The sequence below is a fragment of the Kitasatospora sp. NPDC004745 genome (assembly GCF_042873275.1).
Taxonomy (GTDB): Bacteria; Actinomycetota; Actinomycetes; order Streptomycetales; family Streptomycetaceae; genus Kitasatospora.
Map to the genome: position 1 here is coordinate 111672 of NZ_JBIALK010000023.1, position 53991 is coordinate 165662.

The 53991-nt window shown below is 74.7% G+C and carries 39 protein-coding genes and 1 pseudogene (1 of these 40 cut by a window edge); 13 read left to right on the forward strand and 27 right to left on the reverse strand.

The annotated features are described in order from the left end of the window. Positions 1-307, forward strand: the end of a protein-coding gene (locus ACFYUY_RS30330; RefSeq protein WP_387905356.1) for a TetR/AcrR family transcriptional regulator. 332 nt of this gene lie to the left of the window's left edge; only the last 307 of its 639 coding nucleotides appear in the window; its start codon lies beyond the left edge, outside the window; it ends in the stop codon at positions 305-307. Then, positions 304-1911: an MFS transporter gene (locus ACFYUY_RS30335; protein WP_387905359.1), complete on the forward strand. Its 1608-nt coding sequence runs from the start codon at positions 304-306 to the stop codon at positions 1909-1911. Before ACFYUY_RS30330 ends, ACFYUY_RS30335 begins: the two co-directional genes overlap by 4 nt. Positions 1912-1996: 85 nt before the next feature. Here ACFYUY_RS30335 and ACFYUY_RS30340 read toward each other — a convergent pair whose 3' ends face one another. The 3 genes from ACFYUY_RS30340 to ACFYUY_RS30350 form a co-directional block, all read right to left on the reverse strand. After that, entirely contained in the window at positions 1997-4462 is a 2466-nt protein-coding gene (locus ACFYUY_RS30340) for a SpoIIE family protein phosphatase (protein WP_360210313.1), read from the reverse strand. 147 nt (positions 4463-4609) lie between these two features. Next, on the reverse strand, positions 4610-5230 hold the full coding sequence (locus ACFYUY_RS30345; protein WP_360210311.1) for a TetR/AcrR family transcriptional regulator: 621 nt from the start codon (positions 5228-5230) through the stop codon (positions 4610-4612). 149 nt (positions 5231-5379) lie between these two features. Further along, positions 5380-7041: an AMP-binding protein gene (locus tag ACFYUY_RS30350; protein WP_387905363.1), complete on the reverse strand. Its 1662-nt coding sequence runs from the start codon at positions 7039-7041 to the stop codon at positions 5380-5382. A 234-nt stretch (positions 7042-7275) separates the two neighbouring features. On the opposite strand from ACFYUY_RS30350, the gene ACFYUY_RS30355 reads away from it, so the two are divergent. Continuing rightward, positions 7276-8037 carry a hypothetical protein gene (locus ACFYUY_RS30355; RefSeq protein ID WP_387905366.1) on the forward strand — a complete coding sequence of 254 codons (762 nt, stop codon included), beginning with the start codon at positions 7276-7278 and terminating at the stop codon, positions 8035-8037. A gap of 105 nt (positions 8038-8142) precedes the next feature. Here the strand turns inward: ACFYUY_RS30355 and ACFYUY_RS30360 are convergent, their stop codons facing one another. The 5 genes from ACFYUY_RS30360 to ACFYUY_RS30380 form a co-directional block, all read right to left on the reverse strand. After that, the gene (locus ACFYUY_RS30360) at positions 8143-9315 is read right to left on the reverse strand and encodes an acyl-CoA dehydrogenase family protein (RefSeq protein ID WP_360210305.1); all 1173 of its coding nucleotides are present in this window, start codon (positions 9313-9315) and stop codon (positions 8143-8145) included. Between the two features lie 91 nt (positions 9316-9406). After that, positions 9407-11353, reverse strand: a complete 1947-nt coding sequence (locus tag ACFYUY_RS30365) for an acetyl/propionyl/methylcrotonyl-CoA carboxylase subunit alpha (protein ID WP_387905369.1) — start codon at positions 11351-11353, stop codon at positions 9407-9409. A 14-nt stretch (positions 11354-11367) separates the two neighbouring features. Next, positions 11368-12966, reverse strand: a complete 1599-nt coding sequence (locus ACFYUY_RS30370) for an acyl-CoA carboxylase subunit beta (protein ID WP_387905372.1) — start codon at positions 12964-12966, stop codon at positions 11368-11370. Next, positions 12963-14666, reverse strand: a complete 1704-nt coding sequence (locus ACFYUY_RS30375) for an acyclic terpene utilization AtuA family protein (protein WP_387905431.1) — start codon at positions 14664-14666, stop codon at positions 12963-12965. The genes ACFYUY_RS30370 and ACFYUY_RS30375 overlap by 4 nt, the downstream gene beginning before the upstream one ends. Before the next feature lie 267 nt (positions 14667-14933). After that, on the reverse strand, positions 14934-15665 hold the full coding sequence (locus tag ACFYUY_RS30380; protein ID WP_360210297.1) for an SDR family oxidoreductase: 732 nt from the start codon (positions 15663-15665) through the stop codon (positions 14934-14936). Positions 15666-15760: 95 nt separating this feature from the next. On the opposite strand from ACFYUY_RS30380, the gene ACFYUY_RS30385 reads away from it, so the two are divergent. The 3 genes from ACFYUY_RS30385 to ACFYUY_RS30395 all read left to right on the forward strand — a co-directional run bounded on the left by ACFYUY_RS30385 (position 15761) and on the right by ACFYUY_RS30395 (position 18881). Beyond that, entirely contained in the window at positions 15761-16612 is an 852-nt protein-coding gene (locus tag ACFYUY_RS30385; RefSeq protein WP_360210295.1) for a LysR family transcriptional regulator, read from the forward strand. A 285-nt stretch (positions 16613-16897) separates the two neighbouring features. Continuing rightward, positions 16898-18127: a hypothetical protein gene (locus ACFYUY_RS30390; protein ID WP_360210293.1), complete on the forward strand. Its 1230-nt coding sequence runs from the start codon at positions 16898-16900 to the stop codon at positions 18125-18127. Then, entirely contained in the window at positions 18111-18881 is a 771-nt protein-coding gene (locus tag ACFYUY_RS30395) for a hypothetical protein (RefSeq protein ID WP_360210291.1), read from the forward strand. The genes ACFYUY_RS30390 and ACFYUY_RS30395 overlap by 17 nt, the downstream gene beginning before the upstream one ends. A gap of 53 nt (positions 18882-18934) precedes the next feature. Here ACFYUY_RS30395 and ACFYUY_RS30400 read toward each other — a convergent pair whose 3' ends face one another. Next, a complete protein-coding gene (locus tag ACFYUY_RS30400; RefSeq protein ID WP_387905377.1) occupies positions 18935-19543 on the reverse strand; it encodes a TetR/AcrR family transcriptional regulator in 609 nt (202 codons plus the stop codon). A 14-nt stretch (positions 19544-19557) separates the two neighbouring features. Here ACFYUY_RS30400 and ACFYUY_RS30405 point away from each other — a divergent pair. Beyond that, positions 19558-20433 (forward strand): annotated as a pseudogene (locus ACFYUY_RS30405) (amidase); the annotation flags it as partial. A gap of 176 nt (positions 20434-20609) precedes the next feature. Further along, positions 20610-21845, forward strand: a complete 1236-nt coding sequence (locus tag ACFYUY_RS30410; RefSeq protein ID WP_387905379.1) for a GNAT family N-acetyltransferase — start codon at positions 20610-20612, stop codon at positions 21843-21845. Positions 21846-21919: 74 nt separating this feature from the next. Here ACFYUY_RS30410 and ACFYUY_RS30415 read toward each other — a convergent pair whose 3' ends face one another. The 3 genes from ACFYUY_RS30415 to ACFYUY_RS30425 form a co-directional block, all read right to left on the reverse strand. After that, on the reverse strand, positions 21920-22486 hold the full coding sequence (locus ACFYUY_RS30415; RefSeq protein WP_387905382.1) for a DinB family protein: 567 nt from the start codon (positions 22484-22486) through the stop codon (positions 21920-21922). Positions 22487-22558: 72 nt separating this feature from the next. Next, complete coding sequence (locus ACFYUY_RS30420; RefSeq protein ID WP_387905383.1) at positions 22559-23071, reverse strand: GNAT family N-acetyltransferase; 513 nt, start codon at positions 23069-23071, stop codon at positions 22559-22561. A gap of 131 nt (positions 23072-23202) precedes the next feature. After that, entirely contained in the window at positions 23203-25068 is a 1866-nt protein-coding gene (locus tag ACFYUY_RS30425) for an endonuclease/exonuclease/phosphatase family protein (protein WP_387905386.1), read from the reverse strand. A 413-nt stretch (positions 25069-25481) separates the two neighbouring features. Here ACFYUY_RS30425 and ACFYUY_RS30430 point away from each other — a divergent pair, with 413 nt between their 5' ends. The 4 genes from ACFYUY_RS30430 to ACFYUY_RS30445 are packed head-to-tail and all read left to right on the forward strand — an operon-like array spanning position 25482 to position 32524. Then, positions 25482-26711 (forward strand): hypothetical protein, encoded by a 1230-nt coding sequence (locus tag ACFYUY_RS30430; RefSeq protein WP_360210277.1) that lies wholly within the window; start codon positions 25482-25484, stop codon positions 26709-26711. After that, entirely contained in the window at positions 26708-28792 is a 2085-nt protein-coding gene (locus ACFYUY_RS30435) for a hypothetical protein (RefSeq protein ID WP_387905389.1), read from the forward strand. Before ACFYUY_RS30430 ends, ACFYUY_RS30435 begins: the two co-directional genes overlap by 4 nt. Beyond that, positions 28789-29847 carry a MoxR family ATPase gene (locus tag ACFYUY_RS30440; protein ID WP_360210273.1) on the forward strand — a complete coding sequence of 353 codons (1059 nt, stop codon included), beginning with the start codon at positions 28789-28791 and terminating at the stop codon, positions 29845-29847. The genes ACFYUY_RS30435 and ACFYUY_RS30440 overlap by 4 nt, the downstream gene beginning before the upstream one ends. Positions 29848-29857: 10 nt before the next feature. Then, positions 29858-32524 carry an SAV_2336 N-terminal domain-related protein gene (locus ACFYUY_RS30445; RefSeq protein WP_387905391.1) on the forward strand — a complete coding sequence of 889 codons (2667 nt, stop codon included), beginning with the start codon at positions 29858-29860 and terminating at the stop codon, positions 32522-32524. A 26-nt stretch (positions 32525-32550) separates the two neighbouring features. Here ACFYUY_RS30445 and ACFYUY_RS30450 read toward each other — a convergent pair whose 3' ends face one another. From ACFYUY_RS30450 to ACFYUY_RS30470, 5 genes are all read right to left on the reverse strand, one after another. After that, positions 32551-33483: a Gfo/Idh/MocA family protein gene (locus ACFYUY_RS30450; protein WP_387905394.1), complete on the reverse strand. Its 933-nt coding sequence runs from the start codon at positions 33481-33483 to the stop codon at positions 32551-32553. 119 nt (positions 33484-33602) lie between these two features. Further along, positions 33603-34259: a cysteine hydrolase gene (locus ACFYUY_RS30455; protein ID WP_387905395.1), complete on the reverse strand. Its 657-nt coding sequence runs from the start codon at positions 34257-34259 to the stop codon at positions 33603-33605. A 160-nt stretch (positions 34260-34419) separates the two neighbouring features. After that, on the reverse strand, positions 34420-35022 hold the full coding sequence (locus ACFYUY_RS30460; protein ID WP_387905398.1) for a TetR family transcriptional regulator: 603 nt from the start codon (positions 35020-35022) through the stop codon (positions 34420-34422). A 78-nt stretch (positions 35023-35100) separates the two neighbouring features. Next, positions 35101-37044, reverse strand: a complete 1944-nt coding sequence (locus ACFYUY_RS30465) for a PAS domain S-box protein (protein WP_360210258.1) — start codon at positions 37042-37044, stop codon at positions 35101-35103. 275 nt (positions 37045-37319) lie between these two features. Beyond that, positions 37320-38225, reverse strand: a complete 906-nt coding sequence (locus ACFYUY_RS30470) for an oxidoreductase (protein ID WP_387905399.1) — start codon at positions 38223-38225, stop codon at positions 37320-37322. Between the two features lie 183 nt (positions 38226-38408). On the opposite strand from ACFYUY_RS30470, the gene ACFYUY_RS30475 reads away from it, so the two are divergent. Beyond that, positions 38409-40712: a bifunctional lysylphosphatidylglycerol flippase/synthetase MprF gene (locus ACFYUY_RS30475; protein WP_387905401.1), complete on the forward strand. Its 2304-nt coding sequence runs from the start codon at positions 38409-38411 to the stop codon at positions 40710-40712. Between the two features lie 47 nt (positions 40713-40759). On the opposite strand, the gene ACFYUY_RS30480 is transcribed toward ACFYUY_RS30475, so the two are convergent. The 10 genes from ACFYUY_RS30480 to ACFYUY_RS30525 form a co-directional block, all read right to left on the reverse strand. Then, on the reverse strand, positions 40760-41698 hold the full coding sequence (locus ACFYUY_RS30480) for a hydroxyacid dehydrogenase (protein WP_360210252.1): 939 nt from the start codon (positions 41696-41698) through the stop codon (positions 40760-40762). A gap of 21 nt (positions 41699-41719) precedes the next feature. After that, the gene (gene sbnB, locus ACFYUY_RS30485) at positions 41720-42742 is read right to left on the reverse strand and encodes a 2,3-diaminopropionate biosynthesis protein SbnB (RefSeq protein WP_360210250.1); all 1023 of its coding nucleotides are present in this window, start codon (positions 42740-42742) and stop codon (positions 41720-41722) included. Positions 42743-42827: 85 nt separating this feature from the next. After that, the gene (locus ACFYUY_RS30490; RefSeq protein WP_360210248.1) at positions 42828-44060 is read right to left on the reverse strand and encodes an ATP-grasp domain-containing protein; all 1233 of its coding nucleotides are present in this window, start codon (positions 44058-44060) and stop codon (positions 42828-42830) included. Next, a complete protein-coding gene (locus tag ACFYUY_RS30495; protein WP_360210246.1) occupies positions 44057-45373 on the reverse strand; it encodes an MFS transporter in 1317 nt (438 codons plus the stop codon). The genes ACFYUY_RS30490 and ACFYUY_RS30495 overlap by 4 nt, the downstream gene beginning before the upstream one ends. Beyond that, positions 45370-46398, reverse strand: a complete 1029-nt coding sequence (locus ACFYUY_RS30500; protein WP_387905405.1) for a dipeptide epimerase — start codon at positions 46396-46398, stop codon at positions 45370-45372. The genes ACFYUY_RS30495 and ACFYUY_RS30500 overlap by 4 nt, the downstream gene beginning before the upstream one ends. 76 nt (positions 46399-46474) lie before the next feature. Continuing rightward, positions 46475-47803: an ATP-grasp domain-containing protein gene (locus tag ACFYUY_RS30505; RefSeq protein WP_387905408.1), complete on the reverse strand. Its 1329-nt coding sequence runs from the start codon at positions 47801-47803 to the stop codon at positions 46475-46477. Then, positions 47803-48978 (reverse strand): hypothetical protein, encoded by a 1176-nt coding sequence (locus tag ACFYUY_RS30510; RefSeq protein WP_360210240.1) that lies wholly within the window; start codon positions 48976-48978, stop codon positions 47803-47805. Before ACFYUY_RS30510 ends, ACFYUY_RS30505 begins: the two co-directional genes overlap by 1 nt. Positions 48979-49028: 50 nt before the next feature. Continuing rightward, a complete protein-coding gene (locus ACFYUY_RS30515; protein ID WP_387905411.1) occupies positions 49029-51287 on the reverse strand; it encodes a pyridoxal-phosphate dependent enzyme in 2259 nt (752 codons plus the stop codon). Positions 51288-51387: 100 nt separating this feature from the next. Then, positions 51388-52302, reverse strand: coding sequence for a kinase (locus tag ACFYUY_RS30520; protein WP_360210236.1), 915 nt, complete (start codon positions 52300-52302; stop codon positions 51388-51390). Beyond that, the gene (locus ACFYUY_RS30525; RefSeq protein ID WP_387905414.1) at positions 52299-53834 is read right to left on the reverse strand and encodes an argininosuccinate lyase; all 1536 of its coding nucleotides are present in this window, start codon (positions 53832-53834) and stop codon (positions 52299-52301) included. Before ACFYUY_RS30525 ends, ACFYUY_RS30520 begins: the two co-directional genes overlap by 4 nt. Positions 53835-53991 lie beyond the last annotated feature (157 nt).

The following is a 53991-nucleotide window of genomic DNA, read 5'->3' on the forward strand; positions in this document are numbered from 1 at the left end:
GGAGGTCCAGATCGCCCGGCTGCACGCGCTCTTCCTGCGCGGCCAGCAGCAGGGCGTGTTCCGCATCGAGCTGAGCGCCGCCTGGCTGAGCGAGGCCTTCTTCGACCTCGTCGCGGGGATCGGCTGGTCCATCCAGGACGGCCGCCTCGCCCCGCGCGACGCCGCCTTCTCGCTCGCCGAGCTGTTCCTCGGCGGTGCGCTGCGCCGCTCCGACGCCCCCGCGCCCCCGGCACCCCTGCCCCCTGCGCCCACCCCCCCTTCGCACCACCCCGCCCCGGACCGGAAACCGGACACCGATACGCCATGAGCAGCACCGTCCACACCGGCACCACCCTGCAGAGCACTCCCCGCCAGCGCTGGACCGGCCTCGCCGTCCTCGTCCTGGCCGTCACCGTGGTCGCGGTCGACGCGACCGTCCTCTCCCTCGCCCTCCCCTCCATCAGCGAGACGCTGCGCCCCAGCGGCACCCAGCTCCTCTGGATCGGCGACGCCTACTCCTTCGTGCTGGCCGGCCTGCTGGTCAGCATGGGCGCGCTGAGCGACCGGACAGGCCGCAAGCGGCTGCTGCTGACCGGCTCCGCCGCCTTCGGCGCCGCCTCGCTGCTGGCCGCCTACGCGCCCACCTCCGGCTGGCTGATCCTGGCCCGCGCGCTGCTCGGCGTGGCCGGGGCGACGATCATGCCGTCCACCCTGTCGCTGATCCGCAGCCTCTTCCCGGACCACCGGGAGCGGGCCACCGCGATCGGCATCTGGGGCGCGGCCGCCACCGCGGGCGCCGCGCTCGGGCCGGTGGTCGGCGGGGTGCTGCTGGAGCACTTCTGGTGGGGCTCGGTGTTCCTGCTGAACATCCCGATCCTGGTCCTGCTGCTGGTCACCGGCGCCTGGCTGCTGCCGGAGTCCAGGGACCCGAAGCCGGGCCGCTGGGACGTGCTGAGCGTCGTGCTGTCGATGGCCGGCGTGATCGGCGTCGTCTACGCCGTCAAGGAGGCCGCCGCGCACGGGGTGGCCCGCTGGGACGTCCCCCTCACCTTCCTGCTCGGCGCCGCCGCGCTGACCCTGTTCGTCCGCCGTCAGCTGCGGCTGGAGACCCCGCTGCTGGACGTCCGGCTCTTCCGCGACCGGCGGTTCACCGCCGCCGCGCTGGCCTCGCTGATCTCCCTGATCGGGCTCTCCGGCGTGGTCTTCGTGACCTCGCAGTACCTCCAGCTGGTCCGCGGCTACGAACCGCTGCGGGCGGGCCTGGCCGAGCTGCCGGCCTTCGTCGGCTCGGTGGTCGGCGGACTGCTGACCGCCCGGCTGGCCCGGCGCTTCGGCGCCCGCTCGGCGCTGACCTCCTGCCTGCTCGCGATGGGCCTCGGCGTCGGCGCGCTCGGCTGGATCCAGCAGGACACCACCTACCTGCTGCTGGCCGCCTCCTTCCTACTGGTCGGCACGGCCGAGGGGGTCGTCTACACGCTCGGTGCCGACCTGGTGCTGAACGCCGCGCCCGCCGACAAGGCCGGCGCCGCCTCGGCGGTCTCGGAGACCGCGTACGAGCTGGGCACCGCGCTCGGCATCGCGCTGGTCGGCTCGGTGGTCGGCTCGATCTACGCGAGCGGGCTGACCGTGCCGGCCGGGACGGACCCGGCGCTCGCGGCGCGGGCCGGCGAGTCGCTGGGCTCGGCGGTCGAGACCGCGCAGGGCCTGCCGCCGGCTGTCGCGGAGCCGCTGCTGGCGAGCGCCCGGGAGTCCTTCGTGCACGGCATGAACAGCGCCGGCCTGCTGGCGGCCGCGCTGCTGACCGGCGCGGCGGTGATGGCCTGGCGGCTGCTGCGGCGCCTGCCCGCCCAGCCGGCGGCCGATCCCGTCCCGGTCCCCGCTCCGGCGGCAGCTCCGGCAGCCGCCCCGACAGCGGAGAAGCTGGACGCCTGATCGGGCCGGACCGTTCCCCCGTTCCCCCGCGCCGCCGGCGCGGAGGTGCGGGGGAACGTCGTTCCCGGGGCTCGGGGACGGGCGGCTACACCGTCCCGAAGGGCAGCTCCAGCTCCGCCCAGACCACCTTGCCGTCCCGGGTCAGCCGGCTGCCCCAGCGCTGGGCCAGCTCGCTGACCAGGAACATCCCGCGCCCGCCCTCGTCCTGCTCGGCGAACGGGCGCAGCTGCGGGGTCTGCCCGCCCGCGTCGGAGACCTCCACGGTGAGCACGCGGTCGCGGAACAGCCGGAGCCGGCGCGGCGCCCCGGCGTGCAGCAGGGCGTTCGTCACCAGTTCGCTGACCAGCAGTTCGGCGTAGTCGGAGAGCGCGGACAGGCCCCAGGCGTCCAGGGTGGCGCGGGTGAAGCGGCGGGCCTTGCCGGGCAGCCGGCCGCCGCCGGTGAGCGGGAGGGTCGCGATCCGGTCGGCGGGCAGCGGCAGCACCCTGGCCATGATCATCGCGATGTCGTCGTCGGTGCCGTCGGTGACCAGCGCGGCGAGGACGGCGTCGGCGCTCTCCTCCAGCGTCCGGCCTGGCCCGGCGAGGGTGCGGGCCAGCAGGTCGATGCCGTCGTCGAGGTCCTGGCCCCGCCGCTCGACCAGGCCGTCGGTGTAGAGGGTCACCATGCCGCCCTCGGGGAGGGTGAACTCGGTGGACTCGAAGGCCACCCCACCGACGCCCAGCGGCACGCCGGGCGGGACCTCGACCCGCCGGGCGGTGCCGTCCGGGCCGACCCACACCGGCGGCAGGTGGCCGGCCGAGGCGACCTGCACGGTGCGGTCCAACGGGTCGTAGACCGCGCAGATGCAGGTGGCGAACTGGCCCTCGCCGATCCCCGAGGCGGTCTCGTCCAGTCGGGTGAGGACCTGCTCCGGGGGCATGTCGAGGGTGGCCAGCGTCCGGGCGACGGTGCGCAGCTGGCCCATCGTGGCGGCCGCCCGGATGCCGTGGCCCATCACGTCCCCGACCACCAGCGCCACCCGGCCGCAGGACAGCGGGACGACGTCGAACCAGTCGCCGCCGACCTCGCTGACCACGCTGCTCGGCAGGTAGCGGTAGGCGATCTCCAGACCGAGGGTGCGGTGGATCTCCTGCGGCAGCAGGCTGCGCTGCAGGGTCAGCGCCGTCTCCCGCTCGCGCCGGTACAGCCGGGCGTTGTCGATCGCCAGGGCGGTGCGGGCGACCAGCTCCTCGGCCAGTGCGACGTCCGCGTCGCTGAACGGCTCGGAATTGCGCATCCGGATGAACTCCGAGCCGCCCAGCACCATGCCCCGGGCGGTCAGCGGCACCATCAGGTACGAGTGGATGCCGGCCGCCATGCCGGGGGCCACCCGGTCCTCGCTGGAGACCAGCCCGCGCAGCACCTCCTCGGTCACCTTGGCGCGCACCAGCGGGCGGCCGCTGCGCAGGCACTGGGTGTAGCTGCGGTCGGGGGCGTACTCGGAGGTCTCCCCGACGACGTCGACGGCGTGCACGAGGCCCGACTCGTAGGACTCGCCGACCGCGACGGCGCGCAGGGTGATCGTGCGGTCGGCGGGGATGGCGCTGGGCTCGGCCCCGCGCAGCACCGGCTCCAGCAGGTCTACGGTCGCGAAGTCGGCGAACCGGGGGACGACGGCCTCGATCAGCTCCTCGGCGGTGCGCTGGAGGTCGAGGGTGGTGCCGATCCGGGCGGTCGCCTCGGCGATGGTGGCCAGGCGCTCCTGGGCCCGGGCGGCCCGGGCCTCCGCCTGGAAGCGTTCGGTGACGTCGATGATCGAGGAGCAGACGCCGAAGACCCGGCCGGTGGAGTCCTCCAGCCGGAAGTAGGAGGCCGACCAGGCGTGGTCCCGTCTCGGGTCGCCGGGGACGCGGCCGTGCGAACGGGCGTCGACCACGGGCCTTCCGGTCTTCAGCACCTGTCGCATCGTCTGCTCGATCTCGGCGGTGTTGATGCCGGGCAGCACCGCGGATATCCGGCGGCCGAGGTGGGCGGCGGCCGGGACGCCGTTCATCCGGGCCAGCGCCTCGTTGATCCGCACGTAGCGCAGGTCGGTGTCGTAGACGGCCATGCCGATCGGTGAGCGGCCGAAGATGCCGTCGAGGACGGCGAGGTCTGCCTCGATGGCGTGCAGGGCCCGCGAGTCGGAGGCGGTCGCGAGCAGCAGCAGGGTGCCGCCGGGGCCGGCGATCGGGTAGGTGCGGAACTCCAGGTCGACCTTGTGGCCGTCCCGGTGACGGACCGGGAACACGCCGGACCAGCCGGTGCCCCCCATGATGCGTTCGAACAGGGCGAGCACCTCGGGGCGGTCCCCGCCGTCCGTGAGCAGCTGGGCGGCGTAGCTGCCGACGGCCTCCTCCGCGGTGTAGCCGAGGAGCTCCTCGGCGTCCTCGCTCCAGTGCAGGATCAGACCGTCGCCCTGCAGCAGGGCCGTCGCGAGCGGCACGAGTCGGTGGCCGTCGGGGCGTACGGGGGCACCGCCGGGTGCGGGGCCGGCGGCGGCGGTCGCGTCCCACTCGTGTCCGTGCATGATCAGGCAGCACCCCGGTTCGGCTCGTGCCCGGCCGGGCGGCCTCGCGGTCCGTGCCGGCCGGGGTTCTTCTCCAGACTGCACGGACATCGGCCGCCCGGCGACCCCTTGGTCAGGGCTCGTCCGGCCGCTCCGGTCGTACGGGCGTCATGGGCGTACCGGCCGCAGCGTACTCTCCAGAACGCCCGCCCACTGCCGGATCACTCCGGATCGTCGGCCGCTGTCGTCGGTGAGCAGGTTGGCCAGGCCCAGCCCGCGGGCGAGGTCCAGGGTGGCCTGCACGGATTCGCGCACGCCGGGGCGCTTCTCGTCGGCGTCCAGGAACTCGACGGCGGCCCGGTGGGCCTCCCGGCCGACGTGTCCCTCCAGCGCGATGATCCGCTCGCGCAGCGCCTCCTCGGTGGCCGCGGCCGTCCACAGGTGGAGGGCGGCACGGAACAGCGGGCCGGTGTAGAGGCGCACGATCATGTCGACGACCGCCCGGGTCCGGTCGGGGCCGGCGGCCGGCAGCTCGTCCGCGTGGGCGCGGACGGCCGCCAGCCGCTCGGCGGTGACGTGCTCGACGGCCGCGGTGAACAGGTCCTCGCGGGTCGGGAAGTGGTGCTGGGCGGCGCCCCGGGAGACACCGGCCCGCTCGGCCACCACCCCGACGGTGGAGCCGTGCCAGCCCAGCTCGGCCAGGCAGTCCACGGCGGCCGCGAGCAGCCGGGCCCGGGTGGCGCGGCTGCGGTCCTGCTGGGGGGTGCGGGCGGCGGGGTGGCTGGTCATGGCGGGTGGCGGTTCCTGTTCCGGTGGGGGCGCGGCGGGCCGGCCGGGAGCGCCGGGCCGCTCGGCGGGCCCGGCGCGGCCCGCGGGTCGATCTTCACAGACGGGGGCCCGCCCGCCGCTTCCGGGGGCGCCGTCCTCCTCCGGCGGGGTCAGTGCGCGGCCTCGGGTGCCGCCGGGCGGGCGCCGTCGGGGCCGCCCGTGCGGGGTGCCACGACGGCGCCGGCCGCGCGGGCGGCCTCCCGGTCGCGCAGTTCGCGGCGCAGGATCTTGCCGGCCGGGGACTTGGGGACGGCCTCGACGAACTCCACCGCGCGGACCTTCTTGTACGGGGCCACCCGTTCGGCCACGTAGGCGCCGACCTCCTCGGCGCTCAGCACCCCGCCGGGGGCGCGGACCACGAAGGCCTTGGGACACTCCGTGCCGTCGGCGTCCCGGACGCCGATGACGGCGGCGTCGGCGATCTGCGGGTGTCCGAGCAGCACCGCCTCCAGCTCGGCGGGGGCGACCTGGTAGCCCTTGTACTTGATCAGCTCCTTCACCCGGTCGACGATGAACAGGTAACCGCGCTCGTCGACGTAGCCGACGTCGCCGGTGTGCAGCCAGCCCTCGGCGTCGATCACGGCCGCGGTGTCGGAGGGGCGGCCGAAGTAGCCCCGCATCACCTGCGGGCCGCGGATCAGCAGCTCGCCCTGCGCGCCGGGCCCGAGGTCCGGGTCGGAGCCGTCCAGGGCGGCGACGCGCAGCTCGGTGGAGGGGACCATCCGGCCCACCGAACCCGGCGCCGGCGCCGGGTCGTGCGGGGAGACCACGTGGGTGACCGGGGAGAGCTCCGTCATCCCGTAGCCCTGGAGCAGGTGCGGCAGGCCGAGCCGGCGGGCGCACGCCTCGGCGAGGTCCGGGTCCAGCGGGGCGGCCGCGCACAGCAGGTACTCGACCGAGGAGAGGTCGAAGCGGTCCACGGCGGGGTGCTTGGCCAGGGCGAGCGCGATCGGCGGGGCGACCACCAGGGCCTGCACCCGCTGCTCCTCGACGGTGCGGCAGAACTGCTCCAGGTCGAAGCGGGGCAGCACGACCACGGTGGCGCCGCAGCGCAACGGCTGGTTGAGCAGCGCGGCCAGGCCGTAGATGTGGAAGAACGGCAGCACGGCGAGCACCCGTTCGCCCTCGGCGGGCCGGTAGAGCGCGTCGCACTGGGCGAGGTTGGTGGCGATCGAGCGGTGCGTGAGCATCACGCCCTTGGGCAGTCCGGTGGTGCCGCTGGAGTAGGGGAGCACGGCGACGTCCCGGCCCGGGTCCACGGTGATGGCGGGGGCGGGGCCGGTGGCGGCCAGCAGGTCGGCCAGCGAGCGGTGGCCCTCGGCGCCGTCCAGGACGACCACCTCCGGCCCGGCACCGCCGGGGCCCGCCAGCAGGTCGACGGCCTTGCGGGCGGTCGGCAGGAACGGGGAGACGGTGATCAGCCACCGGGCGCCGCTGTCGCGGAGCTGGCCCGCCAGCTCGGTGGCGGTGGCGAGCGAGGAGACGGTGGTGACGGTGGCGCCGGCCCGCGTGGCGCCGTAGAAGGCCAGCGGGTAGCCGATCGTGTTGGGGCTGAACAGCGCCACCACGTCTCCCTGGCGCACCCCCGCGCCCGCCAGTCCGGCGGCCACCCGTTCGACCCCGGCGGCCAGCCGCGCGTAGCTCACGCACTCGCCGGTGACGCCGTCGACCAGGGCCGGGCGCTCGCCGTACCGCGCCGCGTCGCCGAGGACCGCGTCATGGATCGGCAGGTCGACCACGGGGACGTCGGGGAACTCGCTACGGAAGACCAAGGTGTGCCTCCACAAAGGTAGTTGACGCAGGATCGAGGGCCGGCTGCGGGTCGGACGGGCGGCCGGCCGGGGGCGCGTTCAGGAGCATACGGACAGCGACGGGACGTTGCGCCATTGTGAGGAACGAAGGGCGGAGCGCGCGTGGCACGTTTGCCGCCGGGGGCGCCCGGGCCGACGGTGTTGCACCACGGCCGCCCGCCCCCGGACGCGGCCCCGGCACCTGGAGCCCCCACCGTGAGTCCCACCTCCCCTCGCCTGCGGTCGGCCCGCCGGCTGCTCGCCGCCACCGCGGCGGCCGCCGCCCTCACCCTGGGCGGCGCGCCCGTCGCGCTGGCCGCTCCCGGTGACAACGGCGACGTGAAGATCCACAACGACACCACGCCGGTGAACGACACCCGCGACGAGCCCAAGGTCTGCCGGTTCTACCTGGACGCCTTCAACTTCGACACCGTGCAGCTGGTGTCCTGGACCATCTCGCAACAGCCGCCGACCGGCAACGCCCTGGTGCTGTCCGGGTCGATCCTGCTGACCACCGGAGCCGGCGCGACGCCGAACTACAGCCTGCCGGACGGGCACTACAAGCTCGAGTGGACCTTCGTCGGCGAGAACGGCAACGCGAAGCAGAAGGTCTTCGACGTGTCCTGCGCCAGCAGCTCGCCCTCGGCCTCACCGTCACCGTCTCCGTCGCCCTCCCCGTCGCCGTCCTCCTCGCCGTCGCCGTCCTCCTCGCCGTCGCCGGTCGGCCAGAGCACCAGCCCCTCCCCGAGCGCCTCGCCGTCGCCCGGCTCCTCCCCCGGCTCCTCGCCGAGCGCCTCCCCCGGCGGCCCGCCGAGCGCCTCGCCCACCGGCCCGGTCGGCGGGGTCGGCACCGGTGGCGGCGGCGCGTCCGATGCCAACAGCGCCCAGGTGCTCGGCGGGGCGGCCGTGATCGCCGGCGCGGTCGGCCTCGGCGTCCGCGCGCTGCGACGCCGCACCGGACGCGACGCCGAGTCCTGACCTGCCCGCCGACGGCCGCCGGCCGGGGCCGTCGCCGGCTCCGGCGGGCGGTGGGCGGTGGGCGGTGTTCCCGTGGCCGCCCGCCGCCCGCGGTGCGGGTCTGCCTCAGTAGGACTTCGGCAGGCCGAGGGTGTGCTGGGCCACGTAGTTGAGCACCATCTCCCGGCTGACCGGAGCGACCCGGCCCACCCGGGTGGCCGTCAGCAGCGCCCCCAGCCCGTACTCCTGGGTCAGACCGTTGCCGCCGAGGGTCTGCACCGCCTGGTCGACCGTCCGGGCGGCCGCCTCGCCGGCCGCGTACTTGGCCATGTTGGCGGCCTCCCCGGCCGCCACGTCCTCGCCCGCGTCGTAGAGCAGGCCGGCCTTCTGGGTCATCAGCCGGGCCAGCTCGATCTCCACCGCGCACTGGGCCAGCGGGTGGGCCAGGCCCTGGTGGGCGCCGATCGGGGTGGACCAGACGGTGCGGGTCCGCGCGTACTCGACGGCCTTGCGCAGGGCCTGCCGGGCCAGGCCGAGCGAGAAGGCCGCGGTCAGCACGCGTTCGGGGTTGAGGCCCGCGAAGAGCTGGAGCAGGCCGGCGTTCTCGTCCCCGACCAGCGCGTCGGCGGGCAGCCGGACGTCGTCCAGGAAGACCTGGAACTGCTTCTCGGGCGCGACGAGTTCCATCGGGATCGCCCGGTACTCGAAGCCGGGGGTGTCGCGCGGGACGACGAACAGGCAGGGCTTGAGCCGGCCGGTGCGGGCGTCCTCCGTCCGGGCCACGAACAGCACCGCGTCGCAGTGGTCGATGCCGGAGACGAAGACCTTGCGGCCGGTCAGCAGCCAGTCCTCGCCGTCCCGGCGGGCGACGGTGGAGATCCGGTGCGCGTTGGAGCCGGCGTCCGGCTCGGTGATGCCGAAGGCCATCCGGCGGCTGCCGTCGGACAGGCCCGGCAGCCACTGCCGCTTCTGCTCCTCGGTGCCGTACCGGGCGATCACCGTGCCGCAGATCGCCGGGGAGACGATGAGCAGCAGCAGCGGGCAGCCGGCCGTGCCCAACTCCTCCAGCACGATGGCCAGATCGGTGATGCCGCCGCCCCCGCCGCCATACTCGGCGGGCAGGTTCACCCCGAGGTAGCCGGCCTTGGCGGCGTCGGCCCACAGCTCCTCGGCGGGTTCGCCCGCCCTGGCCTTGGCGAGGTAGTAGGCGGAGCCATAGCGGCCGCCGAGATCGGCGACGGCCTGGCGCAGCGCCCGGCGTTCGGGGGTCTCGATGAGCTGACTGCCGATGGTGGACATGCGGGGTCCTTCCTGGCTCGGGCGGTGCTCAGGCTGTGGTCCGGCGGGTGCGGGCCGCGCTCCGGTCGTGCCGCGGCCCGCGGTCCGCCGGTCAGGCGGGGGTCTGCACGACGGCCAGCAGGGTGCCGAGTTCGACCTGCTGGCCGGGGGTGGCGCGGAGTTCGACGAGGACGCCGTCGGCGGGGGCGGTGACGCGGTGCTCCATCTTCATCGCCTCCAAAAAAAGCAGCGGCTGGCCGGCGGTGACGGTGTCGCCGACGGCGGCCGCGGTGCGCACGACGGTGCCCGGCATCGGGGCGAGCAGGGCGCCCGGGTCGGTCCGGGCGGCCGGGTCGGGGAAGCGGGGCAGGGCGGTCAGTGCGGTGGCGCCGTCCGGGCCGTCGACGAAGACCCGGTCGCCGTGGCGGGCGACGCGGTAGCCGCGCCGGACGGCCCCCTCGCGCAGGACGACCTGCTCGGGCGTGGCGTCGACCAGCTCCGTCCCCGGGTGCCCGTCGGCCCGCAGGCCGTCCCTGGTCAGCCGGTAGCGGACCTCCCGCTCGGTGCCGTCCTCGGCCCGGTAGCGCTTGAGCTGGGGCTGCGAGGGCAGGTTGCGCCAGCCCGGGGGCAGCGCGCCGTGCGGCCCGGTGCGGCGGCGGGCGGCCGCGTCGGCGAGCGCCGCGGCCAGGGCGGCGCGGGCGGTCCGGGCGGGGTCGCCGCCGTCGGGGGCGGCGAGGTCGTCGGCGTGCTCGGTCAGGAAGCCGGTGTGCAACCGGGCCGCCAGGAAGGCCGGGTGGCGCAGCGCACGGACCAGCAACTCCCGGTTGGTGGCCGGGCCGTGGATCCGGGCGCGAACGAGCGCGTCGGCCAGCAGGCGGGCCGCGGCCGCCCGGTTCGGCGCCCAGGCGATCACCTTGGCGAGCATCGCGTCGTAGTGCGGGGTGATCTCCTGGCCGGCCGCCACCCCGCAGTCCAGCCGGACCCCACGGCCGGTGAACTCCTGGTGCGGGCCGTCGAGTTCGAGCCGGTGCAGGGTGCCGGTGGCGGGCTGCCAGTCCTTGGCCGGGTCCTCGGCGTAGAGCCGGGCCTCGATCGCCCAGCCGGTGGACGGCGGCGGGACCGGACCGGGCAGCGGCTCCCCCTCCGCGACGGCGAGTTGCAGCGCCACCAGGTCCAGGCCGCTGACCGCCTCGGTGACGGGGTGCTCCACCTGCAGCCTGGTGTTCATCTCCAGGAAGTGGAACCGGCCGTCCTCGGCGAGCAGGAACTCGGCGGTGCCGGCACCGGTGTAGCCGATCGCCCGGGCGGCACTGACCGCCGCCGCGTGCAGCCCGGCCCGGACGGCCTCCGGCAGGCCCGGCGCCGGCGCCTCCTCGATCACCTTCTGGTGCCGCCGCTGCAGCGAGCAGTCGCGGTCGCCGACCGCCCAGACCGTGCCGTGCGCGTCGGCCAGCAGCTGGACCTCGACGTGCCGCCCGGTGGGCAGGTAGCGCTCGCAGAACACCTCGTCCGAGCCGAAGGCCTTGGCCGCCTCGGCCCGGGCGGCCGCCAGCTGGTCGGGCAGCTCGGCCAGGGTGCGCACCACCCGCATGCCGCGGCCGCCGCCGCCCGCCGCCGCCTTGACCAGCACCGGCAGGTCGGCCTCGGTCGGCGCCTCCAGGGCGCCCAGGACGGGCACGCCGGCCGCGGCCATCAGCCGCTTGGCGGCCGTCTTGGATCCCATCACGGCGATCGCGGCCGGCGGCGGGCCGACCCAGACCAGCCCGGCGTCCAGCACCGCCTGCGCGAACTCCGCGTTCTCCGAGAGGAATCCGTACCCGGGGTGGACGGCGTCCGCCCCCGCCTCCAGGGCCGCGCGGACGATCAGGTCGGCCCGCAGGTAGGTGTCGGCGGGCGCGGCGCCCGGCAGCCGCACGGCCGCGTCGGCCTCGCGCACGTGCGGGGCGTCGGCGTCCGGGTCGGAGTGGACGGCGGTGGTCGCGATGCCGAGCGCGCGGCAGGTCCGGAAGACCCGTCGGGCGATCTCGCCGCGGTTGGCGACCAGCAGGTTGGTGATCATGTCGTCTCGTCCCCTCACATCCGGAAGACGCCGTAGCCACGCGCGCCCTCGACCGGCGCGTTGTGGATCGCGGACAGGCACAGGCCCAGCACGGTGCGGGTGTCCCGCGGGTCGATCACGCCGTCGTCGTAGAGCCGCCCGGACAGGAAGGCCGGCAGCGACTCGGCCTCGATCTGCTGCTCGACCATCGCGCGGACCGCCGCGTCGGCGTCCTCGTCGTACGGCTGCCCCTTGGCGGCGGCCGACTGCCGGGCGACGATCGACAGCACCCCGGCGAGCTGTTGCGGGCCCATCACCGCGGACTTGGCGCTCGGCCAGGCGAACAGGAAGCGCGGCTCGTAGGCCCGGCCGCACATGCCGTAGTGGCCGGCCCCGTAGGAGGCGCCGATCAGCACCGACAGGTGCGGGACCCGTGAGTTGGACACCGCGTTGATCATCATCGCGCCGTGCTTGATGATGCCGCCCTGCTCGTAGTCCTTGCCGACCATGTAGCCGGTGGTGTTGTGCAGGAACAGCAGCGGGACGTTCCGCTGGTTCGCCAACTGGATGAACTGGGCGGCCTTCTGCGACTCCGCGCTGAACAGCACGCCCTGGGCGTTGGCCAGCACCCCGACGGGGTAGCCGTGCAGCCTGGCCCAGCCGGTGGCCAGGCTGGTGCCGTAGAGCGGCTTGAACTCGTCGAAGTCGGAGCCGTCCACGATCCGCGCGATCACCTCGCGCGGGTCGAAGGGCACCTTGAGGTCGCCCGGGACGATGCCCAGCAGCTCCTCCTCGTCGTACTTCGGCGGCTCGGCGAGGCGGTCCGGTGCCGGGCCGGGCTTGCGGTGGTCCAGCCGGGCGACGATCCGGCGGGCCAGCCGCAGCGCGTCCGCCTCGTCCACCGCGAAGTGGTCGGCCAGGCCCGAGGTGCGGGCGTGCATCTCCGCTCCGCCGAGCGACTCGTCGTCGGCCTCCTCACCGGTGGCCATCTTCACCAGCGGCGGGCCACCGAGGAACACCTTCGCCCGCTCCCGCACCAGCACGGTGTGGTCGGACATGCCCGGGACGTACGCCCCGCCGGCCGTCGAGTTGCCGAACACCACGGCCACGGTGGGCACTCCGGCGGCGGAGAGCCGGGTCAGGTCGCGGAACAGCGCGCCGCCCGGGATGAAGATCTCCTTCTGGCTGGGCAGGTCGGCGCCGCCCGACTCGACCAGGTTCACCAGCGGAAGGCGGTTGGCGAGCGCGATCTCGTTGGCGCGCAGCGCCTTGCGCAGCGTCCACGGGTTGCTGGCGCCGCCGCGCACCGTGGGGTCGTTGGCGGTGATCACGCACTCCACGCCCTCGACCACCCCGATCCCGGTGACCAGCGCCGCGCCCACCGGGTACTCGCTGCCCCAGGCGGCCAGCGGGGAGAGCTCCAGGAACGGCGAGTCCGGGTCGACCAGCAGCTCGATCCGCTCGCGCGGCAACAGCTTGCCGCGGGCGCGGTGGCGGTCCACGTACTTCGGCCCGCCACCGGCCAGCGCCTTGGCGTGCTCGGCGTCCAGGCCGGCCAGCTTGTCGAGCATCGCGGCGCGGTGCTCGGCGTACTCGGGCCCGGCCGGGTCGACGCGGGTGGGCAGCACGGTCACAGCAGGACCTCCGGGATGTCGAGGTGGCGGGAGCGCAGCCACTCCCCGAGGGCCTTGGCCTGCGGGTCGAAGCGGTGCTGGGCGGCGACGCCCTCGCCGAGGAGCCCGGTGAGGGTGAAGTTGACCGCGCGCAGGTTCGGCAACAGGTGCCGGGTCACCGGCAACTCCGACGTCTCGGGCAGAAGTTCGCGGAGCAGCTCGACGGTCAGGGTGTGCGCGAGCCAGCGCCAGCCGTCCTCGGAGCGGGCCCAGACGCCCAGGTTGGCGTCACCGCCCTTGTCGCCGCTGCGGGCGCCGAGCACCAGGCCGAGCGGGGCGCGGCGGACCGGGCCCGCCGGGAGGGGCTGCGGGAGCGCCGCCGGCTCCTGCTCCGCTTCCGTCCGCGCCTCCGTCCGCGCCTCCGCGCCCGCTTCCGGCCCGGCCACCGTCCCCGGCTCCGGGAGCGCCGGCCGGGCCGTCACGGGCGCGGGCGGGACGGCGACCCGGCGGCCGTCCGGCAGCACCGCGGTGTGCCCGACGGCCTTGGCGTCCACGAACGCGGCGGTGAACACCCCGTACGGGGCGCCCGGCCCGGGCGGGGCGGTCAGATGGAACCCCGGGTAGCCGGCCAGGCCCAACTCCACGGCGGCCTTGCCCAGTTGGCGCCCCACCCGGGCCGGGTCCGGATCGCGGGCGGTCAGCCGCAGCAGCGCGGAGGCCGCCTCCTCGGTCGGGGCGTCCGGGTGGTCGGTGCGGGCGAGGGTCCAGCGCAGTTCGGCGGGCCGGGCGGCCGGCGCCAGCGCGGCGGCGAACTGCCGCCGCACCAGGTCGGCCTTGGCCTCGACGTCCAGACCGGTGAGGACGAACACCACCTCGTTGCGGTGCCCGCCGAGCCGGTTGAGTCCCACCTTGAGCGTGGCCGGTGGCGCCTCGCCGCGCACCCCGTCGATCCGCACCCGGTCCGGGCCCTCCTCGGTGAGCCGCACCGAGTCCAGGCGGGCGGTGACGTCCGGGCCCGGATAGCGCACCCCGCCGGTCTCGTACAGGAGTTGGGCCGTCACCGTGCCGGCGGTGACGGCGCCACCGGTGCCCGGGTGCTTGGTGATCACGCTGGAGCCGTCGGCGTGCAGCTCGGCGATCGGGAAGCCGGGGTGGGTGACGTCGTGCTCGCGGAAGAAGGCGTAGTTCCCGCCGGTCGCCTGGGCGCCGCACTCCAGGACGTGACCGGCCACCACCGCTCCGGCGAGGGCGTCCAGGTCGTCCGCCGTCCAGCCGAAGTGGGCGATCGCCGGGCCCGCGACCAGCGCGGCGTCGGTGACCCGCCCGGTGACCACCACGTCCGCGCCCGCCTCCAGGCAGGCCGCGATGCCGAAGGCGCCGAGGTAGGCGTTGGCCGCCAGCAGGCCTTCGGGGAGGCCGAGTTCGCTCCGCTGCGGGAGCAGGTCGTCCCCCTCGACGTGGGCGACCGTCGCCGCGATGCCCTGGCGCTGCACCAGTTTCCGCAACTCACGCGCGAGCCCGGCAGGTTGGAGTCCGCCCGCGTTCACCACGATCTTCACACCGCGCTCGCGCGCCAGCCCGAGGCACTCCTCCATCTGGCGCAGGAACGTCCGGGCGTACCCGAGCGAGGGGTCCTTCATGCGGTCCCTGGCGAGGATCAGCATGGTCAGCTCGGCGAGGTAGTCCCCGGTGAGCACGTCCAGCGGCCCGCCGGTGAGCATCTCGCGCACCGCGTCGAAGCGGTCCCCGTAGAAGCCCGAGGCGTTGCCGATCCGCAGTACCGAGCGTGCGCGCGCCAAAGCGCCTCCCCTGCCGGTGGGTTGGCGGCGCTCCCGCACGAGCGCCGTCGGGCAGCAGCGTGGCACCGGCCTGAGAAAAAAGCAATCATGCCTGCTTGTTTTCCGCCGCCTCCTCCCACCCTCCGCGCGACCGCCGCGGGCCGGGCGAACCGACCCCGGCGGCCGCGCGGGTGGGGACCGCCGTACACGTCACCAGGGCACGACGCCGGCGTCGTCGAAGAACCGGCCGGTCGGGCCGTCGTCGGGCAGGGTCGCGAGGGTGATGGCGATGGCCGCGCCCTGCGCGGGGGTGCGCACGCCGCGGAAACCGTTGAGGTCGGTCGCGACGTAGCCGGGGCAGCCGGCGTTGATCAGGACGTTCGTGCCGCTCAACTCCCGGGCGTACTGGAGGGTGACGGCGTTCAGGAACGTCTTCGACGGCGAGTACGCCGCGGCCACCGGGCCCGCCGTCCGCTCGGCGTCCGGCCCCGACTGCCGGGTGAGGGAGCCGACGCTGCTGGACATGTTCACGATCCGCGGCGAGGCGGAGCGGCGCAGCAGCGGCATCATCGCGTTGGTGACGCGGATGACGCCGATCACGTTGGTCTCCACGACCGTACGGACGGTGGCGAGGTCGACCCGGGTCGGCTCCTGCGGCATGCCGCCCGCGATGGCGGCGTTGTTGACGAGCACGTCGAGGCGCCCGGCCCGATCCTCGATCAGCCGTGCGGCGGCGGTCGCGCTCACGTCGTCGGTGACGTCCAGCGGCACGCCGAACGCGTCGACGCCGGCCGCGCGCAGCCCCTCCACCGCGGCCTCGCGGCGCCGATCGTCGCGGGCGCCGACGCCGACGCTCCAGCCGAGGGCGCCCAGGCCCGCGGCGATCTCGTAGCCGATCCCCTTGTTCGCGCCGGTGACCAGCGCGATCGTTCGTTCGCTCATGGAGACCATGCTGCTCCCGGACCCCGGCCGGGGTCCAAGACCGATCGGGTGGGCATCGATACCCTCCAGGTATCGATCCGGAGTACCGTGGCCGGATGGAGACCAGGGAACTGCGCTACTTCGTCGCCGTCGCCGAGGAGTTGCACTTCGGGCGCGCCGCGCAGCGGCTCGGGATCGCGCAGCCGCCGCTGTCACGGGCGATCCGGCAGCTCGAACGCCGGCTCGGGGCGGCGCTGCTGGACCGGACCAGCCGCACCGTCACGCTCACCGAAGCCGGCTCGGTGCTGCTGACCGAGGGCCGGGCGGCCCTCGACGCGGTCGAAGCGGCCGAGCGCCGGACCCGCCGCGCCGCTCTTCCCCCGGCCGGCCGCCCCGGCCTGGTCCTGGTCACGAAGGCCAGCGCGTCCCGCGAACTGCTGGCGGAGCTGCTGGACGCGTACGCCGCCGAACCCGGCGCCGCCGCCGTCGAGGTCCTCCTGTGCGGTCCGGCCGAGCAGGAACGACTGCTGCGCGAGGGCCGGGCCGACGTGGCGCTGCTGCACCGGCCGTACGACTCGACGGCCGGGTTTCACACCGAGGAACTCGGCACGGAGGGCCAGGTCGTGGTCCTGCCGGCCGGGCATCCGCTCACCGTCCGGCCCCATGTGCACATGGCCGACATCACCGGGCTGCCCGGCCTGCCCCTGCCGCGCTGGCCCGCCCCCGACGGCAGCTACCCGCCCGGGCCCGGCCCGCAGGTCCGCGACCACGCGCAGCTGCTGCAGCTCGTCGCGCTCGGCCGCGCCTGCGCGGTCTCACCGGAGTCGTGCCGGGACCGACTGCACGGTGACCTCGCCGCCGTCCCCGTACTGGACGCGCCGAAGGTCACCACGGTGATCGCCTGGCCGCCGCACAGCCGGTCCCGAGCCGTCGCCGACCTCGTCCGGACGGCGACCCGCCTCCGGTAGTTCCCGGTGGATCCCCCATGCCTCGGCCGAGGTGGCCCGGCTCGGCTGCCCGGGCCGGAGCGAGGCGCGTGGCGGCCCGGCGGTGCAGCCGCCGGGCCGCCACCGCGCCCGGCGGTCGCCGGTGCGGAACCCCGTTGCCCGCCGTCGGGGCCCGTGAGAGCATCGGGGTCCAACGGTCCGTCTCCTGCCGTCCACGCCCCGCGGGGTGAAGGGCGGAGTGCGGGCCATTGCCATGTCCGCGGTCGTGGGAGATCCACACCGCCCGCGCACGACAGGGACCGTTCGATGCACACGACAGAGCCGGCGGAAGCCCGCATCGAGGACTCGGGGACCGTCCTGGTCGCGCCCCCGGAGCTGCAGGACCACGAGGTGCTCAGGGGGTTCTTCGGGTCCACGATCACGCCGGAGGAGCTCGCCGCGGGCGCGGCCGACCTCGCGGGGAGGACCGTCTACCTCTGCGGCGACGTGTCGGGAACCAGCCGTCACCGACTGCGCGCGGCCGCCCGGGTGTTCGTCGTCCGGGAGCTGTCGCACGGCTACCGCGGGGACGCCGACGCACCGTGGACGCCCGTCGGCCTCGGCCGGGTCCCCGTCCGCGTGCACGGCATCGGCGTGTACTACCCGCGCTTCTTCGAGCCCGACGCCGACCACTTCGGACGGATCCGTGCCGAGCACGCGTTCCAGTCCCTGACCGAGTCCACCAAGCCCGGAACGGCCCACCGCAGCGGGATCTACCTGACGCCCGTCACGCAGGACCGGGACGAACTGCACTTCCGGCTGCTCCGGTGCTCCACGAACCTCTCCGGACCGACGGAGAACTTCCGCCCGACCGACACGCACATCGTGGAGGCGCTGAACCGCGAGGCCGCCGACGTCTTCCGCGGCCAGGCACCGCTGAACCACGTCCTCGCGCAGATCTACCACAACACCCGTGCCACGGCGGAGCGCAGGCAGTCCAAGGCCAGGATCTCGTCCCACGCCGACAAGACCAAGGACATGCCCGTCAACGGCATCATGGCCTTCTGCACCTTCTACGACCGGCTCGACCGGCTGCAGCCCCTGCCCGACGACGCCTTCGACCACGGCGTGAAGGGCACCAGCGGGCTGACCAGGCTCCACTTCCGCCTCAAGGAGCAGGCCGGCGGGCCGGACGGGCCCGCGCTCCCGCCGCAGTTCACCCTCACCCTCCACCCCGGCTCCGTGTTCTTCATGCCGCTGTCCACCAACCGCCTGTACACCCACGAGATCCGGCCCTCGGCGCTGGACGCCGAGCTGCTCCCGACCCGTCTGGGCTACGTGGTGCGCTGTTCGAGCACCGAAGCCGTCCACCGGGACGGCCGGACGTTCCTCAAGACGCCCGGGGGCCCGGTGCCGCTGGAGCCGTCCACCCCGGCCGGAATGGACGAGCTGCGCCGGCTGTACGCCGAGGAGAACCGCACCTCGGCCTTCGTCGACTACGGCCGGGAGTTCCTCTTCAGCATGAACGCGGGAGACTACGGTGCCCCCAACCTCTAGCCTCCCGGACGGGATCCTCTCCTGCACGCTCCCCGCGGAGGAGGACCTCTTCGCGGAGCTGTCCGCGTCGGCCCGGCTGGAGGACCTCGGGAAGGGCCGGCGCGGCGCCACGCTCACCAGGGTCGACGAGTCGGGCGGCGTGCCGCTCGTCCGCACCACCACGCGCTACGTCCGCCCGGCGCAGCGGTTCCGGGCGGTGCACGAGCGGCTGGCCCGGCGGATCCGGGAACACGCGGACCTCCCGGTGGACTTCGACAACGCCCTCGTCGAGTGCTACACGAACGCCTACCGGACCATGGGCGGCCACTCCGACCAGGCCCTCGACCTGGCCGACGGGTCGTTCGTCGCCGTCCTCTCCTGCTACCGGCACCCCGACGCGGGCCCGCCGAGGAAGCTGGTCTTCGAGTCGAAGGGGCCCGGGGGCGAGAGGTTCGAGGTCCCGCTCACCCACCACGGTGTCGTCGCGTTCTCCGTCGACGCGAACCGTCGGCTCAGGCACCGGATCGTCCTGGACGCGCCCGCCGGGGCGGCGGACAACCAGTGGCTGGGCGTGACCTTCCGGACCTCGAGGACCTCGCTGCGGTTCCGGGACGGGCATCCGTACCTCCCGCAGGGGGCGCGCCTCGTTCAGGCCGACGAGGAGCAGCAGCGCGAGTTCTACCGGCTGCGGCGCCGCGAGAACCAGGAGACGGACTTCGTCTACCCCCCGCTGACGTACACCGTCAGCGGGAGCGATCTGCTGCCGCCCGTCTGAACTGCGGCCCCTGACCGCCGGTTTCGCCCGGCCGGGCCGCCGGGGCCCGCCCCTCAGCCGGTGGGCCCGGCGGCCGGGTGGCGGTCCAGGACGGCTTCGACGATCCTCATCAGCCGCTCGCCCGCGCGCTCGACGCTCCCGTTCTGGACGCTCACCTGGGCCCCTTCGAGGAGGAAGGTGAGCTCCGCCGCCGTGTCCTGCGGATCGGGCAGCCCGGCCCGGACGCACAGGTCGGTGAGCCGGCGCAGCTGACGCACCTTGTGGGCCTCGATCAGCCGGCGCGCCGGGTGGGTGCGGTCGGGCAGCTCCGCCACGGAGTTGATGAACGGGCAGCCCCGGTGGGAGATCCCGGGGAGTCCGTCGGCGATGAACCGGGCCAGTCCGAGGATCTGCGCCCGGGGGTCGTCGGGGTGGGCCTGCGCCAGCCGGTCGAACGCGGCGGTGTAGTCGGCCGCGACGATCCGCAGCCACTCCTCGACCAGCGCGTCCTTGGTCGCGAAGTGGCGGTAGAGCGCCATCTTGGTGGTCTCGGCCCGGTCGGCGATCGCCTGGACGCCCACCGCCCTGATCCCCTCGCGCGAGAAGAGCTCCTCCGCCGCGTCGAGGATCCGCTCCCGGGGCGGCAGTTTGGCCACCCTGCTCTGTCTGCCGGCCCTGTCCATGTTCGCCGTTCGATATGGGCCCCGACGCCGACGAGGTCTTCAACGGGCTCGCCGTCCACGGCGTCCTCAGCCGCTCGGTGCGCGACAGCGCCACCCTGCTGGACCTCGTCCACGGCCCCGAGGCCGGTGACCCGTACACCGCGCCCCGGCCGGAACGGCCCTACTCCGAGGAGGTCGCCCGCGACCCGGGCAGCCTGCGGATCGGCCTCCTCACCCGGCCCTGGGGCGGTCGCGCCGTCGACGGCGCCGTCGTCGAGGCCACGCTGCGCTCGGCACGGCTCGCCGAGTCCCTGGGGCACCGGGTGGAGGAGGTCAGGGTCGACCTCGGCGTCGACTGGGAGGAGTTCGTCCTGGCCAACGCCCGGCTCTGGAGCACCAACCTGGTGACGTGGATCGACGACTTCGCCGCGGCCTTCGACCGGCCCGTCGACCCCACCACCCTGGAACCCGAGATGCTGGCCGCCTACGCCTTCGGCCGGCGGGTCAGCGGCACCGAGTTCGTCCGCGCGCTCGCGATGCGCAACGACGTGGCGCGCGCGATCGGCCGCCGCTTCACCGACCACGACCTGCTGCTCACCCCGACCCTGCCCGAACCGCCCGTCCCCCTGGGCACCTACGCCGACGGGGCCGAGGGGGCCGACGGCCTCGGCTGGACCGCGCAGCTCCTCCACCGCTCGCCCTTCACCGCCCCGTTCAACGTCGCGGGCACCCCCGCGATGTCCGTCCCCCTGGAGAGCGACCCGGCCACCGGCCTGCCGCTCGGCGTCCAGTTCGCCGCCGGGTACGGGCGCGAGGACCTCCTCTTCCGGCTCGCCGGACAGCTGGAACGAGCGGCCCCCTGGGCCGGGCGGACCCCGGCCGTGTGGGCGGGCACCGCCCACGACGCCTGACCGCACGGGCGGCGGGCGGGGGGCTACGGCGCAGGGGCTACGGCGGGGGGCTGCGGCCCCGGGGGCGACCGCGGCACCGACGGCCGAAATCCGTTTGACCGGGCCGGTCCGCGGCGGTGCACTGTGGCGGGACACCACAGGTCGTGGTGCCGGCACCCCGGGGAGACAGCGCAGCGATGGAGATCCGTCCCACCACCGAACAGGACCGCGACGTCTTCGTCGACACGCTCCACGCCGCGTTCGGGTTCTTCCCCGAGCCCCCCGTCGAGCCCGGGCACGGGGGCTGGTGGGCGGCGTACGAGATGGACCGCGGCCTGTTCGCGGTGGAGGCGGACGGTCGCCCCGTCGCCACCGCCGGCGCGTACTCCTTCGAACTCACCCTGCCCGGCGGCGCCATCGTCCCCGTCTCCGGGGTGACGGCCGTCGGCGTGCTGCCCTCGCACCGGCGCCGCGGCGTGCTCACCGCGATGATGCGCCGCCAGCTCGCCGACCTGCGGGCCCGCGGGGAGGTCCTGTCGGTCCTGACGGCCTCCGAGGCCACCATCTACGGCAGGTTCGGCTACGGCTGCGCGACGTACACGGAACAGCTGACCGTGCCGCACCACCGGGCCGCCCTCGCCCCGTCCAGGGCACGCGGCCGGGCCGGCGGCGCGGCGGGCGGCGCGGACGCCGGATCCGTCGAGGTGCTGGCGCGCTCCGCCTGCGGGGACGTCCTGGAGGCGGTGTACGACCGCTACCGCCGCGCGCAGCCCGGCGCGCTGTCCCGGCCGCACCGCTGGTGGCAGCTGGGCGCGGGGAAGCCCCCGATCGCCCCGGCGAAGCGCCACGTCGCCGTGCACCGCGATGCGGACGGCGTCCCGGACGGCTACGCCAGCTACCTGGTCGGCGACGGCCGCGTCCTGACGGTCGACGAGACGATCGCCGCCGACGACGCCGTCCACACGGCGCTGGCCCGGTTCGTGCTCGGGCACGACCTGGTGTCCGAGGTCGTGTTCAAGCACGTCCCGCCCGCGCACCCGCTGCGCTGGCAGCTCGCGGACTACGCCGCCGGCCAGCCGGGCAAGCACACCGACTGGCTCTGGGTGCGTCTGCTGGACGTGCCGCGCGCCCTGACCGCCCGCGGCTGGCCGACCGACGGCGAGCTCGTCCTCGACGTCGACGACCCGTTCCTGGGCGAGCACGGCCGCCACCTGCTCACCGTCCGCGGCGGCCGGGCCACGTGCGTGCCGACCGACCGCGAGCCCGACCTGTCCCTGGACGTCCGCGACCTGGGCGCGGTCTACCTCGGCGGCACCGCCCCCAGCACCCTGGTGCGCGCCGGGCACGTGCTCGAACACCGGCCGGGCGCCGCCGACCTCGCCGACGCCCTCTTCCGCGCCGAGCGCCCGCCGCACTGCCTGCACTGGTTCTGACCCCGCAGGCGGGGCGGGCCGCTGGTCCGTGGGGGCAGGGCCCGCCCTCACGGCTCACCGGCCGCCGGGCGGTCTCACTGGCCGACGCGGCCGTCGACGCATTCGCGCAGCAGGTCGGCGTGGCCGCAGTGGCGGGCGTACTCGTCGATCCGGTGCACCAGCAGCTCGCGCACCGCGATGCCGTCCCTCACCAGTCGCGCACCCAGGTCGTCGAACGGGGCCAACGCCGCGTCGGTCGCCGCCTGTTCGCGCTCCAGGTCGGCGAACGCGGCGTCGACCACGGCCCGGTCGCCGACCGCGCCGTCGAAGTCCGCGTCACGCGCGCCGTAGAGCTTCGGCAGCGGCTCCGCGTCGTCCAGCCAGGTCCGCCAGTCCCGCTCCACCTCGGCGAGGTGGCGGACCAGGCCGAGCAGGGACATCGTGGACGGCGGCACCGCCCGGCGGGCCAGCTGCTCCGCGTCCAGGCCCTCGCACTTCATCCGCAGGGTGATCCGGTAGTTCGTCAGGAAGCGCTGCAGGGTGGCGGCTTCGCCTTCGATCTCACCGGCCCCGCCGTTGTCGCGGGGGTCGTCGTCCGGGTCGGCCCACATGTCGGGGTGGATCGTCGCCCTGGTCCACCGCTCGGGTGCGTCGTCGCTCATGCGCGCGATGATCGCCGGTGCCCACGGCGTCCGCCACCGGGTCTTCCCGGGGCGGGGCGCGGCCGCCGGCGGTCAGTCCAGCGGGAGGACCATCTCCAGGATCCGGGCCCGCGGGTCCAGCGTGTAGGGCTTCGCGCCACCGGTGTGGGTGAATCCGCGGCGCAGGTAGAAGGCCGCGGCGCGGTCGTTCGCCTCATGGACGCCGAGCAGCATCCGCTTCGCGCCGCCCTCGGTGCGGGCCCAGTCGATGATCGCGTCCAGGAGGGCGTCGGTGGCGCCGTGCTCGCGGCCGCGGTGCGCGGGCGCCGTCCAGACGCCGATCAGGACGACGGTGGCGGGCTGATCCTCCTCGGGGACGGCCAGCATCGTGCCGACCCACGCGCCGTCGGTGTCCACCGCGACCAGGCCGACCCGGTCCGGCTGCGCCAGCCCCGCCGCGCGGGCCCGCCAGTCGGCCTCGCCCAGCGAGAGGGCGGCCTCGTGGGTCTCGCCGAAGGCCATCGGGAAGTCGAGCAGCTGGGCCAGCCGCACCTCCCGCAGGCGCTGCCAGTCCTCGACCCCGATCCGTTCGATCCGGTACCGCATCCGCTCGATCCCCCGTGGCCCGTTGCCGTGGTCGGCGGTGGTCGCCGCCGACCACGGCAGGATAGCCCGGGGTCAGCCCGGGCCTGCCGGGAAGGGGTGCCCGGTCACGGCGGGCCGGGCGGGGTGCCCGGTCAGGGCTTGATGCGGACCACCTGCGGGTCGTGGTCGCTCGCCTGCTCGGCGAACTCGGCGTTGATGTGCACCACGTCGTACTTGGCGTAGCCGACCTCGGGGCTGACCAGGATGTGGTCGAGCACCTGCGAGTTGCCCTGGTAGACGTAGGAGTACTGCTCGGTCTCCGGCAGCTCGTTGACCAGGTCGCGCAGCACGCCGTCCTTGGTGAGGGCGGCCAGCGCGGGCGAGAACTGGTAGTCGTTGAAGTCGCCGAGGGAGACGACGCGCGCTTCCTTGTCGGCGGCCAGCAGCTTGGCGACGAAGGCCTGCTCGATGGTGGCCTGCTTGACGCGCTGCACCTCGGAGCTGCGGGCCGGGGCCTGGAAGCGGCTGTCGATGCCCTGGTCGCCGCCCTTGCTGTTGAAGTGGTTGGCGATCACGAAGACCTTCTGGCCGCGGAAGCTGAACTGCCCGACCAGCGGCTTGCGGCTGTTCGTCCACGCCTCGTCGTTCGGCTCGATCCGGCCGGGCGAGGCGGTCAGCGCGGTGTCGGCGCCGGTGCCGGCCACGCCGACGGCGGTGGTGGCGGTGCCGCCGGCGATGTCCGTGAAGGAGACCCGCTGCGGGTTGAAGAGGAAGACCTGACGGATGTTGCCGCCGGGCTCGCCGCCGTCCTTGCCGTCCTGCGGGTCGATCGAGCGCCAGTCGTAGGCCGGGCCGCCGGCCGCCTTGATCGCGGCGATGAACTTGGCGACGGTCTGGCTCGCGTCGACCGTGCCGTCGCTCTTGCTGCCGTTGTCGTCCTGGATCTCCTCCAGGGCGACGACGTCGGGCGAGCGCAGGTTGGTGACGACGCCCTGGGCGAGCTCGGCGAACTTGGAGTCCGGGTTGCCGGGGGCCAGGTTCTCCACGTTGTAGGTGGCGAGGGTGAGTTCGCGGTCGCTCGCCTTCGCGGTGACCTCGCGCTGGAGGTGGTTGTCCTGCAGCGCGCCCATCGTGCCGGCGACGAGGGTGTAGCCGCCGAACTGGTTGTAGTCCAGCGGGCCGCTGGTGGTGCCCGTCAGCACGTCGCCCACGTTGGCGACCGGGAAGGGCTGCTGGGAGACGGCGGCCTGCTGCTGCACCATCAGCCGGCCGACGTTGGGCTCGGCGTACGACTCGTAGAGCACGCCGCCGCGCTTGCTGCGCTGGTCCTGCTTGTCGGCGGCGACCCACAGCTCGTTGTACTTGTCCGTGGCCTGGACGACCCGGACGTCCTTGACCTCGACGAGCATGCCCTCGAGCGACTCGTAGAAGTCCAGCGCGTACTTCTCCGGGTTGAGCGCCACCTGGTCGATGCTGCCGTCGGCGCCGGCCGTGGGGGCGTAGGTGCCGGGGATGTTGCGGGTGTCCACGACCACCGGGGCCGGCAGCGGGTTGCCGGAGGAGACCACGGTGACGGCGGGGCCGGTGATCTCGGTGACGGACTGCGAGCCGCCCGAGAAGCTCGGGTAGTACTCGGTGACCTTGCCGCTGACGAGGACGGAGTCGCCGACCTTCACGGTCGGGTTGCCGCCGGTGAAGACGAAGACGCCCTCGCTGGTGGCCGGGTCGGCGTCGGGGTTCGGGTCCTGGATCCAGAAGCCCTTGGAACTGCCGTACGCGCGCACGCCGGTGACGATGCCGGGCACGCCGGTGACGGGCTTGCCGGCCTGCGGGGATATCCGGGTGGTGCCCTGGACGTCGTGGATGCGCAGCGGCCCGGCCTCGGTCGGCGCGGCCGGGCCGGCGGCGAAGGCGGCCGGGAGCGGGACGAGCACCAGCGAGGCGGCCAGACCGGCCGGCAGGATCGCGGCGCGCAGCAGGGCCCGGCGGGGACGGGGGGCGGGAGCGGCGGTGGTCACCGGAGCATGACTCCTAGCTCGTCGCGCGGCATGTGGGTTCGGCGCGACGGTCGGGGGTGGCACGGGGGCCGGCGCGCGTGGGGCCGCCGGTTCGTGACGGAGGGTCGGGCGGATGCGCGCAAAACGTGCGCTACCCGCGTAGAGAGAGCAGGAGTCGGTCACCCGCCCCCCGCAGCGACCCAAAGATACGCGCGTAGAAAATGACGCGACAAGACCTTGACGGTGAACTTTCGCACTCCTCACAGCGGCCGATCGGGACAATCCGGCCTCCTGTGACGATCCGGACGCCACCGCGATGGCCCCGGCCGCCCGGCCCCGGCCACCGGCCGGCCGGGATTTCCTGACCACCGATCAGCACCCGCCCCGAGCCGCTACCCTCGGTCCCCGGGGGCGGAACTGAGGGGAAGACACACGTGCGGTTCGTTTTCGTTCACGGCACTGGCGTCCGGCGCGAGCGCCACGACCTCCTGTTCGGCCTCGTCGCCGAGCGACTGGGCCGGCGGTTCCCGACGGCGGCCGTCGACTCCTGTTACTGGGGCGACGAACACGGGGCGAGCCTCGCCCACGCCGGCGCCTCGGTGCCCGGCTTCCCGCCGTCCGGCCCGGCCGGACACCCGGGCACCACGGCCACCCCGCCCGACCGCGCGACGGCCGAGTGGCAGTTGCTGCTCGTCGACCCGCTGTACGAGCTGCGCCTGATCGCCGCGCTCGGACCGGAGCAGGCCGGCCGGGGGATGCCCGGCGTCCGCGCGGCCGGCTTCCAGACCGCCGACCTGCTCGCCGCACTCCCCCGGCACCCGGAGGCCGGGAGCGAACTCGCCCTGCTCCTGCACGCCACCGGCCTCGACGGCTCGTACCCGTCCGCACTGGACACCGTGGGCGCGTCGGAGGAGTTCCGGGGCGCGTGCGAGGCCACCACCGCGGCCGCCGCCGGCGATCTGGTCACGGCCGCCGGCCGGGCCGTCGTCGCCCGACTGCTCTCCCTGCACGCGGAGTCGACCCTCTGCACCGGAGCCGAGCGGGACCGCCTCGTCGAGCTCCTGACGAGCGCCCTCGGCGGCACCGGCCGCGGAGTGGTCGGCAGGGCGGCCAGGCTCCTCGGCGCGACGGCGCTGCGGATGACCCCGCAACCGTGGCTCGACCACGGCCGGGGCCGCCTCACCGCGGGCTCCGTCCCGGTGCTGGGCGACATCCTGCGCTACCAGGCCAAGGGCGGACCGCTGCGCGACACCCTGGCCGCGCACGTCACCGCCTCCGACGGTCCCACCGTGCTGATCGGCCACAGCCTGGGCGGTGTCGCCCTCGTCGACCTGCTCGCCCTCGCCGCCCTCCGCGGGAAGCCGCTGGGCGACGTCCGCCTGCTGGTGACGGTCGGCTCGCAGGCCCCGTTCCTGCACGAGCTCGGCGCCCTCACCGGGCTGCCCACGGGCGCTCCCCTGCCGGCCGGCTTCCCCCGCTGGCTGAACGTCTTCGACCGGAACGACCTGCTCGCCTTCCGGGCGCGGCCGGTCTTCGCCGGGGCGGACCAGGTCGTCGACCACGAGATCGACAGCCGCCAGCCGTTCCCGGTCTGCCACAGCGCCTACTGGAAGATCGACGACGTGTACGACCGGATCGCCGAGGAGACCAAGGCCCTGCGGTGACCGGACCGTTCGACGCACTGCCGGAGTTCCCGCCGCACCGGGTGCACGCCCTCGTCGTGGGCGTCGAGACCTATGACACCGGCCCCGACTGGGACCTTCCGGGCGCGGGGCGGGACGCCGCCCGGATCGCCGACTGGCTCACCCGGTGCGCTGGCCTGCCGGCCGCCAACGTCCGGCTGCTGCTGTCGGCCCCGGCCGGCCGCCACGCGCCCGCCGCAGGCGCGTACCCCGCCGGGGCGCCGTTTCCCGTCGGCGGCGCGCACCCCGCCGGGGCGCCGAACCCCGCGGACGGCGCACTCCCCGTCGAGGCCGCCACGGAGGCCAACGTCCTGCGCGTGCTCTTCCGTGAACTCCCCGCCCGGGACGGCGACCTGCTGTGGATCTACTGGGCCGGCCACGGGTTCCTGGACGGCACGGACCGGCTGATGCTCCCCTACACCGACGCCACCGAGCAGCGGACGAGCCACCTCAACCTCGGTTCCGCGCTGCGCTGGTGGCGGTCCGGCAGCGCACCCCCGGGCCGCTTCCGCCACCAGGTCGCGATCGCCGACGCCTGCCGGATCGACGAACGGCCGCTGTCCGCGTACACCTTCGGGACCACGGAGTACGGCGGCGCGACCACCGACCCCGACCGGCGCCAGTTCGTGCTGTACGCGAGCCGGGCCGCCGAGCAGGCGCGGAACGACGCCGAACGGGGCGCCGGACGGTTCACCGAGAGCCTGCTCGGGAAGTTCGCCGGCCGCGGCCTCGGCGAGGTCGTCCACGGGCTGCCCGGCATCGCCCGCGCCGTCCAGGCCGACTTCGCGCTGAGCCGGGCGGCCGGCGCCGGCGGGCAGCACCCCGAGTTCCTGGTCGACCGCGGATGGGACGGGTCCCCGGTCCTCGGCGACCGCTGGACGGCCCCCCGCCCGTCCGCCGAGGCCGCCCGCCTCGACCAGCAGGCCTGGAACGGACTCGGCGCCCTGCTCGCGGGGCGCCGGCTCCCCGACCACACCTACGACGCCTACCGCTGGGCCTTCGAGGTCGGGGGCTGCGCCGCCCCGCCGTCCCGGGCCCTGCCCTCCACCCAGCTGCTCGACATCGTCCGCGACCTCGACCAACGCCACGGCAACCCCGCCCGCCCGCACCTGGTGCCGGCCTTCCTCCGGCACCTGGCGGCCTGGAGCGACGACCGGCCGTGGGCCCGGCGCGCCGACTCCTGGATCGACGGCACCGTGACGAGGACGCGCACCCCCGCGGTCCCGCCCGCGCCGCCACGGCCCACCGAGGGGCCGGAGCTGCACGTGAAGCTGACCGAGGACAGCCTGGCCGGTGACCGCTACTGGGTCCGGATGTGGTTCCACGAGGCCGCGGCCGGGTTCCGCAGCCTCTGGGAGTCCGACCGCCCGTTGCCCCTGGCGGAGGTCCGCGACCACCTCACCGAGCAGCTCCGATCGCTGCTCGCCTCCCCGGGCCGGACGGGCGCCCCGCTCGGCCGGATCGAGTTCGACGTCCCCTATCCGCTGCTCGGCGAGGCCTTCGAGTCCTGGCGACTGCCGCTCGGCCGCCCCGGCCGGCCGGCCCGCGAACTCGGCGACCACTACGAGGTCGTCCTGCGCTGCCCGGACGAGCGGGTGGGGACCTCCGCCGAGTCGTGGCGGCAGAAGTGGCGCTGGTTCAAGGTCCACGGCGGCGAGCAGTCGGCCGCGGTCCACCGGGTCCGCGACCAGGACGTCTGCGAGGAGCTCGGACTGCTCCTCCAGAAGGAGTCGTCGCCGGTCGCCGTGCTCGCCGAGGTCTCCGAGCCGTACGTCGACGGCACCCTGGAGGCTGTCCTCGACGCGGGGGTGCCGATCGCCGTCTGGCCGCGACCGGCGGCCCGCCCCGCCACCACCGGAGCCGCCACCGGCAGCGGCGCCACCGACACCGGCACCTCGCTGGCCTGCCGCGACGTCCGCGAGCTCCCCCTGACCGTCCGCAGGCGGCGCCGGTGGCCGGACGGCCGCCCGCTCGCCCTCCTGTGGGACGACCCGGACCGGATACCCGAACAGCGGTTCGCGGGCGTGACGCCCCGCGCGGACGAGAGGACGAGCGAGCGGTGAACGACTGGTGGATCTACCAGGGCGAGGGGACGGCCCGGGACAGGCTCGACCGGCTGGCCGGGCGGCAGCCCCCGTGGCGGACCTACAGCGGCGTCCCCGACCCCGACCGGCCCCCGCCGGACACCACGGGCGAGGCCTGGCGGGACACCGTGCGCCGCGGGGCCGGCTACGTGCCGGAGCGCGCCGAGACCGAGGCCGTCAACACCGCGCTCTACCTGCGCCGGCCGCTCCTGGTCACCGGGAAGCCGGGCGTCGGCAAGTCGACGCTGGCGCACAGCATCGCCGCCGACCTGGGCCTCGGCCCCGTCCTGCACTGGCCGGTGACCAGCCGGAGCAGCCTGCGCGACGGCCTCTACCACTACGACGCGATCGGTCGGCTGCACGACGCCAACCTGCGCCACCTGGCCGCGGGCGGCCCGGAGCGGGCGCCGGACCCGGGCGGCGCCACCGCGCCCGGAGCGGGCGACATCGCCCGGTACCTGCGCCTCGGCCCGCTAGGGACGGCCCTCCTCCCGGCGGACACGCCACGGGTCCTGCTCGTCGACGAGATCGACAAGAGCGACATCGACCTGCCGGGCGACCTCCTCACCGTCCTCGAGGAGGGGTCGTTCGAGATCCCCGAGCTCGCCCGGGTCGCCGCCGACCGGCCGCGGGCACGCGTCGGCACCCACGACGACCCCACGGTCACCGCGCTGGTCGAGAACGGGCGGGTGCGCTGCCGCGCGTTCCCGGTCGTCCTCTTCACCAGCAACGGCGAGCGGGACTTCCCGCCGCCGTTCCTGCGCCGCTGCATCCAGCTCCACCTGGAGCCGCCGGACGAGGACAAGCTCACCCGCATCCTCTGCGAACGGCTCGGCCTGGCACCGGCCGAGGGCCAGGAACACGCCGACCTGGTCCGGGAGTTCCTCACCCGGCGGCGCGGCGGCGACCTCGCCACCGACCAGCTGCTCAACGCCGTCCAACTCCGCCTCAGCGGCGCCTGGACCAGCCCCGAGGACCGCTCGCGCTTCCTCGACACCGTGCTCCAGCGGCTGAACGGGCCCGTGACGCCGTGACGGGCGCCTCGTGATCGACGGTCTGCTCCGGGCGCTCCGGGCGGCGGGGGCCGAGGCCGGCCCCGAGGAGCTGGCCGACGTCCTCTGGCTCGCCACGATGATCGACGGCACCGTGACCGGCCTCCCGGACGCCGCCCCCGGCGGCGCCGCCGCCACCGCGACGGACGAGCCGCGGCACCGGGGCCGGGAGCGGACCGCGGCGCCCGCCGGACTCCTCTACCGCGACGATCCGGAGAACCGGGCCCGTACCGGGGTGGAGCTCGCCGGCGAGTCGGTCCTGGTCCGCCGGGCCCCCGCGCTGGACGACGCCCTCGGCGTGATGCGGGCCCTGCGACCGCTCGCCCGCGGGACGGTCCACTCGGGCCGGCCCGACCTCGACGAGCCGGCCACCGTCGACGCCACCGTCGAACGGCGGGTGCCGACGCCCGTCCTGCGCCCGGCCCGGGAGCGGTGGCTGGACCTCGCCGTCGTCGTGGACGGCCACCCCACCATGGTGCTCTGGCACGACGTGGTGACCGAACTCGTCCGGGCCTTCCGGCAGACCGGGGTCTTCCGCACCGTCCGCACCTGGCACCTCGGCGGAACCGGCGCCGACGGGGCACCGACCGTCGCCCGGACACCCGGCGGCCCGCCGAGCAGCCCCGCCCTCGTCACGGACCCCTCCGGACGCCGACTGATCCTGGTCCTCTCCGACCTGACGGGCCCGGGCTGGACCGGTCCCGGCCTGGCCGCGGTGCTGAGCCGCTGGGCGGCCGGCGGCCCGGTCGCGATCGTGGACGTCCTGCCCCGCCGGCTCTGGGACCGCGGCGCCGTCCGCCCCGAGGGCCGCCTCGTCCGCACCCCCCGCCCGGGCGCCCCCAACCGCACCTGGCAGAAGGCCGAACAGGGCCGCCGCCGGGTCACCGGCCGCCGGACCGGGCCGGACGACCGGGTGCCCGTCCCCGTCGTCTCCCCGACGCCGTCCTCCGTCGCGGCACTGGCCTCGCTCGTCGCCGGCAGCGGCCGGTGGACCCGGACCGCCTGCCTGCTCGTCGGGCGGCCGGACGGCACCACCGACCCCGCGCCCCCGCCCGGGGACCGGTGGCCGCCCACCGCGGACGACGCGCTGCGGCGCTTCGACTCCGCGGCCTCCCCCGTCGCCCGGCAGCTGGCCGGCTACCTGGCCGCCGTACCCCTCACCCTGCCCGTGATGACCCTGGTGCGGCGGGCCATGCTCCCGGGCTCCGACCACGGGCACCTGGCCGAGGTGGCACTCGGCGGCCTCTTCCTCCCCTGGGCCGACCTGCCGCCCGGCACCGACCTGACCGGGTACGCGTTCCGGTTCCGCCCCGGCGTCCGGGAGGCCCTCATCGGCGGCCAGAGCCGCCAGGACATCACGGCGGTGCAGGAGCTGGTCCGGCGGGAGGTGTCGGCGTACCTCGACCGGTCCCCCGTCGTGGTGGGCGAGTTCCCCGCCGTCGAGGTCCGCCCGGACGCCCCGGAGCCGGATCCCGTCGACCCCGAGGCCACCGGGACCCGCCAGGTGGACCCGGAGGACACCGGGACCCGCCCCGTCGACCCCGACGAGCTCCCGTTCGGGCAGACGACGCCCGCGAGCGCGGCGGCCGGGGGAGATGTCGACGATCCCGCAGAGATGCTCATCCTCGCGCTCGACATCCGTGGCTTCGGCGGGATCGAGGTGTCCCGGAGGAGGTCGGCCCGCCGGACGGCCACCTCGATCACCGACCAGGTGCTCACGAGGCTTGGGGTGTCCCCGGAGGAGCGGATCGTCCAGAGCACTGACGACGGGCTCATCGTCGTGCTGACCGGCGACCTCCCGCCCGGCCGGCTCGTGGCGGGAGTCGTCGAGGGTGTCGATCGCGTCCTCGCCGACCACAACCAGCGCTCGCCCCGCCACTACCTCTCCCTCCCCCTGGCCGTCCACCTCGGCGCGATCACGCCCTCCTCGTCGGGTGTGACCGGCGAAGCCGTCCGCACGGCCGTCCGGATCCTCGGTCAGGTCGGCCGGCTGGCGAGGTACCGCTCCGAGCCACGGGCATTCGAAGTCGGGCTCTCGGACGACGCGTTCGTCGAGGCGGCAACCGACCCGGGTTCGCACGGCTTCCTGGAACAGCTCCGATCGGTGCCGTTCACCACCGAGAGGGGGGAGGAACACTACTTCTGGACGCTCCCGCAGCCGCAGGCCACGACCGACCCCGGGCCCCCGAGGACGTTCACCGGACTCCTGGACAGGCTGGGCGAGTTCCCGCTGATCGAGTTCACCGGAGACCGGCGCACCACCGAGGCCCTCGACCGGACGGGCTACTCCCTGCGGCACATCCGGACCGCCTGGGAGGCCCTGCTTGCCCTCCAGGAGTACGCCGAGGAAGCCGTCCGCGGCCGGGTGCCCGGCGACTTCACCTGGTGGTGCGAGCACACCCCGCCCGGAAGTCAGGCCTTCCCCCCGGGGAAGGTGGCCCGTGCCGACCGGCGCATCACCATGGGCGTCTCCGAGAAGACCTACCTCGGCAGGCTGCTCCCCCTCCCCCGGGACATCCTCCCGGAGGGCCACGCGCCGATGGCCCACCTCAGGCTCGGTACCGGGGCGAACGGCTTCCGGATCTACTTCTACGACGACTGCTCGGGATCCGGGCGCATCTACATCGGCTACATCGGCCCCCACCTGACGCAGCGCTGAGCCGACCCTGACCGCACACCTCCCCGTCAGGCCGCCTCGATGCAGGCCACGACGTGCTCGCACAGCTCGTGGGTGCGCAGCGCGTCGTGGGCGTCGAGGGTCTTGCCGGTGCGGACGGCGTCCAGGAAGACGAGGACGACCTGCTCGATGCCGCGCTGGCGGGCCACCGGGACCCAGTCGCCGCGGCGGCGGACGGTGGGCTGGCCGCGGTGGTCGACCACCTCGGCGAGGTTGTGGACCTCGCGCAGGGAGTCGCCGCCGGAGACCTCCAGGACCTCCTCGGTGGAGCCGGAGCGGCGGTTCATGATGCCGAGCGCGGTGAAGCCGTCCCCGGCGAGGGTGAGGACGACGTGGTCGACCAGGCCGTCGCGCACGCGGGAGCGGACGTCGACGTGCTCGATCTCGCCGGGGAGGAGGAAGCGCAGGGTGTCGACGACGTGGATGAAGTCGTCGAAGACGAGCGTGCGGGCGGCCTCCGGGAGGCCCTCGCGGTTCTTCCGCAGCACGATCAGGTCGCGCGGGCGCTCCAGGGCCTGGGAGTAGCCGGGCGCGTGGCGCCGGTTGAAGCCGACCATCAGCGAGCGGCCCGTCCGGTCGGCGAGGTCGACCAGCCGGCGGGCGCCGTCGAGGGTGTAGTCGAGCGGCTTGTCGACGTAGACGTCGACGCCGGCCGTGAGCAGCTGCTCGACGATCGGCACGTGCTGGTCGGTGGCGGCGTGCACGAAGGCGGCCCGGATCCCGCTGCCGATCAGCTCGTCCAGACCGGTGAACCGCGCCTGCGCCGGCACCCGGTACTCGTCACCGATCCGGTCCAGCTTCGCGCCGTCCCGGGTCATCAACCGCAGGTCCAGCCCCGGCAGCCTGCCCAGCACCGGCAGGTACGCCTTCTGCGCGATGTCACCGAGCCCGATGACCCCGATCGGAAGGAGGCCGTCGTCGGGGGCGGGGCTCGAAGTCATCGCATTCTCCACGGGTACGGGCCGACAGCATCGCCCCCACCCTATTCACCGCGCCCGGCACCCCACCAACCCGGTACTGGTGCGGTGCGGTGACGGGACCGGCCTCGTCATCGAGCTCCTCACCGGCTCCCCCGAGGGCCGGCGACCGGGGTGCCGAGGTGTGCGGCGAAGGCGGCGGCGTCGGTCTCGGCGCCGAAGTGGTGGATCACGTGGTCACGGACGTGGTCCTGCTGGACGCGGGTGAAGGCCGCGCACGCGTCGTGGATGACGTGGGCGCCGTAGCCGCGGTCGTGGGCTTCGCGCAGGGTCGACTCCACGCACACGTGGGTGGCGAAGCCCGCCAGGTAGAGGTCGGTGACGCCGAGGCGGCGCAGGATCAGGTCGAGGTCGGAGGATCCGGCGAAGGCGCTGGCGCCCGCGCGGCCGCGCACCACCGGCTCACCGGGAGCCGGGTGGAAGCCGTCGGCGAACTCCACGCCGGGGCTGCCCTGGATCCAGGTGCCGGCCGCGGGGATCGCCGCGCGCAGGCCGAGGCGCGCCGGGGTCCAGCTCTGCAGCTCCGGCGCGCCGGGGGCGAGGAGGAGCGGCACGTGCACGACGGGCACGCCGTGCGCACGGGCGGCGGCCAGCGCGGCGGCGGCGCCGCGCACCGCGGTGTCGAGCAGGTCGCGGTCCTCGACGAGGTGGTTGAGGCGGCCGTGCTCGGGGTCGAGCCACTCGCGCTGGAACTCGATGAGGACGAGGGCGGCGTTCGGGCGTGCGGACGTGACCGTCATGGTCGGGCTCCTTGCGCAGAAATCTCCAACTGACGAGTTGGAGATTAGCGCGAACGCGACCCGTTTCCAACCAGTCAGTTGGAATCGGGTCGCGAGGGATCGAAGCGCGCGGGACCGGCGCGCGAGACGGGGCGTGCAGGATCAGAGCCCTGCAGCGGGATCAGAGCGCGAGCCGGCGCACCATGTCCACGACGGCGGCCCGCCGGCCGGCCGGGTCCTCGTCGGCCGTCCGGCCGGTGATCATCCGGACCAGCTGCGGCGCGGTGAACTGCCAGCCGGCCAGCGCCACGACGGCGTACAGCAGCTCCTCGGGCGGCAGCGGGGCACCCGCGGATCGCGCCCCCTCCCCGCGCGCACGGGAGACGGCGGCGACCTTCTCGGCGTAGTGGGCGGCCCGCAGCTCCTCACCCGCGACCGGCGAGGCGGCGTCGCCGCACAGGGCCTCCCACTGCAGCAGGCGCAGAAGGTGCGGATGGGCGAGGTGGTAGTCGAACACCCGCCCCGCGTACTCCGGCAGGTCCGGCGCCCGGCCGGTCGCCTCGTCCTCCATCGGCACCGCCGCCGCGAGCTGCTCCAACTCGCGCTGGACGACGGCGGCGAAGAGCTGCCGCTTGCCGCCGAAGTAGGGGTAGATCCGTTCCTTGTTGATCCCGGCCGCGGCCGCGATGCGATCGATCCGCGCGCCCTCGGGCCCGTGCGCGGCGAACTCGTCCACGGCGGCGTCGAGCAGCAGCGCCTTCGTCCTAGCGGTGTCCCATGCCATGCGGCCAGGATACGGAGCACCCAACCGGCCGGTTGGAATCGGGAGGTCCGGCCCGGCTCGCGCTCGGTCCGCGGCGCCCTAGCCGTTCGGCGGCGTGTCCGTCGGGGTCTGGGAGAGGGTGAACCAGGTCGTCTTGCCCTCGACGGCGGGGCGCACGCCCCAGCTGTCGGCGAGGGCGTTGACCAGGAACAGGCCGCGGCCGGACTCGGCGTCCTTCTCGGCCAGCCGGGGGTGCGGCACCTGCGGGCTGCGGTCGGCGATCTCCACGGCGAGTTCGCAGGTGTGCCGGTAGAGGCTCAGCCGGACGGGGCCCTCGGCGTGCTGGACGGCGTTGGCCACCAGCTCGGAGGTGAGGAGTTGGGCGTCCGCGGCCCGGTCGGACCCGCCCCAGGAGGCGATCACCTTGCCGACGAAGGACCGGGCCTCGGGCACGGAGGCGGTGATGGCCGGCAGGTCGATCGCGGCGGAGGCGAGGGGCGCCCTCGGCAGCCGGGCCAACAGCAGGGTGACGTCGTCGTCGTGCTGGGCGGCGTCCGGGAGCACGAGGCCGAGGACGTGGTCGGCGGCGGCCTCCAGGTCGTCGCCGCCGGTGAGGGCGCCGCCCAGGATCGCGGTCAGGTCGGTCAGGCGCTGCTCGATGTCGCTTCCGGGGGTCTCGATCAGGCCGTCGGTGTAGAGGGCGAGCGTGGTGCCGGGCGGCAGGACGACGGAGTTCTGCTGGTGCGGCACGCCGCCGACGCCGAGCGGGGCGCTCACGGGGGCGTCCAGCCCCCGGACCGGTTCGCCGGGGGCGGTGACCAGCACGGGCAGGTGGCCGGCCGAACAGACCGTCACCTCCCGGGTGTCCGGAGCGATGACGAGGTAGCAGCAGGTGACGATCTGGTCGGGGACGTCCAGGCCGGCGACGAAGGTGTCCAGGGCCTGCATCAGCCGCCACGGCTCCAGCCCGACCGCGGCCAGCGCGTGGGCGGCGGAGCGCAGTTGGCCCATGACGGCGGCCGCCTCCAGGCCGCGGCCCATCACGTCACCGATCATGATCCCCACCCGGCCGGCGCCGAGCGGGATGAGGTCGAACCAGTCGCCGCCCACGCCGGCGCCCTGGGTGGCGGGCCGGTACCGGTGGGCGGTGGCGAGGCCGGGGATGGCGGGGGGCGTGCCCATCAGGCTGCGCTGGAGGGTGAGCGCGATGTGCCGCTGCTGTTCGTAGAGCGCGGTGAGTTCGGCCTCCACCCGCTTGAGGTCGCTGATGTCGCGGATGATGGCGCACGCACCGGTGACGAGGCCGTCGGCGCTGCGGGTGGGCCAGAGCGTGACGTCGACGTCCAGCAGCCGGCCCAGCCGGGTGGCCCGCAGGGTGCCGAAGTGCTCGGCCTTCTCCCCGCCGCGCAGCCGGTCGAGGACGGCACCGACCTCGTCGCGCCGGTTCGGCGGCGCCAGCAGGCTGACGTGGCAGCCGACGGCCTCGGCGGACGTGTACCCGTAGAGCCGGTGGGCGGCGGCGTTCCAGTAGGTGATGTCGCCGTCGAGGGTGATGGCGAGGATGGCGTCCTGGGAGGACTCGACCAGCCCGGCCAGTTCGTTGATCCGCTGCTCCGCGGCCTTCCGTTCGCTGACGTCGCGGACGGCGGCGGAGACCAGCGGGCCGTCGACGGTCTCCAGCGGGCTGAGGCTGATCTCGACGGGGAACTCGGTGCCGTCCTTGCGCAGTCCGTGCAGTTCCAACCCGGCGCCCATGGGCCTCAGTTGGCGGTTGGCGGCGTAGTGCTCGCGGTGCCGGACGTGGTGCGCGTGGAACCGGCCGGGCACCAGCAGTTCGACCGGCCGCCCGAGGAGCTCCTCGCGCCGGTAGCCGAACAGCGCCTCCGTCTGGGCGTTGACGAGCCTGATCGTCCCGGTGTCGTCGACGATGACCATGGCGTCGGGCGCGGCCTCCAGCAGCCCCCGGCACCGTTCCTCGGCGATCTCCGATGTGCCCCTGCCGGTTCTGGCCGGATCGTCCGCCGTCCCGCCCGCCTGTGTCATGCCGACCTCAGCTGCCTCAGTGGTGGTGGTAATTTCGGGCAATCCCACCGCACTTCCGGCTGTTTCGAGACAGGGTGTCGCGTACTGGCACCGAATCGTCCGAACCTGTGCGCACGGTGTCGGAACCCGACCGATCCGGGCAGGAGGTGGCGTTCCGGCCACCGGCGTCACCGGTCAGCGGAACCTCGCCACGCCCGGCGCGCCCGGCAGCGACGGCGGGCAGAACGACTGAGCGGCCGGTCGGCGACCCGCGAGGCCGGGGACGTGCACCCCGGTCAGCGACCCGCGAGGTCGGGGAAGTGCACACCGGTGAGCTCCTCCGAGACGTCCCACAGCCGGCGGGCCGCGGCGTCGTCGAGGGCGCGCGGGCTGAGCCGGGCCGGGGCCGGGTAGCCGCGCAGCTCGCCGCGCCCGTCGGGGCCGGTGTAGCTGGCGCCGGGCAGCGGCTGGGTGGCCGCGTACAGGGAGGGCAGCGCGCCCTGCTGCTCGGACTGGGCGATCACGCGGTTGGCGATCGCCATCATCAGGCGCTGTCCGGCACCGGCGGCACCGCTCTGGAGGTTGGTGGCGGCGTAGCCGGGGTGGGCGGCGTGCGCGGTCACCGGGGATCCGGCCGCGGTGAGCCGCCGCTGGAGCTCGCGGGTGAACAGCAGGTTGGCCAGCTTGGACTGCTGGTAGGCCCGCCAGGGGCGGTAGGAGTTCCGGGAGTCGAGGTCGTCGAAGTCGATGTCGACCCCCGGCCTGCGGTGCGCGTTGGAGGCCACGGTGACGACGCGTCCGGTGATGTGCGGCAGCAGCAGGTTGGTCAGGGCGAACGGGCCGAGGTGGTTGGTCCCGAACTGCATCTCGAAGCCGTCGACGGTGCGGGCCTCGGGGATCGCCATGACGCCGGCGTTGTTCACCAGGACGTCGAGCGGGCCCTGCCAGCCGGCGGCGAACGCGCGCACCGAGGAGAGGTCCGCGAGGTCGAGCCGCCGCACCTCGGTGCTCCCGGGCAGGGTCCGGGCGAGCGCCTCGCCCCGGCCGGTGTCCCGGACGGCCAGCACCACGTGGGCGCCCGCTGCGGCGAGTTCCCGTGCGGTGACGGCGCCGATTCCGCTGGTGGCGCCGGTGACGGCGATCGTGCGGCCGGTCTGCGGAGGGAGGTCCGCGGCGGTCCAGGCCCGGGGGCGTGTGCTCATGTCGCCAGGCTGCCACCCCACCCCGATGTTGTCAATGACAACATTGGAGTGGCGGGCCCACCGGCACCCGGCAGCCGCCGCCCGGCCCCGGCCACCGAATCCCCATAGACTGGCCGGGAGGTTCCGGGGCCCTCCCCGAGCGGGGCCCGGACCGGACCGGCCCCGCCGTTGCGGAGGTGCGAGGTGCCCGGAGAGACGAAACCGCAGCGGGTCCGTGCCGCCCGCACCGCCGCGGCCGCCACGGTCCGGCGGTTCCCCTTCACCGTCGCCGTGTGCGCGGTGATCCTGGTGACCGGACTGGCGGTCGGCGGCCTGTGGCACTCGGTGTCCGACCGCTCCTGGTACCCGGACGTGGCCTACGGACTGCCGTCGTTCGAGGCGGGCCGCTGGTGGACCCCGGTGACCGGCGCCGTACTGTGCGCCACCCCCGTCGACTACCTGCTGGTACTGCTCGGGGCGGCGCTGCTGGTCGGGCTGGCGGAGTCGCGGCTCGGCACGCGGTGGGCCGCGGCGGTCACCGTCGCCGGCCAGCTCGGCGCCGTCCTGCTGGCCGCGCTGCTCCTGCTGGTGCTGCGCCGGACCAGCTGGTCCTGGGCCGTCGAGCAGTCGCACGCCCTGGACGTCGGCCTCTCGGCGGGTGCGCTGTGCGCCGGGGCGGTGGTGTCGGCGGCCCTGGCCTCGCCGTGGCGCCAGCGACTGCGCCTGGGCCTGATCGCCTACGTCGGGGTGTGGCTGCTCTACGTCGGCGGTCTGGTCGAGCTGGAGCACGCGCTCGCCGTCGCCGGCGGCCTGCTGGCCACGCACTGGCTGAGGGTGCCCGGCGCGCATCCGACCTCCGGGCACCTCAGCCGCCGGGAGTGGCGGCTGCTGGCGGTGGCCGGCCTGGTGCTGATCGCGACGATCCTGGTGGTGGTCCGGCTGTCGCCGAGCCGCGGCCCGCTCGGCGACACCGCGGGGCAGGGCGGATCGGCCTGGAACGTCCTGATCTCGGTGGCCCTGATCGCACTGCTGGTCAACGGGCTGCGCCAGGGGCGCCGGCTCTCCTGGCAGTGGACGGTGCTGCTCTGTCTGGTCAACGCCCTGCTGGGCCTGGTCGTGGCCGTGGTGTACGTGATCGGGAAGATCCTCGGCGAGCAGGTGACCGTCACCGGTGCGGCCGTCTTCGTCCCCACCGCCGTGTTGTGGACGGCGGAGCTGCTGGTCCTGCTCGTCGGCCGGGAGGCGTTCCAGGCGCGGCGGCCGCACCGCTGGCTGCCGCACCGTTCCGGGGCCGGCCGCACCGCGGCGGGCGGCACCGCGGCGGGCGGCTCCCCCGGCGCCGGCCGGCCGGCCCCCGCGGCGGAGGCCCCTCCGCAGGAGCAGGCCGCGGACCTGCTGATGCGCCGGGGCGGCGGCAACCTGTCCTGGATGACCACCTGGCCGGACAACTCCTACTTCTTCACCCGGGGCGGCGGCCCGTCCGGGAACGGACCGCCCCGGGACGTCCCGTCCTGGACCGGCCCCGCCGGGGGCGCGTCCCCCGGGAACGCACCCGCCGGGGGCGCCCCGGCCGGGACCGACGGCGACGGTGAGGGGTACATCGCCTACCGGACGCACGCGGGCGTGGCGGTGGCGCTCGGCGACCCGGTCGGCGCCGCGCCGGGCCGGGCCGCGACGATCACCGGCTTCGCCGAGATGTGCGACCGCGCGGGCCTGGTGCCCTGCCTGTTCTCGGCCGGCGAGGAGACCGCGGCCGTCACCGACCGCCTGGGCTGGCGGGCCGCCCAGGTGGCCGAGGACACCGTGATCGAGCTGCCGGACCTGGAGTTCCGCGGCAAGGCCTGGCAGGACGTGCGCACCGCGCTCAACCGGGCCCGGAAGGAGGGCGTCGAGTTCCGCCTGGTCGCCCTGGCCGACCAGCCCCGGCAGATCCAGTCCCAGGTCCGGGGGATCTCCGAGGAGTGGGTCGGCGACAAGGGCCTGCCGGAGATGGGCTTCACCCTCGGCGGGGTGGAGGAGGCGCTGGACCCCCGGATGCGGGTCGGCCTCGCGATGGACGCCGACGACCACATCCACGGCGTGACGTCCTGGATGCCCGTGTACGCGGAGGACGCCTCGCCGCGCGGCTGGACGCTGGACATGATGCGCCGCCGGGACGGCTTCCGCCCGGTCGTCGAGTTCATGATCGCCTCCAGCTGCCTGGCCCTGCGCGAGGACGGCGCCCGCTTCCTCTCGCTGTCCGGCGCTCCGCTGGCCCGCACCGGCACCGCCGACAGCCCAACCGTCCTGGACCGGATCCTCGACCAGCTGGGCGGCGCCATGGAGCCCTACTACGGCTTCCGCTCCCTGCACGCCTTCAAGGCGAAGTTCCAGCCCCGCTACGAGCCGATGTACCTGCTCTACCGCGACGAGGCGGACCTGCCCCGGATCGGCCTGTCCCTGCTGCGCTGCTACCTCCCCTCGGCCTCGGTGCGCGACCTGCTCAAGGTGCCCGCGCACCGGGCCTGATCCCGCAACGAGCCCGAGCCCGCACCGGGGCCCGCGGCTCGCCGCGGTCAGCGGCCGGCGGCTCCTGGCCCGCCGGACAGGGCCGCGCGGACGGCGCGGACGGCGTCCTGGCCGGCCCGCAGTTGCGCCTCCCTCGTCCCGGCCCCGATGTGGGGGGTGGCCAGCACGGTGTCGAGGCCCACCAGGGGCGAGCCGAGCGGCGGTTCGATCTCGAAGACGTCCAGGGCGGCGCCCGCGATCCGCTGCTCCTTGAGGGCCAGGGCGAGCGCGGCCTCGTCGACGATGCCGCCGCGCGAGGTGTTCACCACCAGCAACCCGGGCTTGGCCAGGCGCAGTTCGGCGTCGCCGACGATGCCCACCGTCTCCGGGGTACGCGGCAGGTGGACGGTGAGGACGTCGGCGTTGCGCATCAGCTCGTCCAGCGGGACGGCGTGCGCGCCGTGTTCGGCGGCGGCCTCGGCGCTCACGTAGGGGTCGTGGCACTCGATCCGCATGTCGAAGGCGGCCAGCCGGCGGGCCACCAGGCGGCCGATCCGGCCGAACCCGAGGATGCCGACGGTTTTGCCGGCGAGTTCGGTCCCGCCGAACGCGGCCCGCTGCCACTCGCCGGCCCGGACCGAGGCGGTCGCCGCCGGGATCCGGCGCAGCGAGGCGATGATCAGGCCGACGACGAGCTCGGCCACGCTGGTGGTGTTGGACTCCGGCGCGTTGGCGACGGCCACGCCGGCCGCGGCCGCGGCCGCGGTGTCGACGTTGTCGAGCCCGACTCCCGCCCGGGCGACGATCCGCAGCCGGGGTGCGGCCTCGATCACCTCCCGGTCGACCCGGGTGGCGCTGCGGATGATCAGGGCGTCGGCGGCCGGGACGGCCGCCAGCAGGGCAGCGCGGTCCGCCCCGACGCAGTGCCGGACGTCGAACCCGGGGCCCAGCCCGGCGACGGTCTCGGCGGGCAGGGGGTCGGCGATGAGGACGACGGGCTGGTCCACGGTGTTCGGTTCTCCGATCGGTCAGGCGTGGCGGGCGAGGTCGTGGAAGAAGTTCTCGACCGGGGCGACGAGGCCGCGCTGCCGGGCCTCGCGGTACACGGTGCTGCCGACCGCGAGGTCGAGGACGCCGAGGCCGAACGGGGAGAACACCAGTGGCCGGTCGGTGCCCGGCCGGACCTTGCCGGTCAGCACGTCGTACAGCGTGCCGTCGATGAACTCCCGGTTGCCGGTGCGCTGTTCGGCCAGGTGCGGGGAGGTGTCGGCCTTCAGGCAGTGCTCGACGTCGTCCACGATGTTGGTGGAGCCGAGGATGATCTCGGGCGACAGGTCGCGCAGCGAGATGTGCAGCACGGTGGGGTTGTGCGCGAACCAGGAGAGCTCCTGGACGTGCGGGGTGCCGGCCGTGGTGGCGAAGACGACCAGGTCGGAGCTGCGGATCGCCTCCTCGGCGGTCGGGACGACGACGATCTCCGCGGTACGGCCCTGGCCGGCCAGGTAGGACCGGAAGCCCTCGGCGTAGCGCTCGTCGGTGTCGAAGATGCTGATCCGGTCGAACTCGAACCCGGTGCCGTTCAGGTACTTCTCGATGTACCGGGCGATCAGGCCGGTGCCGAAGAAGGTCACGGTGCGGGGGCGGGTGCGTCCGGCGTGCAGCTCCGCGGCGGCCAGCGCGGCCGAGGCGGCGGTGCGGGTCGCGGAGATGATGGAGCTCTCCAGGCAGGCGAACGGGTAGCCGGTCTCGTGGTCGTTGAGGATGAGCACGGCGGAGGCGCGCGGCAGGCCGGTGGTGATGTTGCCGGGGAAGCTGGAGATCCACTTGATGCCGTCGACGCCGAAGTCGCCGCCGAGCGAGGCCGGGAGGGCGATGATCCGGGAGTCGGGCCGGTCGGGGAAGCGCAGGAAGTAGCTCGGCGGGTTGACGCTCTGCTGCTCGCCGTGGGCGACGTAGGCACGGCGCACCAGGTCGACGATCGCCTGCGGGTCGTCGAGGACCTCGTTGACGACGTCGCCGCCGATGACGGAGAACTGCGGTGCTGAGGACATGGGTTGCTCCTTGGGGATGCGGGGAAATCGGGGGGTAGGGGTGGGGCGGACGGGATCCGGCCCGGGGGCGCGGCTCACCGGCCGGTCATGCGATGTCCACCCGGAGGGCGCCGACGACCTCGTCGGCGATCGCGTTGACCTCGGCGGCGCTGGACGCGGCCAGCATCACGAAGCCGAGCCGGGTCGCGTTGTCCAGCGCGCTCTCGACCTCGTCGCCCGGGGCGACGAACCAGGTGCTGCCGATCACCGCGGGAGAGTCCGGCACCTCGCCGATCCGCGTGACGGTGCCGGCGCGGTCGGGGGCCAGGAAGCGGATCGCCGCGGCCCCGGAGCGCTCGCCGACGACGGTGGGCTCCTCGCCCAGCGCGACCTGGACGTAGGCGCGGGCCTCGCTGACACCGGTGGCGTGGCGGACCAGCTTGAGGATGTGGTCGCCCGGCGGCCGGGCCCCGACCTCGATGACCTTGGCTCCGCCGCCGGGCAGGAGCTTGAGTTCCGCGTGGGCGACGCCGTTGCGGAATCCGAGCGCGACGAGCGCCCGTTCGGCGGCGCCGACGAGGGCGCCGCGGGAGGTCTCGTCGAGGTCGGCCGGTGTGGTGTGTCCGGTCTCGGCGCGGGTGGCACCGGTGGTGGTGAACTTCTCGGTGACGGCGAGGTGGTGGAACCGCCCTTCGAAGACGATCGTCTCGACGCTGAACTCCCGCCCCTCGACGTACTCCTGGATGACCACGGTGGTTTCGAGGGCGATGCGGTGCGGGATCTCGTACGGCTGGCTCCGGGCCAGCCGGAAGGCCTCGGCGAGGCCGTCGGCGGCCGCGACGACGGTGACGCCCACCGATCCGGCGTTCTCCGCGGGCTTCACCACCAGCGGGAAGGCGAGCCCCAGGTCGGCGATGCGGTCGAGCACGGTGTCGAGCGAGTCGACCACCAGGGTGCGGGGTGCGGGCACGCCGCCCGCCTCGAAAGCGAGGCTCATCAGGCGCTTGTTGCGGCAGGCGTCGGCGAGTGCCGGGTCGTTGCCGGGCAGCCCGGCTTCGGCCGCCACCCTGGTCGCGACCGGCGAGAGGAACTCCCAGCCGCAGATGACGCCCGAGACGCCGTTGTCGGCGCAGTAGCCGGCCAGCTGGGCGACGGCCGCGTCCGGCGCCGAGAAGTCCGTCAGCACCACGCCCGCGATCTTCGCCACCAGCTCGGGCCGGTACTTCTCGTAGAGGTCCTCGTGCGTCGCGACGTGGACCTCCGCACCGTGTTCCCGGGCGGCGTCGATGAGGTCCTCACCCGCCACTCCGTTGCCTTCGATCAGCAGCAGCCTCTTCATGGTCGGCCTTCCTTCGGGGTTCGGGCGGGGAGCGGGGGGACGCGCGGGTCGAGGCCGATCAGGGCCGCCGGCACCAGCAGGTTGAGGGCCACCAGGCACACCCAGGGCCACACCGGCCCGCGGGCCATCAGGGTGGAGAACAGGACGGGAGCCGTGGCTCCGCCGAGGCTCCAGGACGACTGGATCAGGGCCAGGTACCGCCCGCGGAGCCGCTCCGGCGCCACGGCCACGGCGGCGTCCGCCATGAGCGGCGACTGCAGCATCTCCGCCAGCGTGTAGACCAGGACGGCCAGCAGGAGGCCGGGCAGCACCGCCCCTTCGGGCGCGGCGACCAGGGCGCCGCAGACGCCGAACGCCAGGGCGTACAGCAGCGCGGCGCAGCCGATCACCCGGGTCCGCGCGAAGCGCTCGGCCCATCCCGTCACGGCGGTCTGCAGCACGGTGATGCCGACGGTGTTGCAGGTCAGCAGCAGACCCGCCGTCCAGGCGGACTGGTGCAGCGCCTCGACGAGGAAGACGGCGAGGAGCACGTTCAGGACCAGTGCGGCGAGCACGAAGACCAGGTTGACCGCCACCAGGCGCAGGAAGCGCCCGTCCCGGAGGACCGTCAGGTAGCCGCCCGTCGCGGCCGGCTCGCAGACCGGCTCGCTGACCGGGTCGGTGACCGGCTCGGCCGGCCGCTCGCCCCGCGGGGGCCGCCAGGTGGCGATGAGGGCCGCCGAGGCCAGGAAGCTGGCGATGTTCGCCACCACCAGCCACCGTACGGAGCCGACCCCGCCGAGCCCGACGGCGAAGGCCGACACGGCTCCGCCCAGGCCGATCCCCGCGTTGCGCAGCGCCCGGACCAGGCCGAACCAGCGGGTGCGCTCGCCCGGTCCGGCCGCCAGTGCGACGAGCGAACCGCTGCAGGTCCAGTAGGTGTTGATGCCGGTCTGGACGACGAGGCCGGCCGCGACGACCTGCCAGAACGAGTGCGCGGCCAGGCACCCGGCGAAGCCGAGCGCCGAGACGCAGTTCCCGAGCACCGCCACGCGGCGCGGGTCGAAGGTGTCCACCAGCGTGCCGACCAGGGCCGGCACCGGGAGGGCGAGGACGTGCGTCAGGGTCAGCGCCAGGCCCACCCGGCCCAGGGGGAGGCCGGTCCGGTCCAGGAAGTAGAGCACCTCGAAGGCCAGGAACAGCCCGTTCCCCGTGCTGTCCGCGGCCGCGGCGGCGAGCAGCCGGCCGTGCCCGGCGATCGACGGCAGGCCCCAGCGGCCCGGGCGGCCGGCGGCGGCCCCGGCGGCGGGGGCGCCCCCGGCGGTTCGGGTCAACGCGGCGTCCCGTCGCCGAGCCAGGTGACGCCGGTGCCGTTCTCCCGCGGCAGGACGGGCTGCCCGAGCTCCACCCGGACGCCCCGGGCGACGTCACGGTCCAGCAGGAGCGCGCCGTCCAGGTCGACGTGGTCGAGCAGGGGCAGCAGTTGGGCGATGGCGGAGATGCCGACGGTCGATTCGACCATGCAGCCGGCCATGACCGTGAGGCCGCACTCGCGCGCCTTCGCGATCATCCGGCGGGCGGGCGTCAGTCCGCCGCACTTGGTCAGCTTGATGTTCACCCCGTGGAAGGCCCCGGCGCAGCGCTCGACGTCGTCCTCGGTGAGGCAGCTCTCGTCCGCGATCACCGGGAGTTCGGACTCCCGGTGGACCCGGCGCTGGTCCTCCCACCGGCCGACCGGGAGCGGCTGTTCGATGAACTCCACTCCCAGAGGGCCGAGTTGTGCCGCGTTCCGGATGGCCTGGTCGGCCGTCCAGCCGGTGTTGGCGTCGACCCGGAAGACCGCGTCGGAGTGGCGGCGCAGGGCTCGGACCACCTCGATGTCGTCGGGCGTCCCGAGCTTGATCTTGTAGATCGGCCAGCCGGAGAACTCCTCCATCTTGGCGATCATGCGCTCGACGGTGTCGATGCCTATCGAGTAGTCGCTGGTCGGGAGCCGGTCCGCGGTCAGTCCCCAGAGGCGCCAGACCGGCTCGCCGAGGCGCTTGCCCCACAGGTCGTGGGCGGCCTGGTCCAGGGCGCAGAGCGAGAAGCTGTTGCCGAGCAGCTTCGACATCCGGTCCCAGAAGTCCGCCGGATCGTCGATCCGGTCCGCCTCGATCACCCGCCGGGCCCGCTCCAGCGGCTCCCGCACCTCGGCCAGCGACAACCCGAAGAAGGTGAAGCCGGCGGCCTCCCCGAAGCCGCGGTGCTCGCCGTCCCGCAGTTCGACGATCAGGCTCTGCTGCACGGCGACGGTGGCGTGCACGGTGCCGAACGGATGCCGCAGCGGCAGGTCCACCTCGTGCAGTACCAGTTCCATTGCTCCTCCTTGTCGTTGCCCGGACGGGCCGCCCACGCGGGCGGCCCGTCCGTCGATGCGCCGGTCCGTCGGTCCGTCAGGTGGAGCGGACGGTCGCCGCGATCCAGGACCGCAGCTCGGCCTCCTCCTCCGGCGAGTCCGCCGTGAAGATCACGTGGCCCAGCCGGCAGCGGAGGTCGCGGGCCGGGGGGACGGGGGTACCGGGCTGGTAGTACGTCCGCAGTTCGACCACCCGGGGGTGCCGTTCCACCTCCTCCAGGCCGTCGGCCCGGTGGAAGACCTCCAGGCCGGGCTCGGTGAGGAAGTGCACCCCGGCGTAGCGCGCGACGGGCTGCCCGGTGGCGTCGGCCGGCTCCCGGTCGAGGCCGGCGTGCGCGGCGACGACGATGTGCCGCATCGACACGCCGGTGGCGAGGTGGATGAGTTCGGCGATCCGGTCGCCGGCGAGCCGGGCGCCGACCTCGATCAGGACGGGCCCGTCCGCGGTGATCCGCACCTCGGCGTGGAAGAGGCCCAGGTTGATGCCGAGGGCGGTGACGGCGTCCGCCGTGTAGGCGACGACCGCGGCCCGGGCGGCGGGCGCGAGGTCCGCCTGGACGACGTGGCCGAGTTCGACGAAGTACGGTTCCGCGCCGAGCAGTTTACGGGTCACCGAGACGACGGTGACCTCGCCGCGGTGGACGTACCCCTCGACCGAGTACTCCGGCCCGTCGAGGTACTCCTCCAGCAGGGCCCGACCGTCCTCCGGCTGGTCGAAGACGTACTGGGCGTCCTCGGCGATCGCCCGGTAGGCGGCGCGCAGCTGCTCGTCGTCGTCGACCCGGCTGACCTGGATGCTGCCGGATCCGGCGGCCGGCTTGAGGACGCAGGGGTAGCCCACCGCGGCGGCCGCGCCGGCGAGTTCGGCGGCGTCGGACACCGGCGCGTAGCGCGGGATGCGCAGTCCGGCCTTCTCCAGGATCGCCCGCATCCTGGTCTTGTCCCGGACGGCCTCCGCGGTGTCCAGCGGAAGGCCGGGCAGGCCGAGCAGGTGGGCGATCCGGGCGGCCGCGTCGGTGTAGAACTCCGAGCCGGAGATGACGCCGCTCAGCGGCGACCGCGCGTGCTCCCGGGCGGCGGCCTCGGCGAGCGCCTCGGGGTCGTTGGTGTCCACGGCGACGAGCAGGTCGACGTCCTGGCGGGCCGCCTCGGGGACCACCCGGTCACCGGCGTCGTGCGAGAACACCAGGGTGGCGAGGCCGAGTTCGCGGGCGGTGGCGAGCAGGGTCAGCCCGGAGGACATCGGTTCGAGCACCAGCAGCCGCCCCGCGGGGGCGGGCTCGGGCCGTGCGTGGGCGTCGTGCATGGGGTGGTCCTCCGGCTGGTCGGTGCGGGGCATCAGGGCGATGAGCTGTCGCAGGCTCATCAGGCGGCTCGGGCGGGCGGTTCGGCGGGGGCCAGCGGGGACTCGCTGATGCCGTGCAGCACGTGCCGGATCGCTCCGGCGAGGGTCAGCTCGCGCTTCTCCATCCGGCTCTCGTGGGCGTCGTCGATGTGCGTCTGCCGGTGCCAGAAGGCCAGGTGCCAGGCGTGGTCGGCGGGGACGACGTGGTGCAGGTCGTGCGCCGGCAGGTCGGAGGCGAGGACGCCGAAGCGGGCCGGGGTCTGGACGAGGGCCGTGCGGAGCAGCCAGCGCCCCCACTGGCCGAGCCGCCGCAGGGCGGGCGCGTCGCGTTCGGGCAGCGGCTCCAGGCAGAACCGGCCCCAGGTGCGGGCCACGTAGTCGGCGCGGCTGGCGGGCGGCCCGTCGAAGGCCAGGTAGGGGTGCTCGGAGATGGTCTGGAACAGCGCCGACCAGTGGAACAGCACGAACCACGGGATGACGAACGCGGCGGTGAACTCGGCCCCGTCCATCAGGACGCCGAGGGCGACCAGCAGGGCGACCCAGACCGTCGAGGCGATCCGCCTGGTCCAGGTGGCGGTGACGAAGTTCGTCCGGACGCGGTAGAGCAGCGAGGGCAGGTGGAGCCGGGGCGACAGCGGCATCCAGCGCAGCCGCGCGCGCATCTCCTCGACCGGGGTGCCGGGGCGGAAACCCAGGTAGACGAGGTAGCCGGCGTCGGGGTCGGTGAGCGTGGTGAAGACCTTGCGGCTGTGGTGCTTGCGGACGTGGTCCTCGAAGATGTCCTCGTAGTTGGAGGTCAGCGCGACGGCGCTGGAGACCACCTGGACCACCTTGTCCACGTGCCGGTTGCCCGAGACCTCCTTGTGCACCGCGTGGTGGCTCCAGGTGATCTGGAGCTTGCGCACGGCGTTGACGGTCGTCAGCCAGGTGAGCGGCAGCACGGCGAGGGAGGCCCAGCCGAGCAGCCGCACCGCGTACGCGCTGCCGAGGACGGCGAGGGCCAGCTGGAGGAGCGTCAGGAACCAGTTGACGATCGGCGGGGTGACCCACCACGGCGGCCGCTGCCCGGCCGCGGCCTTGCCGGAGAACAGCGTGATGAGCTGCTGGGTCCAGCCGGGGAACCGCTCCGCGTAGTCCTGGCGGATCTGCTCCATGGAGGCCGAGACGGTGCGGGGGGACGGGGACTGCGGCGGCATGGCGCTCCTCCTCTCTCTCGGGCGGTGGTGGTCGGGGTCCGTCGGCGCGGTCATGCGGGGCCGAGTTCGACGGTCAGGGCCCGCTCGGCCTCGTCCAGGCTCTTCACGACGGCCTCCGGGGTGGCGCCCTCGGCGATCACGTAGCCCAGCCGGTCGTAGGCGTTGCGCGGCGGGCGGACGGCCCGCCCGGGGGCGGCGGTGAGCACGATCCGGCGGACGCCGGGGACGCGCTCGCCCTCCGCGACGCCGCCGATCCCGGTGAGGACGCCCTCGCGGTCCGCGGCCAGGAACCGGATGCCGGCGAAGCCCTCCCGCTCGCCGGCGAGTTCGACGGGCCGGCCGCAGGCGGCGCGCAGCTGCTGCTCCAGCAGGTCGACGCCGGTGGCGAGCCGGATAAGTTCGGGGATCATGCCGCCGGCCAGCCGGGCGTTGACCTCGACGATCAGCGGACCGCGGGCGGAGAGCCGCACCTCCGTGTGGGTGGCACCGAGTTCGACGCCCAGCGCGGTCAGCGCGGTGCCGACCGTCCCGCGCAGCGCCGCCGCGTCCGCGTCGGCGAGCGGGGCCGGGAAGAGGTGCCGGCGCTCGACGAAGTACGGCCCGTCCGAGACGGTCTTGGCGGTGATGCCGACGCAGACCTGCCGGCCGCCCTCGCCGAACATCTCGACGCTGTACTCGGGCCCCTCGACGAACTCCTCCAGCAGGGCGGTGCGCGCGGTGGGCAGGCCCCGCACGTTCAGCTCCACGGAGAGCACGTGCTCGACGTGGGCCAGGACCTGCTCCCGGGTGTGGCAGAGCAGGACGTCGTTGGAGCCGGAGTCGTCGGCCGGCTTGACCACGCAGGGCAGCCCGACCCGCTCCACCGCCGCGTCGGCCTGCGCCACCGTCCGGACGGCCGCGAACCGCGGCTGGTCCACGCCGGCGGCGTCCAGCAGCTCGCGCACCCGGGCCTTGTTCCGGGTGTCGGCCATCGCCTGGACGGGGTTGCCCGGCAGCCCCAGCCAGTCGGCCAGCCGGGCGACCACGGGGACGTAGAAGTCGCTGGTGGTGGTGATCCCCGCGAGCTCCTGGCGGGCGAACCGCTCGCCGATCACCTCGCGCAGGGCGCGCTCGGTCGAGGTGTCGCACACCACGATCTCGCAGCCGCTCTCCTCGGCCCCGGCGTAGCGCTCCGGGGTGTCCGTCAGCAGGACGGGTTCCAGGCCGAGCCGGCGGGTCAGGTCGAGGGCGAGCACGCCGGTGCCCGAGGTGTTCGCCTCGACGAAGAGCAGCCGGCGCGGGGGCCGGACCGCGCCGTGCTGCGCGGCGTAGGACCAGGTGGCGACCTCGGCGCCGGCGGCGACCTCGGCCGGGGTGTCCGCGGCGGGCATCGCGCCGAGTGCGTGCCGCTCCCAGTACCCGTCGTCGTAGACGTTGTCCGCGTAGCGGTCCCCGCGGTCGGGGAAGATGCCGACGATCCGGGCGCCCGGGGCGGCGCGGCGGGCGACGTCCTTGAGCACCCGGTACACCGAGCCGGCCGTGTTCCCGGCGAACAGCCCCTGTTCCAGGGCGAGTTCACGGGTCGACTGGAAGGCCTCGCGGTCGTTGAGCCAGTGCACCTCGTCGATCAGGGTGCGGTCCAGGTTCGCCGGGACGAGGCTGTTGCCCAGCCCGCCCTGGAGCCGGGTCGGGCGGTCCGGCTGGTCGAAGAGCACGCTGCCCACGCAGTCCACGCCGACGACCCGCAGGTCCGGGAGCGCGCGGCGGAGCATCCGGGCCGTCCCGGACAGCGATCCCCCGCTGCCGACGGCGGCCACCAGGACGTCGATGTGGCCGAGGTCGGCCAGCAGTTCGTCGGCGAGCGCGCGGTAGGCGGCGGGATTGTCCGGGTTGCTGTACTGGCGCGGCCAGAAGGCGCCCGGGAGGTCGTGGATCAGCTCGGCGAGCCGTTCCAGCCGGGCGCTCTGCCAGCCCGCTCCGCTCATCGCCTCCACGACGTGCACCCGGCACCCCAGGCCGCGGAGCTTGGCGAGGGTGATCGGGTCGATCCGCGGGTCGGTGACGATGTGCACGGGGTGGCCCAGGTGCGCGCCGACCAGGGCGAGGCCGAGGGCCATCGTGCCGGAGGAGCTCTCGATGATGGGCGCCCCCTCGGCCAGCGCGCCGGTGCGGCGGGCCTCCAGGACGGCCTGCCGGGCGACCCGGTCCTTCATCCCGTAGAGGTTCTGCAGCTCCAGCTTCCCGTAGACCTCGACCGGGGCGGCGGGGTCCAGGGCGAGTCTGACCAGCGGGGTGTGTCCGATGGCGTCGACGACGCTCTCGTAACGCATGATCACATCCGGTTCGGAGAGGGGTGGGCGGAGAGAGGTGGGCGGCGAGGGGGCCGCCGCAGCGGGGTGGCCGGTGGGGCCGCACGGCGGCCGCGGGGCCTCAGCGGCCCGGACCGCGCCAGGAGCGGTAGAGCGTGGTGTGGCCGGCCAGCGCGGCCGCCCGCGTCCGCAGTTCGGCGACCTTGCGCGCGCACTCGGGGTCGGACTCGGCGACCAGCACCCCGAGGGCGGTGCCGCTGTGCGCGACGGCCACCCCGAGGGCGTCGAACTCCTCGGAGAGGCCGATCATCCGGTGCAGCAGCCGCTTGGGCTGGAGGTGCTCGTTCAGCAGCGCACTGCGGGTGGCGACCCGTCCGACGGTGGGCAGGTCGTCGGTGCGGACGGCCTCCGAGACGCGTTCCAGCAGCTCGTCGTACTCCAGCCGGTGGGCGCGGGTGAAGGGCTTGGGCCGCCGGTTGAACCCGAGGGTGTCGATCGCGCCGCCCTCCTCGACCCCGACGATCACCATCGGGGAGAGCGGTCCGAGGAGCTCCCGCAGCCGCACCTGCCGGTGGTAGAAGGAGACCACCCCGTCGTACATCACTCCGTCGGTCGGTTCGATCCGGCGCAGGAAGTCCTCGATCACGGCGGGGCCGACCGGCACCCCGAGGGCCTCCCCCACCGCGCGGGCGGTGGCGACCAGGTCGGCGGAGGAACTGGCCAGGCCCCGGCCCTCCGGGAGTCCGCCGCTCAGCCGCAGCCGCCCGCCGCCGGCGAACCCGTACGCGTCCAGCATCAGCCGCACCAGCCGCGCGGCGCGGTGCTTGTGCGGCGGGTGCACGGTGACGGTGCCGGCACCGGGTTCGGCGGTGAAGGTCGCGGTCGCCCCGGCGTCGATCGGCAGGGTCACCAGGAAGTCGAGCCGCTCCTCGGCCGTGACGCCCTGGAGCAGTTCGCCGAAGGTGCCCGGGGCGCTGCCCGTGCCGTGCAGGACGGCCGCCGTCGCGGTACCGGCGGCCGCGTCGGCACGGGTCACGCGGGGCTCCCCGGAGCGGAGAGGCCCAGCAGCTCGTCGATGCGGGCCAGCCCCGCGTCGACCCGCGCGCGGTGCCCGGTCCAGGCCCCGGCGAGCCGCTCGTACTCGGTGTCCTGCTCGGCGAGCAGGGCCCGGACGGATTCGGGGTTCGCCGACCCGGCGGTGGTCTTGCGGTACAGCTCGCCGGCACCGTCGAAGGCCGCGGCCAGCAGCTCGGCCGGAGCCCGCAGGGTGACGCCCTGTTCGCCGGCCGCCGCGCTCAGCAGGTCCGGGGAGGTCTGCCGGGGGCGCAGTCCGGCGGCGTGCGCGGCCAGCACGTACCGGCCGGCGATGACCTGGGCCCGGCGCCACGGCACCGACTCCCGCAGGGTGAGCTCGTTGGCGAGGGTGAGGCCGCCGAGGAACTCCCGCTCGGCCGCCTCGCGCATCCGCTCCTCGGCGAAGCCCATCCGCTCGACCACGACGGTGAACAGCCGCAGCGTGGTGCCGAGGGTCGCGAACATCGGCCGCAGGTTGGCGCCCGCCTCCTTCGACACCTCGACCATGTTGCTGAACGGGGTGGCCCGCTGGGCCAGCAGCATGTCGAAGTAGTAGGCGCTCAGGTGCGCCGACTTGCCCCGGATGCGTTCCAGGATCGGGTAGTTCTTCTTCTGCGGCATCGCCGAGGAGATGCCGGACAGCTCGTCGGGCAGCTCGATGAAGCCGTACGGGCCGCTGCCCCAGTCCATCAGGTCACTGGTGAAGCGGCTCAGCGCGGAGCCGAACAGGGAGACCTCGGCGGCCAGTTCCAGCACCCAGGCGCGGGAGGCCACCCCGGCCAGCGCGTGCCGGCCGGGGGCCGAGAAGCCGAGCAGCTCGGCCATCAGGGCACGGTCCCAGTCCAGTTCCTGACCGGTCATGGCGCCGGAGCCGAGCGGGCTGAGGTTCATCCCGTCGTAGGTCGCCAGCAGCCTCCGCAGGGTGTGCTGGACCTGCTCGGAGACGGCCGCGAAGTAGAACCCCGGGGTCATGGTCTGGGCGGCCTGGAGGTGGGTCTGGCCGACCATCGGCAGGTCGGTGCCGCGCTCGGCCAGCCGGTGGACGGCCAGGCCGAAGTCCAGCAGGGCGGCGGCGGCGTCGAGGAGCAGCCCGCGGCCGAACAGCAGCTGGGCGGTGGCCTGGAGGTCGTTGCGGCTGCGGTCGACGTGCCAGGCGGTGACGGGGTGGCCGAGGCCGCGCTCGACGTGCTGTTCGAGGGCGAAGGCGAGGTCCGACATGTTACCGGCCGGGTCGGCCGCGATCCCGTCGCGGGTCAGCCCGTGCAGGACGCGGCCGATCTCGGCGGCCTCGGCGGGCGAGACCAGGCCCATGCGGCGGTACTCCAGCGCGAGGACCTTCTCCACCGCCGCGTACCAGGGCAGCAGGTGCTCCGCCTCGTAGGTGAACTGCGGTTCCAGGACCTCCTCGTGGAGGAGTGCGCTGGGCGTGCTCCGGATTCTGCCGGTCAATCGGGCGGCGGCCGGGCCGGGCTCGGGTTCGTGGGGGGCACTCATGCTGGCTCCGGTGGGTCGGGGGTGCCGGGGGCGGGGAGGGGCGGGGGGGGGCCCCCCCGGGGCCCCGGCCCCCCCCCCCGGGGCCCCCCCCGCGGGGGGGGGGGCCCCCGGGGGGGCGGCGGCCCCCCCCCCCCCCCCCCCCCCCCCGGGGGGGCGC

Bases quoted from the DNA above. Each gene is read 5' to 3' on its own strand.
- ACFYUY_RS30515 (WP_387905411.1), bottom strand. From the start codon at position 51,287: ATGCGTTACGAGAGCGTCGTCGACGCCATCGGACACACCCCGCTGGTC.
- ACFYUY_RS30500 (WP_387905405.1), bottom strand. From the start codon at position 46,398: ATGGAACTGGTACTGCACGAGGTGGACCTGCCGCTGCGGCATCCGTTC.
- ACFYUY_RS30465 (WP_360210258.1), bottom strand. From the start codon at position 37,044: ATGACACAGGCGGGCGGGACGGCGGACGATCCGGCCAGAACCGGCAGG.
- ACFYUY_RS30390 (WP_360210293.1), top strand. From the start codon at position 16,898: ATGCACACGACAGAGCCGGCGGAAGCCCGCATCGAGGACTCGGGGACC.
- ACFYUY_RS30385 (WP_360210295.1), top strand. From the start codon at position 15,761: ATGGAGACCAGGGAACTGCGCTACTTCGTCGCCGTCGCCGAGGAGTTG.
- ACFYUY_RS30400 (WP_387905377.1), bottom strand. From the start codon at position 19,543: ATGGACAGGGCCGGCAGACAGAGCAGGGTGGCCAAACTGCCGCCCCGG.
- ACFYUY_RS30525 (WP_387905414.1), bottom strand. From the start codon at position 53,834: ATGAGTGCCCCCCACGAACCCGAGCCCGGCCCGGCCGCCGCCCGATTG.
- ACFYUY_RS30365 (WP_387905369.1), bottom strand. From the start codon at position 11,353: ATGATCACCAACCTGCTGGTCGCCAACCGCGGCGAGATCGCCCGACGG.
- ACFYUY_RS30410 (WP_387905379.1), top strand. From the start codon at position 20,610: ATGGAGATCCGTCCCACCACCGAACAGGACCGCGACGTCTTCGTCGAC.
- ACFYUY_RS30415 (WP_387905382.1), bottom strand. From the start codon at position 22,486: ATGAGCGACGACGCACCCGAGCGGTGGACCAGGGCGACGATCCACCCC.
- ACFYUY_RS30450 (WP_387905394.1), bottom strand. From the start codon at position 33,483: ATGACTTCGAGCCCCGCCCCCGACGACGGCCTCCTTCCGATCGGGGTC.
- ACFYUY_RS30470 (WP_387905399.1), bottom strand. From the start codon at position 38,225: ATGAGCACACGCCCCCGGGCCTGGACCGCCGCGGACCTCCCTCCGCAG.
- ACFYUY_RS30375 (WP_387905431.1), bottom strand. From the start codon at position 14,666: ATGCTCACCGGCGGGCCGCTGGACGTGCTCACCGGGGACTACCTCGCC.
- ACFYUY_RS30380 (WP_360210297.1), bottom strand. From the start codon at position 15,665: ATGAGCGAACGAACGATCGCGCTGGTCACCGGCGCGAACAAGGGGATC.
- ACFYUY_RS30455 (WP_387905395.1), bottom strand. From the start codon at position 34,259: ATGACGGTCACGTCCGCACGCCCGAACGCCGCCCTCGTCCTCATCGAG.
- ACFYUY_RS30340 (WP_360210313.1), bottom strand. From the start codon at position 4,462: ATGCACGGACACGAGTGGGACGCGACCGCCGCCGCCGGCCCCGCACCC.
- ACFYUY_RS30335 (WP_387905359.1), top strand. From the start codon at position 304: ATGAGCAGCACCGTCCACACCGGCACCACCCTGCAGAGCACTCCCCGC.
- sbnB (WP_360210250.1), bottom strand. From the start codon at position 42,742: ATGTCCTCAGCACCGCAGTTCTCCGTCATCGGCGGCGACGTCGTCAAC.
- ACFYUY_RS30505 (WP_387905408.1), bottom strand. From the start codon at position 47,803: ATGAGCCTGCGACAGCTCATCGCCCTGATGCCCCGCACCGACCAGCCG.
- ACFYUY_RS30420 (WP_387905383.1), bottom strand. From the start codon at position 23,071: ATGCGGTACCGGATCGAACGGATCGGGGTCGAGGACTGGCAGCGCCTG.
- ACFYUY_RS30345 (WP_360210311.1), bottom strand. From the start codon at position 5,230: ATGACCAGCCACCCCGCCGCCCGCACCCCCCAGCAGGACCGCAGCCGC.
- ACFYUY_RS30460 (WP_387905398.1), bottom strand. From the start codon at position 35,022: ATGGCATGGGACACCGCTAGGACGAAGGCGCTGCTGCTCGACGCCGCC.
- ACFYUY_RS30360 (WP_360210305.1), bottom strand. From the start codon at position 9,315: ATGTCCACCATCGGCAGTCAGCTCATCGAGACCCCCGAACGCCGGGCG.
- ACFYUY_RS30510 (WP_360210240.1), bottom strand. From the start codon at position 48,978: ATGCCGCCGCAGTCCCCGTCCCCCCGCACCGTCTCGGCCTCCATGGAG.
- ACFYUY_RS30490 (WP_360210248.1), bottom strand. From the start codon at position 44,060: ATGAAGAGGCTGCTGCTGATCGAAGGCAACGGAGTGGCGGGTGAGGAC.